Annotated in this window: 51 protein-coding genes and 23 tRNA genes (1 of these 74 cut by a window edge); 51 read left to right on the top strand and 23 right to left on the bottom strand. The window is 62.3% G+C overall.

Features of this window, described 5'->3' with window-relative positions; translation table 11 throughout:
• The 6 genes from AC1DYQ_RS15095 to AC1DYQ_RS15070 form a co-directional block, all read left to right on the top strand.
• Positions 1-194: the final stretch of a haloacid dehalogenase type II gene (locus AC1DYQ_RS15095; RefSeq protein ID WP_477687446.1), read on the top strand. 514 nt of this gene lie to the left of the window's left edge; only the last 194 of its 708 coding nucleotides appear in the window; the start codon falls outside the window, past its left edge; it ends in the stop codon at positions 192-194.
• Between the two features lie 76 nt (positions 195-270).
• Positions 271-2499, top strand: coding sequence for a malate synthase G (locus AC1DYQ_RS15090; protein ID WP_477687445.1), 2229 nt, complete (start codon positions 271-273; stop codon positions 2497-2499).
• A 486-nt stretch (positions 2500-2985) separates the two neighbouring features.
• Positions 2986-5529 (top strand): DUF1631 family protein, encoded by a 2544-nt coding sequence (locus tag AC1DYQ_RS15085; protein WP_477687444.1) that lies wholly within the window; start codon positions 2986-2988, stop codon positions 5527-5529.
• 75 nt (positions 5530-5604) lie between these two features.
• Positions 5605-6423: a fused MFS/spermidine synthase gene (locus tag AC1DYQ_RS15080; RefSeq protein WP_477687443.1), complete on the top strand. Its 819-nt coding sequence runs from the start codon at positions 5605-5607 to the stop codon at positions 6421-6423.
• 172 nt (positions 6424-6595) lie between these two features.
• On the top strand, positions 6596-7033 hold the full coding sequence (locus AC1DYQ_RS15075) for an OsmC family protein (protein WP_477687442.1): 438 nt from the start codon (positions 6596-6598) through the stop codon (positions 7031-7033).
• Positions 7034-7060: 27 nt separating this feature from the next.
• Positions 7061-7339, top strand: coding sequence for a hypothetical protein (locus AC1DYQ_RS15070; RefSeq protein ID WP_477687441.1), 279 nt, complete (start codon positions 7061-7063; stop codon positions 7337-7339).
• A 21-nt stretch (positions 7340-7360) separates the two neighbouring features.
• On the opposite strand, the gene AC1DYQ_RS15065 is transcribed toward AC1DYQ_RS15070, so the two are convergent.
• Together AC1DYQ_RS15065 and AC1DYQ_RS15060 are read right to left on the bottom strand one after the other, a co-directional pair.
• A complete protein-coding gene (locus tag AC1DYQ_RS15065) occupies positions 7361-7696 on the bottom strand; it encodes a hypothetical protein (protein ID WP_457282321.1) in 336 nt (111 codons plus the stop codon).
• Between the two features lie 126 nt (positions 7697-7822).
• Entirely contained in the window at positions 7823-9208 is a 1386-nt protein-coding gene (locus tag AC1DYQ_RS15060; RefSeq protein WP_477687440.1) for a zinc-binding metallopeptidase family protein, read from the bottom strand.
• 277 nt (positions 9209-9485) lie between these two features.
• On the opposite strand from AC1DYQ_RS15060, the gene AC1DYQ_RS15055 reads away from it, so the two are divergent.
• From AC1DYQ_RS15055 to AC1DYQ_RS15045, 3 genes are read left to right on the top strand one after another with little or no spacing between them, the layout of a single operon-like run.
• Positions 9486-9677 (top strand): 4-oxalocrotonate tautomerase, encoded by a 192-nt coding sequence (locus AC1DYQ_RS15055; RefSeq protein WP_411881369.1) that lies wholly within the window; start codon positions 9486-9488, stop codon positions 9675-9677.
• A gap of 17 nt (positions 9678-9694) precedes the next feature.
• A complete protein-coding gene (locus tag AC1DYQ_RS15050) occupies positions 9695-11182 on the top strand; it encodes an MFS transporter (protein ID WP_457282319.1) in 1488 nt (495 codons plus the stop codon).
• 1 nt (position 11183) lies between these two features.
• A complete protein-coding gene (locus AC1DYQ_RS15045) occupies positions 11184-11978 on the top strand; it encodes a class II glutamine amidotransferase (protein WP_457282318.1) in 795 nt (264 codons plus the stop codon).
• A gap of 30 nt (positions 11979-12008) precedes the next feature.
• Here AC1DYQ_RS15045 and gshB read toward each other — a convergent pair whose 3' ends face one another.
• The 9 genes from gshB to AC1DYQ_RS15000 all read right to left on the bottom strand — a co-directional run bounded on the left by gshB (position 12009) and on the right by AC1DYQ_RS15000 (position 18966).
• A complete protein-coding gene (gshB, locus tag AC1DYQ_RS15040) occupies positions 12009-12974 on the bottom strand; it encodes a glutathione synthase (RefSeq protein ID WP_477687439.1) in 966 nt (321 codons plus the stop codon).
• Positions 12971-14218, bottom strand: coding sequence for a benzoate/H(+) symporter BenE family transporter (locus tag AC1DYQ_RS15035; protein WP_477687438.1), 1248 nt, complete (start codon positions 14216-14218; stop codon positions 12971-12973). The genes gshB and AC1DYQ_RS15035 overlap by 4 nt, the downstream gene beginning before the upstream one ends.
• Positions 14219-14354: 136 nt before the next feature.
• Entirely contained in the window at positions 14355-14972 is a 618-nt protein-coding gene (locus AC1DYQ_RS15030; RefSeq protein ID WP_477687437.1) for a DUF2238 domain-containing protein, read from the bottom strand.
• Complete coding sequence (locus tag AC1DYQ_RS15025; RefSeq protein ID WP_477687436.1) at positions 14969-15442, bottom strand: OsmC family protein; 474 nt, start codon at positions 15440-15442, stop codon at positions 14969-14971. The genes AC1DYQ_RS15030 and AC1DYQ_RS15025 overlap by 4 nt, the downstream gene beginning before the upstream one ends.
• 14 nt (positions 15443-15456) lie before the next feature.
• Complete coding sequence (locus AC1DYQ_RS15020; RefSeq protein WP_477687435.1) at positions 15457-16389, bottom strand: alpha/beta fold hydrolase; 933 nt, start codon at positions 16387-16389, stop codon at positions 15457-15459.
• 34 nt (positions 16390-16423) lie between these two features.
• Entirely contained in the window at positions 16424-16912 is a 489-nt protein-coding gene (locus AC1DYQ_RS15015) for a nuclear transport factor 2 family protein (protein WP_477687434.1), read from the bottom strand.
• 85 nt (positions 16913-16997) lie between these two features.
• Positions 16998-17426: a CinA family protein gene (locus tag AC1DYQ_RS15010; RefSeq protein WP_477687589.1), complete on the bottom strand. Its 429-nt coding sequence runs from the start codon at positions 17424-17426 to the stop codon at positions 16998-17000.
• 83 nt (positions 17427-17509) lie between these two features.
• Positions 17510-18055: a phosphatidylglycerophosphatase A family protein gene (locus tag AC1DYQ_RS15005; protein WP_477687433.1), complete on the bottom strand. Its 546-nt coding sequence runs from the start codon at positions 18053-18055 to the stop codon at positions 17510-17512.
• Positions 18052-18966, bottom strand: coding sequence for a LysR family transcriptional regulator (locus tag AC1DYQ_RS15000; RefSeq protein ID WP_477687432.1), 915 nt, complete (start codon positions 18964-18966; stop codon positions 18052-18054). Before AC1DYQ_RS15000 ends, AC1DYQ_RS15005 begins: the two co-directional genes overlap by 4 nt.
• A 147-nt stretch (positions 18967-19113) precedes the next feature.
• Here AC1DYQ_RS15000 and AC1DYQ_RS14995 point away from each other — a divergent pair, with 147 nt between their 5' ends.
• Positions 19114-19305 (top strand): hypothetical protein, encoded by a 192-nt coding sequence (locus AC1DYQ_RS14995; RefSeq protein WP_477687431.1) that lies wholly within the window; start codon positions 19114-19116, stop codon positions 19303-19305.
• Positions 19306-19383: 78 nt separating this feature from the next.
• Positions 19384-20781: an esterase-like activity of phytase family protein gene (locus AC1DYQ_RS14990; RefSeq protein WP_477687430.1), complete on the top strand. Its 1398-nt coding sequence runs from the start codon at positions 19384-19386 to the stop codon at positions 20779-20781.
• 28 nt (positions 20782-20809) lie between these two features.
• Here AC1DYQ_RS14990 and thiL read toward each other — a convergent pair whose 3' ends face one another.
• The 5 genes from thiL to apaG form a co-directional block, all read right to left on the bottom strand.
• On the bottom strand, positions 20810-21808 hold the full coding sequence (gene thiL, locus AC1DYQ_RS14985) for a thiamine-phosphate kinase (protein ID WP_477687429.1): 999 nt from the start codon (positions 21806-21808) through the stop codon (positions 20810-20812).
• Positions 21809-21869: 61 nt separating this feature from the next.
• On the bottom strand, positions 21870-23009 hold the full coding sequence (locus tag AC1DYQ_RS14980) for a YbdK family carboxylate-amine ligase (protein ID WP_477687428.1): 1140 nt from the start codon (positions 23007-23009) through the stop codon (positions 21870-21872).
• Positions 22999-24258: a cation:proton antiporter gene (locus tag AC1DYQ_RS14975; RefSeq protein ID WP_477687427.1), complete on the bottom strand. Its 1260-nt coding sequence runs from the start codon at positions 24256-24258 to the stop codon at positions 22999-23001. Before AC1DYQ_RS14975 ends, AC1DYQ_RS14980 begins: the two co-directional genes overlap by 11 nt.
• Positions 24259-24672: 414 nt before the next feature.
• A complete protein-coding gene (locus tag AC1DYQ_RS14970) occupies positions 24673-26634 on the bottom strand; it encodes a site-specific recombinase (protein WP_477687426.1) in 1962 nt (653 codons plus the stop codon).
• A 21-nt stretch (positions 26635-26655) separates the two neighbouring features.
• The gene (gene apaG / locus AC1DYQ_RS14965; RefSeq protein ID WP_457282449.1) at positions 26656-27051 is read right to left on the bottom strand and encodes a Co2+/Mg2+ efflux protein ApaG; all 396 of its coding nucleotides are present in this window, start codon (positions 27049-27051) and stop codon (positions 26656-26658) included.
• 97 nt (positions 27052-27148) lie between these two features.
• Between apaG and rpe the strand changes: the two genes are divergently transcribed.
• The 4 genes from rpe to AC1DYQ_RS14945 all read left to right on the top strand — a co-directional run bounded on the left by rpe (position 27149) and on the right by AC1DYQ_RS14945 (position 32972).
• On the top strand, positions 27149-27844 hold the full coding sequence (gene rpe / locus AC1DYQ_RS14960; protein WP_457282302.1) for a ribulose-phosphate 3-epimerase: 696 nt from the start codon (positions 27149-27151) through the stop codon (positions 27842-27844).
• Between the two features lie 97 nt (positions 27845-27941).
• A complete protein-coding gene (locus tag AC1DYQ_RS14955) occupies positions 27942-29522 on the top strand; it encodes an adenylate/guanylate cyclase domain-containing protein (protein ID WP_477687425.1) in 1581 nt (526 codons plus the stop codon).
• 126 nt (positions 29523-29648) lie between these two features.
• Positions 29649-30401: a response regulator transcription factor gene (locus AC1DYQ_RS14950; protein ID WP_477687424.1), complete on the top strand. Its 753-nt coding sequence runs from the start codon at positions 29649-29651 to the stop codon at positions 30399-30401.
• A 42-nt stretch (positions 30402-30443) separates the two neighbouring features.
• The gene (locus AC1DYQ_RS14945; protein WP_477687423.1) at positions 30444-32972 is read left to right on the top strand and encodes a PAS domain S-box protein; all 2529 of its coding nucleotides are present in this window, start codon (positions 30444-30446) and stop codon (positions 32970-32972) included.
• A gap of 157 nt (positions 32973-33129) precedes the next feature.
• Here the strand turns inward: AC1DYQ_RS14945 and AC1DYQ_RS14940 are convergent, their stop codons facing one another.
• On the bottom strand, positions 33130-33561 hold the full coding sequence (locus AC1DYQ_RS14940; RefSeq protein ID WP_477687422.1) for a hypothetical protein: 432 nt from the start codon (positions 33559-33561) through the stop codon (positions 33130-33132).
• Between the two features lie 5 nt (positions 33562-33566).
• Between AC1DYQ_RS14940 and AC1DYQ_RS14935 the strand changes: the two genes are divergently transcribed.
• The 24 genes from AC1DYQ_RS14935 to gph all read left to right on the top strand — a co-directional run bounded on the left by AC1DYQ_RS14935 (position 33567) and on the right by gph (position 38141).
• Positions 33567-33863, top strand: a complete 297-nt coding sequence (locus tag AC1DYQ_RS14935; protein ID WP_477687421.1) for a hypothetical protein — start codon at positions 33567-33569, stop codon at positions 33861-33863.
• Between the two features lie 173 nt (positions 33864-34036).
• A tRNA-Gly gene (locus AC1DYQ_RS14930) sits at positions 34037-34112 on the top strand.
• A 173-nt stretch (positions 34113-34285) separates the two neighbouring features.
• Positions 34286-34362, top strand: a tRNA-Thr gene (locus AC1DYQ_RS14925).
• An 8-nt stretch (positions 34363-34370) separates the two neighbouring features.
• Positions 34371-34448 (top strand) — tRNA-Glu (locus AC1DYQ_RS14920).
• 130 nt (positions 34449-34578) lie between these two features.
• Positions 34579-34669, top strand: a tRNA-Ser gene (locus AC1DYQ_RS14915).
• A gap of 49 nt (positions 34670-34718) precedes the next feature.
• Positions 34719-34797 (top strand) — tRNA-Gln (locus tag AC1DYQ_RS14910).
• Positions 34798-34806: 9 nt separating this feature from the next.
• Positions 34807-34881: transfer RNA gene (locus AC1DYQ_RS14905), tRNA-Ile, on the top strand.
• Positions 34882-34899: 18 nt separating this feature from the next.
• Positions 34900-34978: transfer RNA gene (locus AC1DYQ_RS14900), tRNA-Arg, on the top strand.
• 23 nt (positions 34979-35001) lie between these two features.
• A tRNA-Arg gene (locus AC1DYQ_RS14895) sits at positions 35002-35081 on the top strand.
• Positions 35082-35108: 27 nt separating this feature from the next.
• Positions 35109-35184: transfer RNA gene (locus AC1DYQ_RS14890), tRNA-Pro, on the top strand.
• A gap of 26 nt (positions 35185-35210) precedes the next feature.
• A tRNA-Asp gene (locus AC1DYQ_RS14885) sits at positions 35211-35286 on the top strand.
• A gap of 97 nt (positions 35287-35383) precedes the next feature.
• Positions 35384-35470, top strand: a tRNA-Leu gene (locus tag AC1DYQ_RS14880).
• An 11-nt stretch (positions 35471-35481) separates the two neighbouring features.
• Positions 35482-35566, top strand: a tRNA-Leu gene (locus AC1DYQ_RS14875).
• Positions 35567-35581: 15 nt separating this feature from the next.
• A tRNA-Trp gene (locus AC1DYQ_RS14870) sits at positions 35582-35658 on the top strand.
• 9 nt (positions 35659-35667) lie between these two features.
• Positions 35668-35753: transfer RNA gene (locus AC1DYQ_RS14865), tRNA-Cys, on the top strand.
• Between the two features lie 14 nt (positions 35754-35767).
• Positions 35768-35846 (top strand) — tRNA-Arg (locus AC1DYQ_RS14860).
• A gap of 35 nt (positions 35847-35881) precedes the next feature.
• A complete protein-coding gene (locus tag AC1DYQ_RS14855) occupies positions 35882-36079 on the top strand; it encodes a hypothetical protein (protein WP_477687420.1) in 198 nt (65 codons plus the stop codon).
• Between the two features lie 28 nt (positions 36080-36107).
• Positions 36108-36183 (top strand) — tRNA-Asn (locus tag AC1DYQ_RS14850).
• Between the two features lie 13 nt (positions 36184-36196).
• Positions 36197-36271, top strand: a tRNA-Ile gene (locus AC1DYQ_RS14845).
• Positions 36272-36288: 17 nt separating this feature from the next.
• Positions 36289-36364 (top strand) — tRNA-His (locus tag AC1DYQ_RS14840).
• A 4-nt stretch (positions 36365-36368) separates the two neighbouring features.
• Positions 36369-36443: transfer RNA gene (locus AC1DYQ_RS14835), tRNA-Lys, on the top strand.
• A 26-nt stretch (positions 36444-36469) separates the two neighbouring features.
• A tRNA-Val gene (locus AC1DYQ_RS14830) sits at positions 36470-36545 on the top strand.
• Positions 36546-36567: 22 nt separating this feature from the next.
• Positions 36568-37128: an HNH endonuclease gene (locus tag AC1DYQ_RS14825; protein ID WP_477687419.1), complete on the top strand. Its 561-nt coding sequence runs from the start codon at positions 36568-36570 to the stop codon at positions 37126-37128.
• Between the two features lie 302 nt (positions 37129-37430).
• On the top strand, positions 37431-38141 hold the full coding sequence (gene gph / locus AC1DYQ_RS14820) for a phosphoglycolate phosphatase (RefSeq protein ID WP_477687418.1): 711 nt from the start codon (positions 37431-37433) through the stop codon (positions 38139-38141).
• Positions 38142-38185: 44 nt separating this feature from the next.
• Here gph and AC1DYQ_RS14815 read toward each other — a convergent pair whose 3' ends face one another.
• Positions 38186-38773, bottom strand: a complete 588-nt coding sequence (locus tag AC1DYQ_RS14815; protein WP_477687417.1) for a chalcone isomerase family protein — start codon at positions 38771-38773, stop codon at positions 38186-38188.
• 463 nt (positions 38774-39236) lie between these two features.
• Between AC1DYQ_RS14815 and trpE the strand changes: the two genes are divergently transcribed.
• Genes trpE through trpD form a run of 6 tightly spaced genes read left to right on the top strand, consistent with a single transcriptional unit; the run spans position 39237 to position 44494 of the window.
• Positions 39237-40736 carry an anthranilate synthase component I gene (gene trpE / locus AC1DYQ_RS14810; protein WP_477647118.1) on the top strand — a complete coding sequence of 500 codons (1500 nt, stop codon included), beginning with the start codon at positions 39237-39239 and terminating at the stop codon, positions 40734-40736.
• A complete protein-coding gene (locus AC1DYQ_RS14805; RefSeq protein ID WP_477687416.1) occupies positions 40733-41053 on the top strand; it encodes a chorismate mutase in 321 nt (106 codons plus the stop codon). The genes trpE and AC1DYQ_RS14805 overlap by 4 nt, the downstream gene beginning before the upstream one ends.
• Before the next feature lie 3 nt (positions 41054-41056).
• On the top strand, positions 41057-41638 hold the full coding sequence (locus tag AC1DYQ_RS14800) for an aminodeoxychorismate/anthranilate synthase component II (protein WP_477687415.1): 582 nt from the start codon (positions 41057-41059) through the stop codon (positions 41636-41638).
• Positions 41639-41698: 60 nt separating this feature from the next.
• The gene (gene ltaE, locus AC1DYQ_RS14795; protein WP_477687414.1) at positions 41699-42748 is read left to right on the top strand and encodes a low-specificity L-threonine aldolase; all 1050 of its coding nucleotides are present in this window, start codon (positions 41699-41701) and stop codon (positions 42746-42748) included.
• A 12-nt stretch (positions 42749-42760) separates the two neighbouring features.
• Entirely contained in the window at positions 42761-43411 is a 651-nt protein-coding gene (locus AC1DYQ_RS14790; RefSeq protein WP_477687413.1) for a LysE family translocator, read from the top strand.
• A gap of 42 nt (positions 43412-43453) precedes the next feature.
• Positions 43454-44494, top strand: coding sequence for an anthranilate phosphoribosyltransferase (trpD, locus tag AC1DYQ_RS14785; RefSeq protein WP_477687412.1), 1041 nt, complete (start codon positions 43454-43456; stop codon positions 44492-44494).
• 33 nt (positions 44495-44527) lie between these two features.
• Here trpD and AC1DYQ_RS14780 read toward each other — a convergent pair whose 3' ends face one another.
• The 4 genes from AC1DYQ_RS14780 to AC1DYQ_RS14765 form a co-directional block, all read right to left on the bottom strand.
• A complete protein-coding gene (locus tag AC1DYQ_RS14780) occupies positions 44528-45589 on the bottom strand; it encodes an ABC transporter ATP-binding protein (RefSeq protein ID WP_477687411.1) in 1062 nt (353 codons plus the stop codon).
• A gap of 57 nt (positions 45590-45646) precedes the next feature.
• The gene (locus AC1DYQ_RS14775) at positions 45647-47566 is read right to left on the bottom strand and encodes an ABC transporter permease (RefSeq protein WP_477687410.1); all 1920 of its coding nucleotides are present in this window, start codon (positions 47564-47566) and stop codon (positions 45647-45649) included.
• A 52-nt stretch (positions 47567-47618) separates the two neighbouring features.
• Complete coding sequence (locus AC1DYQ_RS14770; RefSeq protein WP_477687409.1) at positions 47619-48659, bottom strand: ABC transporter substrate-binding protein; 1041 nt, start codon at positions 48657-48659, stop codon at positions 47619-47621.
• 66 nt (positions 48660-48725) lie between these two features.
• Positions 48726-49505, bottom strand: coding sequence for an inositol monophosphatase family protein (locus tag AC1DYQ_RS14765; RefSeq protein ID WP_477687408.1), 780 nt, complete (start codon positions 49503-49505; stop codon positions 48726-48728).
• Between the two features lie 183 nt (positions 49506-49688).
• Between AC1DYQ_RS14765 and trpC the strand changes: the two genes are divergently transcribed.
• Positions 49689-50495, top strand: a complete 807-nt coding sequence (trpC, locus tag AC1DYQ_RS14760) for an indole-3-glycerol phosphate synthase TrpC (RefSeq protein WP_477687407.1) — start codon at positions 49689-49691, stop codon at positions 50493-50495.
• A gap of 11 nt (positions 50496-50506) precedes the next feature.
• Positions 50507-51238 (top strand): uracil-DNA glycosylase, encoded by a 732-nt coding sequence (locus tag AC1DYQ_RS14755; RefSeq protein WP_477687406.1) that lies wholly within the window; start codon positions 50507-50509, stop codon positions 51236-51238.
• A gap of 78 nt (positions 51239-51316) precedes the next feature.
• Here AC1DYQ_RS14755 and AC1DYQ_RS14750 read toward each other — a convergent pair whose 3' ends face one another.
• Positions 51317-52432, bottom strand: a complete 1116-nt coding sequence (locus tag AC1DYQ_RS14750) for a patatin-like phospholipase family protein (protein ID WP_477687405.1) — start codon at positions 52430-52432, stop codon at positions 51317-51319.
• 342 nt (positions 52433-52774) lie between these two features.
• On the opposite strand from AC1DYQ_RS14750, the gene AC1DYQ_RS14745 reads away from it, so the two are divergent.
• From AC1DYQ_RS14745 to tuf, 4 genes are all read left to right on the top strand, one after another.
• Positions 52775-52860 (top strand) — tRNA-Tyr (locus AC1DYQ_RS14745).
• Between the two features lie 117 nt (positions 52861-52977).
• Positions 52978-53051, top strand: a tRNA-Gly gene (locus tag AC1DYQ_RS14740).
• Positions 53052-53115: 64 nt separating this feature from the next.
• Positions 53116-53190, top strand: a tRNA-Thr gene (locus tag AC1DYQ_RS14735).
• A 91-nt stretch (positions 53191-53281) separates the two neighbouring features.
• A complete protein-coding gene (gene tuf / locus AC1DYQ_RS14730; protein ID WP_436155802.1) occupies positions 53282-54472 on the top strand; it encodes an elongation factor Tu in 1191 nt (396 codons plus the stop codon).
• The last annotated feature ends 3 nt before the right edge of the window (positions 54473-54475 follow it).

The following is a 54475-nucleotide window of genomic DNA, read 5'->3' as shown; positions in this document are numbered from 1 at the left end:
TGAAAGCCACCGGGCTGGAGGCCAAACAGATCGCCTTCGTGAGCTGCAACAGCTGGGACGCGCTGGCGGCCACCTGGTATGGCTACCAGACGCTGTGGGTTAATCGTTACCAGCTGCCGTTTGAAGAGCTGGGCACGCAGCCCCTGTACACCGGCAGCAGCCTGCGTGAAGTGCTCTCGCTGCCGCTGCACTGATTTCGCAGGCACGTTCTATTTTTTTGTTTTTAGTTTTTTTGATTCTTCTGATGCTTTTGAGAAAAGGGACCGCACCATGAACACAACAACCAACGCACGCACCTCCAGCCACCGTCTGCAGGTCGCCACCGGGCTTTACCGTTTCATCGAAGACGAGGTGCTGCCTGGCACGGGTGTGCCCAGCGGCGCTTTCTGGAAGGGCTTTGACGCCATCGTGGCCGATCTGGCGCCCAGGAACCTCTCCCTGCTGGCAGAGCGCGACCGCCTGCAGTCCGAGATGGATGCCTGGCATAAGGCCCACCCCGGCCCCATCGCGGACATGAAGGCTTACCGCGCCTTCCTCGAAAAAACCGGCTACCTCGTGCCTTCGCCGAAGAAGGTCACCATCACCACCGCCAACGTGGACGCCGAACTCGCCAAACAGGCCGGCCCGCAACTTGTGGTGCCCATCCTGAACGCGCGCTATGCGCTCAATGCCGCCAATGCGCGCTGGGGCAGCCTGTATGACGCGCTCTATGGCACCGACGCCCTTTCCGAGGAAGACGGCGCCACCAAAGGCAAAGGCTACAACCCCGTGCGCGGCGCCAGGGTGATCGAATATGCACGCCATGTGCTGGACCGCACCGCGCCGCTGAAAAAGGGCTCGCACATCGACTCGACCGCTTATGCGATCAAGGGCGGCAAGCTTGTCGTCACGCTGAAAGGCGGCAAGACCACAGCACTGGAAGATGCGAGCCAGTTCATCGGCTACCAGGGCAAGGCCTCTGCGCCGTCGTCGGTGCTGCTGCAGCACAACGGCCTGCACATCGACATCCGCATTGACCGCGGCACGCCCATCGGCAAGACGGATCCGGCCGGCGTGAGCGACCTGGTGATAGAGGCTGCGCTGTCGACCATCATGGACCTGGAAGACTCGGTGGCCGTGGTGGACGCCGACGACAAGGTGCTGGCCTATCGCAACTGGCTGGGCATCCTGCAGGGCACGCTGACCGAAAGCGTCACCAAGGACGGCAAGACCTTCACCCGCGGCCTGAACCCGGACCGTGAATACACCTCGCCGAAAGGACCCAAGGGCAAAGCAGTGGTACTGCACGGCCGCTCGCTGATGTTCGTGCGCAATGTGGGCCACCTGATGACCAACCCGGCCGTGCTGTACACCGCCGCGGATGGCAGCACGAAGGAAATTCCGGAAGGCATCCTGGACGCCGTGGTCACGACCACGATCGCCATCCACGACCTCAAGCGCAAGGGCAAGGCCGGCATCAGGAACTCGCGCAAGGGCTCGGTCTACATCGTCAAACCCAAGATGCACGGTCCCGCTGAAGTGGCGTTCGCCGCCGAACTCTTCAGCCGCGTCGAAAAGATGCTCGGCCTGCCGGGCAGCACGGTCAAGCTCGGCATCATGGACGAAGAGCGCCGCACCAGCGTCAACCTCAAGGCCTGCATCGCCGCAGCTTCCAGCCGCGTGGCCTTCATCAACACCGGTTTCCTGGACCGCACCGGCGACGAAATGCACACGGCCATGCAGGCCGGCCCGATGATCCGCAAGGGCAACATGAAAATCAGCCCATGGCTCAGCGCCTACGAACGCAGCAACGTGCTGGTCGGCCTGGCTTGCGGCCTGCGCGGCCGCGCCCAGATCGGCAAGGGCATGTGGGCCATGCCCGACCTGATGGCCGACATGCTCAAGGCCAAAATCTCGCACCCGCAGGCCGGCGCCAACACCGCCTGGGTCCCCTCGCCCACGGCTGCCACGCTGCATGCGCTGCACTATCACCAGGTCAACGTGGCGGCGGTGCAGAAAGACATCGAGAAGAAGGTCGACCTGAAGTCCGAAATCGCCCGCCTGCTGCCCGAGCTGCTGCTGGTGCCGGTCTCGCCCGACGCCCAATGGACGCCCGCCGAGAAGCAGCAGGAGCTGGACAACAACGCCCAGGGCATCCTCGGCTACGTGGTGCGCTGGATCGACCAGGGTGTGGGTTGCTCCAAGGTGCCCGACATCCACAACGTCGGCCTGATGGAAGACCGCGCCACGCTGCGTATTTCCAGTCAGCACATCGCCAACTGGCTGTTGCATGGCGTGGTCACGAAAGCGCAGGTCAAGGAAACCTTCGAGCGCATGGCCGCCGTGGTCGACGGCCAGAACGCCGGCGACCCCCTCTACAAAAAGATGGCGGGCAACTTCGAGACGTCGGCGGCCTACAAGGCGGCGTGCGACCTGGTCTTCAAGGGTCTGGAGCAACCCAGCGGCTACACCGAGCCGCTGTTGCACGCCTGGCGGCTGAAGGTAAAAGCCGGCTTGTAAGCCATTAAGTCCGCGGCAGGCGTGCGGCTTGCGCCTGCTGTAGCCTGCGCCTGGCAGGGTCGGGTTGCTACTGAATTGATAGCTGCTTGCGCCCGCTGTTATTGGCCTGCAGGCCAAATATCCCTGAAATCTGGGTCCGGCCCGCTGGCGCCGGTGTGCCTCGTGGCGGATGGCTGGTGGTCGGGCGTTGATCACGCCGTGAGCTTGCCGATGTGTTGCGCCAAACTGACCTTTACAAAGGGCCGCCGATCTTGCAAAACAGGCCGCTCATCGCCATTCGCGGGATTTAAAGGCCGGTTACGGACCGTTCCGTGACAAAAACCCTGTAATTCATATGTATGCGTTGGAAACCAAGTGAAACACTTTGCAAGTACTTCAATGAAATCGCGGTTGGCCCTTACGCTAGCGTCTCCCCTCTCTCCGGCCACAGATTGGTTGCAAGCTGGCCGGCAAATGTGATTAATACCAATTTTCCCGAACTCCTCGATGGCTTCGCAACCTGACGTCCTTCAATCCTGTCTTCAGGCGGCTGCCAAAGCAGCCCGGCCTGCGCTGGAACGGTGCATTGATGACGCCGTGGCGGGACTGCAGATTGCCGAGACCCAGAGCATGAAGGTGGCCGAGCGCGACGAACTCGCGGCGGCCTGGCGGGGACTTCAACAAAACAAGCCCGTCTGGGTCGTGCAATACCCCGCAGACCTGCTGGTGCATTTCAAGGCGAATGTGGCTGTTGCGGTGCAGGCGGTGCGCACGCCGGCAGCATCGCCAGACCAGCTCGCTGCGTCAGCTGCCGCCGCATCCAGCACCTTTGCCGCCCTGTCTTATGCCAGCTTCGCCCTCGTTGATGACGAGGACGTGTCCCAGGCCATTGAATCGTCACGGCTGCTCCAGCTGGTGCTGCCGGCGGTCGACCACGTCCTCGCCGAACTCAACAAGCTGATCAGCACCGTGCAGGGGCTGCCCAATGTGCGCCCGGAGCTCAATCCGCTGCGCCCTGAAGTGTTTGCACAGACCCTGCGCGAAATGATCACCGCAAGCAATGCGGGCCCGGCCGTCGTTTCGCTGTGGCTCAGGTATCTTGCCGAGCCTCTGGGGCGCGAACTCGGGCAGGTCTACGAACGCCTGGTTAACCAGCTGGAACTTGCCAACGTGCAGGGCGCCAGCTACCGCGTATTGCAGACCCCTGCAAGCGCAGCCCCCGGCCGTGGCAGGGGCGCGGGCGGTGCAGGCTCCGGGTCGGGCACCGGTACCGGCGGCGCAGGCGGCGGTGAGGGCGGAAACGGTGGGAGCTCCGTGGAATCCGGCCACCACCAGCCGCCCCCGCAATATGCCGACCTCTCCAACTATGAGATCCGCGACGAGCTGTTCCAGGATTTCCTGTTCCATGGCGGCAGCAACGCCCATCACGGGCTGGCGCCGTCGTATTACGAAACGGTCGAGGAAGAGCTGGTCGCCCTGCAGGAAGCGCCCGACTCTTCCGGCGCGCCGCTGGGTGAGTCGCAAGCCACGCCCTCACATGAATACCAAAACCTGCCGGCGGTAGACCGTCCGCAGCGGATGGTCGATGAGCGCAGCCAGCTCAGCCCGCAGGTTTGGGGCTCGTACGCCCGACCCCGCGAGCGCGCCATCGTCCGGACCCAGCTGAAGAAAGAGGCCAAGCAGGTCGGCCAGGTGCTGGGCCTGGAAGTGGTGCGCAAGCTGGTCAAACAGGTCGCGCAAGACCCGCGCCTGCTGGTGCCGGTGCGGGAGGCCATCGTGGCGCTGGAGCCTGCGCTGCTGCGTCTGGCCATGGTGGACCCGCGCTTTTTCAGCGACGAAGGCCACGCCGGGCGCCGCGTCATGGAGCGCGTGGCGCAGCGCAGCTTCAAGTACAACGACGAATTCAGCCCCGAGTTCCTGGCGTTTTTTGAGCCGGTTACGCGCGCTTTCAACGGGCTGAACAGCCTGACGATTGAAGATGCCCAGCCTTTCGCGATGGCACTGGCCGAGCTCGAATACGGCTGGGACGAGCAGGACCAGTTCGAAGCGGAAAACCGCAACAACGTGTTGCAGGCCCTGCGTTTCGCCGAAGAGCGCCAGACGCAGGCGGACCAGATCGCCTTTGAGCTGAGCACGCGCTCGGACCTGGACAAGGTGCCGGGCCTGGTGCTGGACTTCCTGTTCGGCCCCTGGGCGCTGGCCATGGCGCACGCCAGACTCTCCGATACACGCCACCAGGTTGATCCGATGGGCTTCGGTTCGGTGGTGCCTGACCTGCTCTGGAGCGTCAAGCGGGAAGTCACCCTGAAACGCCCGGCCAAACTGATCGAGATGATTCCCAGCCTTTTGGGCAAGCTGCATGAGGGGCTGGAGCTGCTGGGGCAGGACCCGCGCGAAAGCGAGCCCTTCTTCGAAGGCCTGATGATGCTGCACCGGCCCGTGCTCAAGCTGCGCCGCCTGAAGAGCCGGCGTGACGCCGAAGAATCGGGCGCCGTACCGCTGGAGCCCGAAGAAGATTCGGCCACGCCTGAACAGCGCCTTGCCAAGGCCGCCGCACACCCCTGGCTTGCGCGCGACGACCTGGACGCCGCAGGGTTTGAAGACACCCTGCCGACCGTGCCCGGAGAACTTGCTCCGATCGAGGAAGACGAGCCGCCGCCGATAGAACCCATGCAAGCGGCAAATGAGCCCGACTCCAGCCATCCGGAATACCTTGCCGCGGCGGCAGCCTCAGCAAATGCGGTACCCGCGATGGCCCAAAGCGAAGCTGAGCGCCTGTTGCTCAGCCTGCGTTCCGGCCACTGGGTGGATATGTACTCCAGGCGCCGCTGGCTGCGAGCCCAGCTGATCTGGGCCAGCACCAAGGGCACGCTGTTCATGTTCGTGAGCCACGGCGGCCAGCCCCACTCGATGACCAAGCGCAGCTGCGAACGGCTGATCCGCGAACGCCTGCTCCGGCCGGTCGACAGCCAGGGTGTGGTGGCGCAGGCCCTGGACGCGGTCGCTTCGGAAGTCGCCACCACGACGCAGCCGGAATCCCAGCCGGTCTGAGGCGGGTCCCGAACGGGGCGGCAAACCTGCCGCCGCCGGCCTGATGGTGGAGCCATCCCGCACAGCTTAAATCCCATGACCTCCTGGCCCGACCTCACGAAACTTCCTGCCGATCCTGTGCCCGCGGGCCCGGCTGAACTGCCGCCCCCAGCGCATGCCCAGCCGTTTGTGCATGACGACGGAAACACCCGGTCGCTTCATTTCACGATGGGTGAACTGCAAAGCCGCATGCTGATGCACAGCCCCTGGCGCCTGGAAGTGGACTACACGCTGACGATGATGGGTTTCCTGCTCTTTCGGCCCGCGCCCCTGCACATCGGAATGATCGGCCTCGGAGGCGGCTCCCTGGCCAAGTTCTGCCACCGGCAGCTGCCGTCCAGCCAGATGACCGTGCTGGAGATCAACCCGCAGGTGGTGGCGCTGCGGCGCGAATTCCGCGTGCCCGACGATGATGCGCGGTTCCGCGTCATCGCCGCAGACGGGGCCGATTTTCTGCAGGCCGGTACCTCCCGGTTCGACGTGCTGCTGATCGACGGGTTTGACCACCAGGGGCAACCGCCGGCTCTCTGTTCGCAGCGCTTTTATGACGACTGTTTTGCCGCACTGTCGCCGGGCGGCGTACTGGCGGTGAACCTGCACTACGATGACCCGGACTATCCGCTGTTGGCGGGCCGCATTGCGCGCAGTTTCGATGGCAATTCCGCAGAAATTCTTGCCCAGGAAAAAACCAACAGCATCGTGTTTGCCTACCGCGGGAAGCCCGTTTCTGCGCGCAGGCTCTCGGTTGCGCAAGCTCTTTCCGCACTGGCGGACGACGAGGGCCGGGCCCAGCTCAGGGCCGAGTTTGGGCGGATCACCTGGCACATGAAAGACCCGGGCGCAGACGACGCCTGACCGGTGCATCCCGTCTCACACCGGATCCGGCCACGGCGGGAAGGCCTTACCCCGACGTGCGGTGCTGTCCGACGGCCAGCCCCCAAAAAAACAGGCACGCTGGAACGTTCAACATTTCATTTCACTGTCCTGCACGGATATACCCTGCACGCGCACAAACCTGGAGAACCCCATGACCGAAAAAACCGCATCCGTTCACTGGGAAGGCCGAGGCAAAAAGGGCCAGGGCCAGATCAGCACCGACACCGCCGCGCTCAAGGCGTATCCCTACGGCTTTGGCAGCCGCTTTGAGGACGACCGCAGCGGCACCAATCCTGAAGAGTTGCTGGGCGCCGCGCATGCAGCCTGTTTCACCATGGCGTTTTCTTTTGCCTGCGACAAGGCCGGGTTCGGCACCAGCTCGGTGGACACCCGCGCCAGGGTCCGTCTGGTGCCGCAGGGGGATGGCTTTCTGATCGACCGAATCGCATTGACCCTGGAAGCAGTGATTCCGGGCATCGATGAAGCGAAATTTCAGGAACTTGCCGAAGCCGCGAAGAAAGGCTGCCCGCTGTCCAAGGCTTTGGCCAGCGTTCCCGAAATCACGCTCTCGGCAACATTGCGTCAGTAGTTTTCACGGCGCACAGAAAGCACCAACATGACCTCAAAGACAAATTTCTCTTTTGAAGTTCAGTATGCCGCGCAGTCCGGCGCCGCGCAGGACGAACGCGACGGCCTGATGGGGTCGCTGGGCCCTTCGCTGCAGAAGCTGTTTGCCGCAGACGACCCTTCGGCCACCGTGACGGTGAGCGACAGCCACAAGGGCGACGGCAACAAGATCATTGAATTGACGACCACCCTGCAGGATCCCCAGGTCGCCGCAACACTCCAGGCGTTTTCGAAGCAGCACGGCGTGGCCGTGAGTGCACTTGAATAATCGGCCCTGGTGCGGCCCCGCTCAGGCTTGCCACACACCGTAACCCGCTTCGCGCAGGGCAATACCCAGTTCGACTTCCATGTCGCGCGCGGCGTCGTAGGGCATGGGGTTGTACATCTCATACAGCTTGGGTAAAAGCCGCACGCCGAAATCACGGGCGAAACGGTTGGACTGAATGCCGGCCTTGTGTTTGTCAAAACGCACATCCGGGTCCAGCCCGGTCATGCCCACATACACAAAAGGCTTGCCCAGCTGGTAGTCCGGATTGGCGCGGCGAAAGCGTGCCACGTTCCACACTTCGGGCCCAAGCTCGATCACATAGACGCTGTAGTGGTGGCCTCTGGGTCGGGTGGGCATGAATGGGCGGGCGTGAAGGGTGGGCGTTGTGCCGACTTTAACGCATCGCAGTTCATTTGGGTGCTATCAAAAAAATAGCTGCTTGCGCCCGTTCTTATTGGGTTGCAGCTTCTTTTCACCTGAAAATTACTCACTACCTTGCTGCTGTTGCTGCGATTCCTTCATTTCTTCCTTTTCTTCCTCGTCCTCTGATGGACCCTGAATCTGCGTCTGCGTCCCACCCGGGGCCTGCTCCTGCAGCCAGCTGCGTGACGACACCACCAGATGAATGAAGTGCAGCTTGGCGACCGCCTCAGTCGGCAGGATGAAGGGATAGAAATCGGGCTGACCCATGCTGCGCGACATCTCGTTGAGCATGGTGGTCAGGCGCGTCCAGTGGTTCAGGAAGGTGAGGAACTGCTCGGCATCAGGGTGTTGCGGCTGGTACAAGGCATCGATCGTGAACGGCGTGAACTCCAGGTCGAAGTGATCGACGCTCAGGCCGAAACTTAAAGCGGTGTCGATCGCATCGCGCATGTGCAGGTAATGCGCCCAACACTCGGCCCAGTCCTCCCAGGGGTGAGTACTGGCGTAGGCGCTCACGTAATGCAGCGGCCAGTCCGCGGGCGGGCCTTCGTCGTAGTTGCGCTGCAGGCTGGTCTTGTAGTCCAGGGTTTCGTCACCGAAGAGTGCGTGAAAGCCGTCCATCCAGGCAGTGCCGGCGAGCAGGCGGTCCCAGTAGTAGTGGCCCACCTCATGGCGGAAATGCCCAAGCAGCGTGCGATAGGGTTCGCGCATGGCCTTGCGGACCGCCTCGCGCTTGGCGTCGTCGGCCTCGTCCACGTTGAGCGTGATGAGGCCGGTGTTGTGGCCCGTCATGATGTGCGGGCCGTTCACCGGTGAACGCAGGAAGTCGAACATCAGGCCGCGCTCGGTGTCTTCGCTCATGCGGGACGCCACCGGCAGCCCGAGCAGGATCAGTGCGGACACCAGCCGGCGCTTGGCCAGCTCGACCAGCCCCCACAGGTAACCGTTGTCGGGCAGGGCTGGGTCCGTCAGGTCCGGAATGGTGCGGTTGAGGCGGCAGGCCCGGCACATGTCGGCGGTGTCTGCCACCGGCACCAGCCAGTTGCACGACGCGGGGGTCGAGAGATTGAGGCATCGCCTGTAAAGCGGTTCGCCGCTTTCGGCAGGCTGGGCGGGCGGTGCCTGCGTCGCCTCGGCTTCCTCAACGGGTGCGGCAGGCGCAGATTCCTGGCCAGGAATTTCCTCGAGCAAAGGCGGCTGGATGTCGTCGGGCGGCGCGCCGGCCGGTGCGCCGGCGGCCTGCCATTCCTGCCAGGTGCCCTCTTGCGGCCCAGGCATCAACGGCAGCAGCAGGCCGCGCTCACAGTCATAACCCAGCGGCGTGCCGCAGGCCAGGCATTTGCTGTTGCGAAAAAAGACGGGCTGCCCGCAATGGCAACGGTAGTTGCGCCCGGCCAGCAAAGGCAGGGGTTGGTCGGTGGATCTGGATGGCGTGGTGAAAAACAAGTGGCTTGCCCGAATGAATGGTGGGCCCGCAAGGCCGAAAGCGCAAAGCACCTGGCAGGAGAACACCCGGCAGGAGAACCCGAGGGTACAGGATAGCCCCGGCGAAGCCTCCGGGGCCCGGCGCCAACACCTGTCATGCTGTCAGTGGAGGCCGACAAAACAAGGCCGGGCTCTTGCTTTTATCATCGGGTATCAGACATGTTTGCGGGCCAGGTAACCGGACACCCGTAAAACCCTGTGTTCAACCCGCATCAACCACCACACCCCAGAGGACACTATGCCCACTTACCACGTCGAAATGATGGAAGGCCGGACCATCGAGCAGAAGAAAAAGCTCGTCGAGGCCATTACCCGCGTCAGCGTCGAAATTCTCGGCGGCCAGCCTGACTCGGTGGACATCCTGATCACCGACATCAAGCGCGAAAACTGGGCGACCGGCGGCAAACTCTGGTCCGAGCCGAGAGACTGACGACGGACACCCGGGCCATGCCCGCATCCCTTGCCGGCCTGCAGGCGCGCCACGGTCCGCGTTACCGGTGGTTGCTGCTGCTGTCGGTCATGATCGGCACGATGGCCTCCATTATGTCGTCGACCATCGTGAACGTGGCGATTCCCGACATGAGCCACTACTTCACGCTGGGGCAGGAGCGCGCGCAGTGGGTGAGTTCGGGCTTTATGGTGGCCATGACGGTCTCCATGCTGACCACGCCCTGGCTGCTTTCGCGCTACGGTTATCGCCGCACCTATGTGGGCACCATGGTGCTGCTGATGGCCGGCGGCATTGTGGGCGGTCTGGCCAACAGCTTTGGGCTGGTGCTGGGTTCGCGCGTGGCCGAGGGCCTGGCGGCGGGTGTGGTGCAACCGATTCCCGCGATCATCATCATGCGGGCCTTCGGGCCACACGAGCAGGGGCGCGCCAGCGGCCTCTTCGGCATGGGCGTGGTGCTGGCGCCGGCGCTGGGCCCCAGCGTGGGCGGGGTCCTGGTCGACCTGTTTGGCTGGCGCTCGATTTTTTTCATGGTGGTGCCGCTTTGCCTGGTATCTCTGTGGATGGCTTACCGCTACGTGCCCGACACAGCGCCCGGCGGCGTGGAGCCCAACCGCAATGGCGCGATGATCGACTGGCGCGGCCTGTTGCTGGGCGCGGTGGGCACGCTGTGCCTGCTCAACGGCATGGTTGAGCTGCACGGCGCCGGGCGCGCGCATGCCTTTGTATTGCTGGGCGCCGCGCTGGTGGCGCTGGCAGCATTCATCTGGTGGCAACGTCGCCTGGCGGCTTCGGGCGGTGCACCGCTGATGAACCTGGCGCTCTTTGGCTACCGGCCTTTTGCCATGGGCAGCATCGTGGCTTTCATCTACGGCACCGCGCTGTTTGGCTCCACCTACCTGCTGCCGGTGTACCTGCAGCTGGGCTTGAATCTCTCGGCCTCGCACGTCGGCACCATCCTGCTGCCCGCGGGCCTGGTGTTGGCGGCCACGATTGCGGGCGTGGGCCGGCTGGCGGACAAACACCCGACCTGGCTGCTGGTCAGCACGGGGCTGGCTTTGCTGGCAGCCTCGTTTGCATTGATGCTCACGGTGAACCTGGCTTCGGGGCTCTGGATGCTGGTGGCGTGGGCCACGCTGGGGCGTATCGGGCTGGGTTTTATCCTGCCTTCGCTCAACCTCGGGTCACTCCGGCCACTGCATGAGCATCTGTTATCGCAGGGCGCAAGCGCCATCAACTTCCTGCGCATGCTGGGCGGCGCGATCGGCGTGAGCCTGTGCGGCATCGTGCTGGAGTGGCGGCTTGCGGCCCATGGCGATTCGCTGGCCAACGCCACCAGCAGCCCGGCGCGGCTGGCTGCTTTCAATGAAGCCTTCCTGATGCTGGCCGCCCTGTGCGTACTGGCCGTGGTGGCCGCATGGCAGCTTCGCGTGCCGCCCCCCGCCCAACCTGATAACTTACCGAATAACAAGCAGGAAGCGGACTGACATGTGCCAACTTCTCGGCATGAACTGTAATGCCCCAACGGATGTGACCTTCAGTTTCAGGGGCTTCGCGCAGCGGGGCGGCCACACCGACCACCATGCCGACGGTTGGGGCATCGCTTTTTTTGAAGGTGACGACAGCGTGGCCGGTGGCAGCGACCGCGGCCTGCGCCACTTTGTCGACCACCAGCCGGCCTGCAGTTCACCGGTGGCCGAGCTGATCAGCCGCTATCCGATCAAAAGCCGCAACGTCATCTCACATATCCGCAAGGCCACGCAGGGCCGTGTCGCGCTGGAGAACTGCCACCCCTTTGTGCGCGAGCTGTGGGGCCGCTACTGGGTGTTCGCCCACAACGGCGACCTGAAAGATTTTTCACCCCGCCTGCACGGCAGCTTCCGGCCCGTCGGCACCACCGATAGCGAACGCGCTTTTTGCTGGATCATGCAGGAGATGGCCAAGTCGCACGCGGGCGTTCCCAGCGTGCAGGAACTGAGCATCACGCTGCGGGAACTTGCCGCGCACATCGCCACCCACGGCACTTTCAACTTTTTGCTCAGCAACGGCCAGGCCTTGTGGGCGCACGCGTCCACCAATCTCTATTACGTGGAGCGCAAGCACCCCTTTGCGCATGCCACGCTGAGCGACGAGGACGTGAGCGTGAACTTTGCCGAGCACACCAGGCCGACCGACCGCGTCGCTGTGGTGGTCACGGCGCCGCTCACCACCAACGAAACCTGGACCTCATTTGCGCCCGGGGAACTCAAGGTGTTTGAAGGCGGCGCACTCATCGCCGCCTGACAGGCGTAGCCCGCCTGTGTGATCGGGCTGTCAGGCGCCGGCTGTCGTGACAGCCTGTTCCAGTGCATCAATGAACATGGCCGTCACGTCAAAGCCTGCCTGGTCGTGGATTTCCTGGAAACAGGTCGGGCTGGTGACGTTGATCTCGGTCACATAGTCGCCGATCACGTCGACACCGGCCAGCAGCAGGCCGCGCGCGGCCAGCACCGGCCCCAGTGCTTCGGCAATTTCAAAATCCCGCTTTGAGAGCGGCTGCGCCACACCCACGCCGCCGGCCGCCAGATTGCCGCGCACTTCGCTGCCTTGGGGAATGCGCGCCAGGCTGAAAGGAACCGGTTTGCCTCCGATGACCAGCACGCGCTTGTCGCCCTTGACGATCTCGGGCAAAAATTTCTGCACCATCACGCTTTCGGCGCCGTTCCTGTTCAGTGTTTCGGTGATGCTGCCCAGATTCAGGCCGTCTTCCTTCACGCGGAAGATGCCCATGCCGCCCATGCCGTCCAGCGGTTTGAGGATGATGTCCTTGTGCTCGGCATGAAAGCGCTTGATGTCGGCTGCACTGCGCGTGACCAGCGTCGGGCCGCTGAATTGCGCGAATTCGAGAATGGCGAGCTTTTCAGGATGGTCGCGCAAGGCTGCAGGCTTGTTGAAGACCCTGGCGCCTTCGCGCTCGGCCTGCTCCAGCAGGTGCGTGCTGTAAAAGTATTCACTGTCAAAAGGCGGGTCCTTGCGCATGACCGCCGCATCAAAACCCGCAATGGCTTCGCGGCCGTCGGGCCGGGCGGCATCGGCCGTGAACCACACATCTGCGTCGCCTGTCAGCGTGATGTGGCGCACCTGGGCTGTGACTTTTGTACCGGTCTCCCAGCTCATGTCGGCCGGCTCGCAGGCGCTGATGCGGTGTCCGCGCCGCTGCGCCTCCCGCATCATGGCAAAGGTGGTGTCCTTGTAAATCTTGAATGACTCGAGCGGATCAGCAACAAAAAGAAGATTCATGGTGTGGAACGGGTCCCAGGGTTTGGCGCCGCCCCGGAGCGGGCTTCACGGCGCTGTTGGCCGTATTGTTGTACAAAGAGCGCAATCGCGCCCGCGACGACACCCCAAAAGGCCGAGCCCACACCGGCTATTACGACGCCCGACAAGGTGACGAGAAAAGTGATAAGCGCCGCTTCCCGGTGCGATTCCTCCTTCACCGCCGCGGCCAGGCCGTTGCCGATGGTACCCAGCAGCGCCAGCCCGGCAATGGCCACGACCAGCTCCTTCGGAAAAGCTGTCAGCAGGCCGGTGATCGCTGCGCCGAATATGCCGATCACGATGTAAATGGCGCCGCAGCAAACGGTCGCGGTGTAGCGCCTGGCGGGGTCCTCATGCGCTTCCCGGCCCATGCAGATGGCCGCCGTGATGGCGCTCAGGTTGAGGGCAAACGCGCCAAAAGGCGCCAGCACCAGCGTGGCCAGGCCGCTCAGCGTGATGATTTTTGACACCGGAATGCCGCCATCCGGGCTGTCCGGCCCATAACCGGCGGCATGAATGGCCGCCACGCCCGGCAGGTTCTGCGAAGCCATGGTCACCACAAACAGCGGAATGGCCAGGCTGACAATGGCGGCCAGCGTGAACTTCGGCATCACGAACACCGGCATCGCCAACGAAAAAGCGACTTCGGACCACGCCAGTTGCCCGCGCGCGGCGGCAAACACAATGGCGCCTACCAGCGTCAGCACCACCGCATAGCGCGGCATCAACCGCTTGCCCAATAAGTAGATCGCCAGCATCAGCAGCACCAAAGGCAAAGCCGTTTGCGCTGCCGCAAAGGCCTGGATGCCGAAGCGCGCAAGCACACCCGCCAGCAACGCGGAGGCGATGGCCACAGGAATACGGTTCATGACTTTCTCAAACCAGCCGGTGATGCCGAACAAGGTGATGAGCGCCGCGCTGACCATAAATGCCGCAACCGCCTCTCCCATCGAGAAACCGCCAGCCAGCCCTGCAGTAGCCAGCACGGCGGCACCCGGTGTGGACCAGGCCACCATCACCGGCTTCTTCAACCACAACGACGGCACAAGAGAGCACAAACCCATGCCGATGCCGAGCGCCCACATCCACGAGGCAATCTCGGCAGGCGTGGCGTTGAAGGCAAGGGCTGCCTGAAAGACGATGGCAACCGAGCTGGTGAAGCCGACCAGGACTGCCACGAAGCCCGCGGTGAAGGCGGCGAGGTTGAGGTCTTTGAAAAATTGCATGGGGGGATTCTGGCAGGATTGGCACGCAGGGCCTGAGGTCGCAAGAGGAAGAACCGCCTTCCGGATGGACGCCATCTGATTGCTATGAATTCAATAGCTGCTTGCGCCCAGCCCAATTGCCCTGCGGCCCAAATATCTACAAACCCGAAAGCTTGCGCATTTGCCGGTCATGCCACCGGCCCAGCAGCGTGATCGCCACCGCAGCTCCGATCAAGGCCATGAACATGTCCGACTGCGTGTCCCAGGGATCCCCCTGGGTTCCCAGAAATTCATCCGCGCCCTGACCCAGCGCCAGGGCCGCCCACCACTCCACCAGTTCATACACCGCGCTGATGGCCATGGCCACGCACACCGACAGAAACCCCGCCATGCGGCGGCTGCCCAGGTAGCCGCGCTGCAGCAATACCTCGCGTGCCACCATCGCAGGCACCAGCCCCTGCATGAAGTGGCCGACCTTGTCGTAAGGGTTACGGCCCAGGTGAAACATGTCCTGAAGCCAGAAACCCAGAGGCACCCTGGCATAGGTGTAGGCACCACCCATGATCAGCACCAGCATGTGCAGCGCAATCAGCACGTACAGCAAGGTCGTCAGCGGGTAGCGCCGGCCGGTGGCCAGCAGCACCGGCGCGGCGATGACGGCGGGCGCCACCTCGAGCATCCAGGTGCCCCGGTCATACGGCGCCATGCCCGACCACACCAGCGCGGCCAGTACCAGCAGGCCGAGAGCGATAAGCAGCGGCCTGCGGTCAGTCATGCGTCGCCATACACAGGCTCGCAGCGCACATCGGTTTTCACCGAGTTCGCGATGAAGCAGGCGTCGTGGGCCTCGTGGTGAAGCTTGTCGATCTCGGCGCGTGTCGGCATTCGTTCACCGGCAAACGCCACCTCGGGCCGCAAGGTGACGGTGGTCATGGCGACTTTTCCTTCCGCGTTCTTTTCCATCACGCCACTGGCCGCATCAAAGTAGCGTGTCACGGAAAACTTGCGTTTGGCTGCGATCGACAAAAACCACAGCATGTGGCAGCTCGACAGCGAGGCGACGAATGCTTCTTCCGGGTCCATGGCTGACGCGTCCGACATCGGCAGGGGCACCACATGCGGTGAAGAAGAGCCCGGCACTTCGAGGCCGCCGTCGAAGCGGATCAGGTGCCTTCGGCTGTAGCGGTTTCCCGGGAAATCACCGCCATTGATTTCCCATAAAACCTCTGCCGTGTAAGTCGACATGGCCGCCCCCGAAGTCAGCGAAAGAAGTTGTGCAGCGCGGTGGCCGTCGCCACGGGCTGCTCCTCGGGGATGAAGTGGCCCGCCGGCATGGCATGGCCCGAGACCTCGCCGCTGCATTGCGCCTCCCACAGCGCCAGCGGATCGAACATCCGGTGCACGACACCGCGTTCGCCCCACAGGAGCAGCAAATCGCAGACCACCTTCAAGTGTTGCGCGCGGCTTTCGCGGTCATGGTCCAGGTCAATCCCGGCGCTGGCCCGGTAGTCTTCGCAGGCCGCATGCAGCGCTTCGGCGTTGCAAAAGCAGCGTTCGTATTCGGCCAGGGCCTGAGGCTCGATGTAATTGAGACCCGCGCTGCCCCAGCCGCCGAGCTTGGCGTGCAGGTAAGCCCTGGCGGTTTCAGGATGGTTGGCGCCCATCATGATTTCGGGCAGCGGCGCCGGCTGCAACATATGGAACCAGTGGTAATAGGCGCGCGCAAACGCCATGTAGGGCTGCGTCATGCTGCGGCCTTCGTACATGTCCAGTGTGGGAGCGATGTCGATGATGCAGAGTTTTTGCACGCGTGCCGCATAGTCCAGCGCCAGCCGGTGTGCCACGCGTCCGCCACGGTCGTGGCCGCAGAGGTAAAAGCGGTCCACACCCAGGGCATCCATCACGCCGACCATGTCGTGCGCCATGTTGCGTTTGCTGTAGTTGCTGTGGTCGGGCAGGCCCGCGGTTTTGGAAGAGTCTCCGTAACCCCGCAAATCGGGCATGACCAGGAAATAGTGTTTTGCCAGGCGTTGCGCCACGCGGTGCCACATCACATGCGACTGCGGGAAACCATGCAACAGCATCAGGGCCGGGCGCAGCGGATCGCCCGGCACGACCCTGGAAAACCGCGCGTTGATGGACGCACCGTTGACCTCAAAGCTGCGTGATTCAAAACCGTCAAACCAGGACATGAAAACCCCCGTTCAAATCAACTCTTGCGCGGGCCTAGTGTCGCGTCACCAGGTATTTTTGCAGATTTGCTGCCGCCTGCACGCGCACCTTGTTGCGCAGGAAAGGCGTCCAGCCTAGCAGCAGGCCGGGCGCACCCAGCGCCTGCCGCGACCAGGTCCAGAAATCAAAGTGGTCGCGGTGCCGCGTGATCAGGCCCTGTTCATTGAATTCAAACGCGCCGTCAATGCTGTTGTGCACCATGCGACCGGTGGCGCTGAAGCGGTAGTAGGCATCCCAGTGCGACTTTCCCGTGCTCGCACCCGCTTCTAGGCCGCTGTAGGTGAGCTTCCAGACATCCAGGCCCTTGGCTTTTGTGGCGTCGCACAGCATGTGCCACATGCCGGTGACCTCGCGGTGCCCCCGCAGTGAAAACGCCTCGTCGTCGAAAGCGGCGTCCGGGGCGTAGCAGGTCGCCATGGTGTCGGAATCCAGCCGTGTAAAAGCGCTGTAAAACTTCTCGAGTGTGGCCTGGTTGGGGTGCATGCTGTCTCCTGGGTGGTTGTTTTCGGGTGGCCTGGCGGCTCCGCGACTCTATAGCGCTTCGGTTTGTGCCGGCGTCGCTCACGCGTCAGCCGGCTTCGCGCAGCAATTGCAGCAGCCGCTGCAGCGCATGCTGCACCGTGGCGCTGCGCACCGCGGCCCGGTCGCCGTCAAAGCGCCGGACTTCAGACACCAGCCGGCCGGGCAGCGCAAAACCAAACCATACCGTGCCGACAGGCTTGGCGGCACTGCCGCCTGTCGGACCGGCCACTCCGGTGACGGCCACGGACACCTGCGCGCGCGAGCGGGCCAAGGCGCCGGAGGCCATCGCACGGGCCACTTCTTCGCTGACGGCCCCGTGTCCGGCAATCAGCGCAGCATCTACACCCAACAGTTCGTTTTTCGCTTCGTTGGAATAGGTGACAAAGCCACGCTCAAACCAGGCGCTGGAGCCCGCCAGGTCGGTGCACGCCGCCGAAATCATGCCGCCTGTGCAGCTTTCGGCCGTGGCGAGCATCCAGCCTTTTTTAAGCAATAAATCGGCCGCCAAGCCAATAGGAACGGGCGCAAGCAGCTCCTCTTTTGATAGCAATTCATTGCTCACCAGAATCTCCAGAAGGCGATCACCAGCAGGGCGCAGAACGCCGCCACAAAATCGTCAAACAAAATGCCGAAGCCGCCGCGCCAGCCAAAGCCCTTGAAGACCTGGTCCGCCCACGCCACCGGGCCGGGCTTCACGGCGTCAAAAAAGCGGAACAGCAAAAATGCGGCGAGCTGCGCTTCGAAGCCCGCCGGCATGACCAGCCACAACACCAGCCAGAAGGCCACCACTTCGTCCCAGACGATGTTGCCGGGATCGAGCACGTTCATGGCCTTCGCGGTGACGGTGCAGGCCCACCAGCCAATCAGGGTAGAGGCGGCAATCAGCCAACCCATGTCGGCCGGCGACAGCCACTGCTGCAGCACCAGAAAAGCCAGCCAGGCCCAGAGTGTGCCGGCCGTGCCGGGCGCCACCGGGCTCAGGCCCGAGCCGAAACCGAGGGCGATGAAATGCGCAGGATGCGACAGCAGGAACCGGACATTGGGCCGGAACCGCGGTGGGCTGAGGGTTTCTGATGGGGGAGTGAGTTCGGACATGCTGGTCATGAGGCTGGGGCCGCGCTGGTTTTCTCCAGCCATTCGGCCCAATGGTCGATACAGGCCTTGATTTTGGGCAGGCGGTGGCGGTTGGTAAGTGTCACGGCGTAAATCGGGCTGGGCTGGTCGTCGACAAAGTCCGCAAGCACGGGAACAAGCAAACCCTGGCGCACCAGCGGTTCGGCGACCAGCGTGGCGCAGCGTGAAATGCCCAGGCCCTGCAGCGTCAGCGTGGCGGTCATGCCGGTATTGTCGGAGCGCCAGGATGCCTTGGGCACGATCACGCTGGGTTTCCCGTCAATCACGAAAGGCCAGTGATTGAGCATGGGCACGCCGCTGTTGGTGATCAGCCGGTGGCTGTGCAGTTCGTCGGGGTGCCGGGGTGTTCCGTAGGCCTGAAGGTAGCCCGGCGCAGCATACAGCCGCCGGCCCAGCGCACCGATTTGCCGCGCAACGACTGTGTCGGTTACCGGGGTGCCTGTGCGAATCGCGATGTCGATGCCGTCCCGCGCCATGTCCACCAGGCGGTCTTCCACCTGGAGGTCCACGCACAGCTGCGGATGGCGCCGGTGCAGGCTGTCAAAACTGGGCGCCAGCAGGTACTGGGCGACCACCGTGCTGGCCGCCACACGCACCCAGCCGGTGGCTTGCCGCGACTGGCTGGCAAATTCGCCTTCCAGTTCGTCGAGCGTTCCCACGATGCGGCGGCAGTACTGCAGAAAGGTTTCGCCCTCGGCGGTGGGCGCCAAGCCGTGCGTGGAGCGATGGATAAGGCGTGTACCGCAGGTCTTTTCGATGCGGCTCAGGCTGCGCGAAACCTGGCTGACCGGCACGTCGCGTTCGCGGGCAACAGCCGAGAGGGTGCCCAGCTCGGCCACGCGGGCAAAGAGGAGCATGTCGTCGAAGCCAAGGTTGCGCATGGGCCAATGGTAACCAGTACAGGGCCTGCGAGCGGCTTTGCAGCCAGCGCAAGACCCATTTGCGGACCATGCCGTTTCCGGCGGGCCGTGCTTTTCCTACAGTGCTTTCATCCCCCGCGAACCCCGGGGGCAGAAAAGGAAAACATCATGAACCGCACCCTTTCGCTTGACGAGCACAATCGCCTGATCGGTCTGGCCGGGCAGCGTGCCAGGCAATTGCGCCGCGAGGCCGTGGAGAATTTCGGCAACGGGGCCGGCCCGGCCGCCCTGCGGGCCGCAACCCGGTTTGTACAGAGTCTGGCGCGCCATGCCCGGCTGCGCAAACAGACGGAGACCTGAACACGCGGGTGCACCCGCCTGTCACAGCCGCTTCACAGAAAGGCGTCAAAGTCCACCGCTTCAATACGGAGGATGAGCATGTCGGTTTTGACAAAGATGAATGGATTGACCCTGGCGGCGGCTTGCGCGTTGTGCCTGGCTTCAGGTGCCGGGCGCGCGCAGACACAGGCGGCCCCGGCGGTGGAGGCGGTTCTTGCCGGCCATGCAGCCCTGAGTGCCACCACGGCCGTGGCAGCGCCTCGCGATGCAGGTCCTTTTTTCGCCACGGCGGGGAAATTTGCCAATGCAAAACGTCAGCGCAATGAGCGGCTGGGCAGCGAAAGCGCCAACACTTTTGTGGGCGACCCCAAATACCCGCGTGCTTCCGGCGGCACCCTGCCCATGAAGGGGCAGTCGGTGCAGGGGTTTTCGGGTATTGTGTCCCTGGGCAAAGGTGACTTCCTGGCGCTGACCGACAACGGTTTTGGCAACAAGGTCAATTCGCAGGACGCGCTGCTGATGGTGCACCGGTTGTCGGTGGACTGGGCCAAAGGCCAGGTCCGGCGGCGCAGCACCGTCTTCCTGAGCGATCCCGACAAGCGTGTGCCTTTTCACATCCAGAACGAAAACAGCCAGCGCCGTTATCTCACCGGCATCGATTTCGATCCCGAGTCCATCCAGGTGGTGGGCAACGAATGGTGGATCGGCGACGAGTATGGTCCCTACCTCTTGCGCACGGACTTTCAGGGCCGCGTGCTGGGCGTGACCGAGACGGTCATCAACGGCAAGCTGCTGGCATCGCCCGATCACTACATGCAGGGCCGTTTGCCCAACCTGCCGGGCGAGGCCCTGTTTGAGGTGCGCCGTTCCAACGGGTTTGAAGCCATGGCCCGATCGCCCGACGGCAGCAAGCTGTACCCGATGTTTGAAGGCCCGCTGTTCGATACCGCCGCCAAAAGCGTGGAAAAGGCAGGCGACAAAACCTATGTACGCATCAATGAGGTGGATGCAGCCTCGCGCAGTTTCACCGGCAAGCAGTGGAAGTACCTGCTGGAAGAAGTGGGCAACGTCGCCGCCGACTTCCAGTTGCTGGACGCCACGACCGGTCTGGTGATTGAACGCGACGACAGCACCGAAGGCCAGTCGCCGGCGTGCCCAGGCGAAGCGCGCACCGACTGCTTCACCCGGCCCGCGCGTTTCAAGCGTGTCTACAAGATCGACCTGGCGGCAAGCGATGCGGACGGCTTTGTGCGCAAGGTGGCCTATGTCGACCTGACCCGCATCGCCAATCCGCAGCGGCTGGCCAGGCTGGAGCCCAATGAAGCGGTGTTTTCATTGCCGCACCTGGGCCCTGAAGGGCTGGCGATTGTTGACGCCACGCACATCGTGCTGGTCAACGACAACAATTTCCCGTATTCGTCAGGCCGTGAAATCGGCAAGCCGGATGCCAATGAGCTGACCTTGCTGGACATTCGCACCCTGGTGGACGCGAAGTAAAGGCGCAGACGCTTTCTTCCGACGCTTCTTACTTCCGGGCAAAGTGATCAAACGAGGAAAACTGCTGCGAAACAGCTTTTCCCTGTGCGTCGATCAGGCGAAGGCCCGGCTGGGAGTCGATTTTCCCGATGCGGGTGACGGGCGTTGCGGCAAGCCGTGAAGCTGCCCGTACGGCCTCACGCGCGGAGGGCGGCGCGGTGAAGGCGAGCTCATAGTCATCCCCGCCGGCCAGTACGCATTCCAGCTGCTTTTCATGGGGAATTGTGCCTTCGGTCCAATCAGGACGGGCGCGGGCAGCTATCAAATTAATAGTAAGCGAGGTGTCGATGGTAGCGCCGGCGCCGGCGCCGGATGCCTTGAGGATGTGTTGCAGGTCACCCAGCAGGCCGTCGCTCACGTCGATGGCGGCAGAAGCAATACTCCGCAGGGCCAGGCCGAGGGCGACGCGCGGCGTGGGTTGTTCGAGCCTCTGCCGGGTCTGTGCAAGGACGCCTGGAGGCAGGGCCAGGGCGCCGCGCAGCGCCTCCAGTGCGAGCCGGGCGTCACCCAGCGTGCCGCTGACATAGATGTCGTCGCCGGGCTTTGCGCCGGAGCGCAGCAACGCCTGGCTCTTGCCGCCGACCACAGGCACTTCGCCAAACACCGTGATGCAGATGTTGAGCGGACCCTGGGTGGTGTCGCCGCCCACCAGTTCACAGCCGTGCGCGTCGGCCAGCGCCAGCAAGCCCTGCGAAAACGCGGCCAGCCAGGCCTCGTCGATACGGGGCAAGGCCAGGGCCAGTGTGAATGCCAGGGGCTGGGCGCCGCTGGCGGCCAGGTCGCTGAGATTGACGGCCAAGGCCTTGTGGCCCAGCGTAAAAGGATCCACCTCCGCAAAGAAATGCCGCCCCTCGACCAGCATGTCGCTGGAGATGGCCAGCTGTGTGCCGGGCGCGGGCTGCAGCAATGCGCAGTCGTCACCGACACCCAGGACGGCCCGGCTGGCGGGGCGCGTGAAATAGCGTGCGATCAGGTCAAATTCACCCATACAGCGAGCATACAGGCCCGTGAACAGGTTCCAGGAGCCGAGGGCATCCGGAAAAGCCGGATCAGGGATGCTGCTGGTGCGTGACGCCACCGCGGAAACGGTCGGCCGCCTGGCGTATGACTTCGGCCAGTAGGTGCTCCTCGCCCTGCTTCTCACGCAGCCAGCGGGCGTCGTTGTCGGCACGTTCCACGCTGTTGCGCAGCAGGTGCAGCGATGCACCGGCGCCCATGCCGGTGGCATGGCGTTCAATCTGCGCCATGGTCAGCAGGATGTGCTCGCGCAGCGGCATGTGGCCGCCGGTGGCCGGGTCGACATAGACCGCGTCCAGCCCGAAGCGGCAGGCCTGGAAGCGGTTATAGGTGTAGACCAGGTAGTCGTCTTCGGTCGGCATGAAGGGTTGTTCGTGCATGAACCAGGAGGCCAGCGACTGCACAAAACCGGCCAGGGCGGTGGCACGCTCCACCGTGAGTGGCGTGTCGAACACGCGGATCTCGATGGTGCCGAACTCCGGCTTGGGGCGGATGTCCCAGTAAAAGTCCTTCATGCTCTTGACCACGCCTGTGCGCGTCATCTTGTCGAAGTAGACGGTGAAGTCGTCCCATGTCAGGGCAAACGGCGCACGGCCGGACAGCGGAAAGGCAAACACGGAGTTGAGCCGTGCCGAATCAAACGCCGTGTCTTGTCCCTGCACATAGGGTGAAGACGCCGACAGGGCGATGAAGTGCGGGATGTAACGCGACATGCGGTGCAGCGTCAGCAAGGCACTGTCGGCGTCGGGGCAGCCCACGTGCACGTGCTGGCCGAAGATCGTGAACTGCTTGGAAAGGTAGCCGTACAGCTCCGACAGTTCGCGAAAGCGCGGTTTGTCGTAAATGCGGCGCTCGTGCCATTGCTGGAACGGATGCGTGCCGCCGCCGACCACCGCAATGTTGAGCTTGTCGGCGCTCTTGACGAGCGCGTCGCGAATCTGCGAAAGCTGGCCCAGTACCTCCGAGGCGTTATGGCACACGCCGGTCGAGATTTCGATCATGCTGGACGTCATCTCCGGCACCACGGCGCCGGGCAGCGGAATTTTGGCCATCAGGCGCAGCATGTCTTCGGCATACGGCGCGAGGTCGTAGTCGTGGGTATTGACGAGCTGCAGTTCAAGCTCGACACCCAGCGAGAGGGCCGCGGATTTCTGGAAAGGCTCAAGACTCATGAACAGGTCCTGTTGAAGGGCTGCGTGTGAGCGGTGCCCAGGGTTTGGAGCTTTCGCCCGAGCGGTAGATGGCCACGGTGGCGAGCACGGCACCCAGCACTTCCATCAGCAAGATTGCAGGCAGGGCCACGCTGGCAATCTGGCGCCCTGTGGCGCCCGAGGCTGCCGCAAACTGTGAGACCAGCAGTAGCGCTACCGATGACATCGGCGACATCGCGCAGCCGACCCAGAGGGCCTGCTTCCAGCTGGCGCCGCTGCCCACGTTGCCGATGGCGACACCGGCAATCTTGGCAATCATGCGGGCCACGACCATACCGATGACGAGCCCGGCAACAGGCCCGCTCCAGTCTGCTTGCGCGGCGACCACGGAGACCAGCACAAACATCAACATGGTCAGCATCGACGAGGCCGTTCCCATCTGCCGCGGCCATGACCAGGGGCGCGGGTTCAGTTGCTTGAGCAGCATGCCGCCCAGCAGGGCCGCCAGCGGCGCCGAGCCGCCGAAGTGGGCTGCAAGCGCCGCGCCAGTGGCGATCAGTGCCAGCAGCAGGATGGCGGTGTTTTCGCTGGTGGGGCTCATCACCCGCAACGCGATGCGCAATGTGAGGGCGAGCACAGCGCCGACCACGACAGACAGGCCCAGCACCACCAGCACCGCATAGAGCGGGCTTGACAGTGCGGCTTCGCCCCGCGGCATCAGGCCGGCGCGGGCGCTGCACAGCGTGAGGGCATACAGGGTGCCCAGCGTTGACAGCACCAGGGCGCGTTCCGTCACCGGTCCGGCGGCACCTGTGTCGATCGCCACACGCGAGAGAACGGCCGGTGATGCGGCCATGGCCAGCAGCGCGAGCGACTCCGCAACGATCTCGCGTACGCCCAGCTTGCTCAGGGCCCAGTGGACAAAAACATAGGTGAGGGCAGATTCAGCCAGGCTTTGCACCAGCACCATGGGGTTGTGGCGAAACCAGCGCAGCGGAATGCGCCCGCCCGCTTCAAACAGCACCACGGCAACGCCGAGCTCCAGCAGGAAAAGCCCGGTGCCCTGCAATGGCCACACGGCGCCGGTAAAACCGGCCAGGCCGGCCAGGCCGCCGACGAGTGAATAGCCGATGACCTTGGGCAGGCCGGTGTAGCGGTTGGCGAGGTGGCCGGCGGCGGCGGCTACCGCCAGCAGGATGGACCATTGCACGGTCGGCAAACCTGCCGACGGCTTGATCCATTCAGCCCATATGGCCAGGATTTCGTTCATACGGGGTGGTCTCCACTGTCGTCAGGACTTCTTCTACAAGCATGCCCTGTGTCTGCAGCATGTTGCGCGTTGAGTGGCCAGCCTTGGCGGCATGAAGCCCGGTGGTGTTCCTGAAAAGAAACGTTGCATTAATTTACAGGCGCCTCGCGGCGGGGGCTGTAGGACAAGACCTGAATGTGGCCCCCACGGTCGCGCACTGCGTGTCGCTCCCTGCCCCCCGAGGGGGCCGCTGCGCCTGCGGCCCGGCAAAGCCGGTTCCGCGGCCCCTGCTTGGTTGAAGAGCCCCGGCTTCAGCAGTGCGCCCAGTTCCAAGTCAGTAGGGGCCGCAGGTCCGGCTTTGCCGGCCTGCAGGCGCCGTCCCCTTGAGGGGAGAACAGGCTACACGCAGTGAGCCTGGACAGGGGGAGCCAGCTTTTAGGGCATAAAGAAGCTGCGCGGATGGCTGCGCAGGCGTGCCCAGATGGCGATGCGTATGCGGGCCCGGTCCAGGTTGCTCACGTTGTGCGCCTGCAGGGCCAGGCGAAACGCCAGGTAAAAACTCACGCCGAGGTTGAGCGCGCCTATCAGGGGAATGGCAAGAATGCAGGACCAGATTTGCCAGTGCCGGAATGCTTCGAGCCCGAGAGAGGCGCCGGCCGCCGCCAGTTGTCCGGTTGACAGGGTGACGTGGCGGGCCTGGAGTTCAAGCCCGAAAAAACCGGTGAAGGCCGGTATGAGGCCGAGCATGAAACCCAGTGCGATGTTGGACGCGAAACCCGAAATGTTGTCGCGCATGAAGCCGGACCATCGCGCAGCGCGCTCGCCGCCCAGCACGGAAGTGATGCGCGGGTTGTGGCGCATCGCCGAGTCAAGATGATGCAGTACAAACCAGTTCTCGGTCCAGCCCCCGATCATGCTGGCTGCGAACAGGATGCCGCCGGTGAACCCGGCCCATAGCAGAGCGGGGCCCATCACGGTGAGGGTTTCCAGCACGTGGTGCGCGTCGGCGATGCTGATCATGGGCCGGCCCAGAACGACCTGGATCAGCGTGTTGACAAGCAGCACGGCCGGCACGACCATGAATACATTGCCGCACACCGCCGCAACTTGCGAACGCACCAGGTGCGTCACCTCGTCGACAAACGCTTCAATGGGGCCGGTCGTATCGACCGAACCGATGTCCTTGAGCTTGGCCGCCATCGCCGGTGCGGTCATGGCTGGCTGCTTGGTGGCCAATGTGAAATGCAGCAGCTGGATGACAACAAAGCTGCCGGCATAGACGACGCTGGACCAGAAGCCCCCCCAGAAGGCAGAAAGACCAACGGCGACGACCATGAATTTCAGGAGCGTGGTGAAAGCGGTGATCGCTCCACCGCCCATGGCCTTGCCCAGCATTTCGCGGTATTCCTCGCGGGTACGGGTGATGTAGGTTTCCCCGGTCTCCGCGCTGCGCTCAGCCATCTTGGCCGACAGCAGCGTGGAGTTGGCGCTGATCAGCGCGCCTATGCTTTTGCTCTCCTGCGCCGTGATGACGCGGCGCGTCAGCAGTTTCAGCGCAGCCATGCCGGGTTTGGGCGAAAGCAGGGCGTCCAGCAGTTCGCGCACGCGCAGGATGCGTTCGCGCAACTGGCGCAGGCGAAACACCATGCCGACGGAGATACCGTGGTCTTCAAGGTGCACATAAATGCTGTTGACGGCCTGGCGGCAGGCGTCCAGTCGCTCACGGTACTGTGCGATGGCGGATTGCAGCTGGGCTTCGTTCCGGTCAGGCTTGAAGAACGCGTTGCGCAGCTCGTCAATATCAGCGGGCAAGGCATGGAAGGCCCGGGCATGTGGCGTGGCGCGGTTCATGCGCAGACGCAGCTCCGGCGCAAAACCGGTGGCGCGAATCTGCGCGGTGCAATACGTCAAGGCGTCCATCAGGCTGTATTGCCAGTGCAGTGCATCCAGCTTTGGGCTGGCCGACAACAGCTGCGTGAGGCGGCTGATCTGGGCGTCTTCCAGTGCGCCCATCCACTGGGCATCGAAACGTGTGGGGGCGACCAGTGGGAAAAGCTCCGAAGCATCGGTGGTTTCGGGCGTTCCGGGCAGCAGCTTGCGACGCAGGCGTTCGGCCAGCTCGCTGACAAACGCCGTGCGCGGAGCAAAGCCGAAGTCGGCCAGCAAGGTGGTGATGTCAACGGTCTGCATCAGCGTTTGCCACCAGGCCTGCAGCCGTGTGCGCACTTCGGGCTGCATCTCCACGGCGTCCATCAACGCCTGTACCCGTGACACGGCCGCAGGCACGGAAGTCTGGTCGCCGCGAATCCACTCGAAAAGCTTGATCAGCCAGACATGGCGCTGGGCCAGGTCGGCGTCGGGGTCGAGCGCCTTCAGGAGGGAGGCAAGATCCTTCATCAGCCGGTCAAACCCATCCGTTCAGTGCAGCACCCGGCCGTGCGGGGCGCTGCCGTTGTGTGCTTCCAGAACGAACATGGCAATGGGTACGTCAAAACGTTCGCCATCTTCGGCCACACAAAAATAGCTACCGTGCATGGTGCCGGTGGGCGTGCGCAGGCGCGATCCGCTGGTGTACTGGAAGGACTCGCCCGGCTTGAGCAGCGGCTGGTGACCCACAACGCCAAGCCCTTTGACCTCCTCGTTGTGGCCGTTGGCGTCGCTGATGATCCAGTGGCGGGAAATCAGCTGGGCGGTCACGTCGCCGGTGTTGGTTACCGTGACGGTGTAGGAAAACCCGTAGATGTGGTCTTCCGGGGCCGACTGGTCAGGCTGGTATTGCGGAACAACTTCGCAGGAGAACTGGTATTTGGGCATGGCAGGTAAACGGTTGGCGTCCATGTTAACCGCCCGCCCGGGAGGCTGCCATGCGTGCGGGCATGACGCGGCGGCGGCTTGCTGCGACAATCCGGCCATGCCTAAAAACACGCCGCCCACTTACCGGATCGCCCCCTCCATTTTGTCCGCCGACTTTGCCCGGCTGGGTGACGAGATCAAAGCCGTGATTGCTGCAGGAGCCGACTGGATCCACTTCGACGTCATGGACAATCACTATGTGCCCAACCTGACCTTTGGGCCGATGATTTGCCAGGCGCTCAAGCCTCATGCAAAAAAAGCCGATGGCACTGCCGTGCCGGTGGATGTCCACCTGATGGTGCAGCCCGTCGATGCACTGGCTGCAGCCTTTGCCGATGCAGGTGCCGACTTCATCAGTTTTCACCCCGAAGCGTCGGGCCATGTGCACCGCAGCGTGCAGGCCATCAAGGCAAAAGGCTGCAAAGCGGGGCTGGTGTTCAACCCGGCTTCTCCGCTGGATGTGCTGGACTGGGTGATTGAGGATATTGATCTCATCCTGATCATGAGCGTCAATCCGGGCTTTGGCGGACAAAGCTTTATTGACTCCGCGCTGCGCAAAATAGAAGATGCGAGAAAACGCATTGACGCTTCGGGAAAAGACATTCGCCTGGAAGTCGATGGGGGCATCAAGACCGACAATATCGCGCGCGTGGCATCGGCCGGTGCCGATACCTTTGTCGCGGGCAGTGCGATTTTCGGGAAACCCGACTACAGGGCGGTGATTGACGCCATGCGGGTGGAGCTGGTGAAATAAGGCAGACTGCAACGATGCAGACCCCTGTCTCCCATATCTCTCTGCCCGAAAACCGGTAGGGCCGCAACTGGCCCGGCATTCATGGAAGATCCGCATCATGACTGAACCTGTGAAGCCGCCGGTTAACGAGACGCCCTCCGCGCGGAGGGCGCGCATCCTGGTGGTGGACGATACCGAGGACATACGCTATTTCCTCGCGACGCTGCTGCAGGACAAGTACGAAGTGATTGCCGCAGCGTCAGGTGAGGCCGGGCTGCAGGCGGCAACTTCAGGTGTGCGCCCCGAGATCATCCTGCTGGATGTGATGATGCCCGGCATGGACGGCTACGAGGTGATGCGGCAACTGGCAGGCGATCCGCGCACGGCTGATATCCCGGTGATCTTCCTGACGGCGCTTGCCAGTGTGGAGGAGGAGCAATATGGGCTGGACCTGGGGGCCACCGACTACATCACCAAGCCCGTCAGCCCGCCCATCCTGTTGGCGCGCGTCAGGATGCATCTTGAACGCAGCGCCAATGCCAAGCGCCTGAAGACCCTGTCAGAACAACTGTCGCGTTACCTGGCACCGCAGGTCTACCAGTCCCTCTTTGACGGGTCGCGCCAGGCTGAAATCGAGACGCAGCGCAAATGGCTCACGGTGTTTTTTTCGGACATCAAGAACTTCACCGAATCGACCGGTAAATGGCAGCCCGAAGAAGTCACGTTCCTGCTGAACAGCTATTTCGAAGAGATGTCGCAAATCGCGGCCGACTATGGCGCCACGCTGGACAAATTCATCGGCGATGCCATCGTGATTTTTTTCGGGGACCCGCACACCCTTGGCCGGCAGCAGGATGCCGTGCAGTGCGTCCGGATGGCGGTGGCCATGCTGGTGCGGCTTGACGAGCTTCAGGTGCGGTGGAAGGCGATGGGCATCGACAAGGCGTTTGAAATACGCATCGGCATTCATTCCGGGTTTTGCGATGTCGGAAATTTCGGCAGCAAGCTGCGCATGGACTACACCATTATTGGCCGGGAGGTGAACCTTGCCGCGCGGCTTGAGCAGGCCGCAGAGCCCGGCCAGATGCTGATCTCCCGCGAAACCCATGCACTGGTCCAGGCGGAAATCCAGGCCGAAGCGCGGCCTGCTGTCACGGCCAAGGGATTTGCGGAGCCCATTCCGGTTTATGCGGTGCTGAAACCGGCGCGCTTGCCGCAGGCTGTTGCGACAGCGACCCCGCCAACGTTGCAGCCGCCGCCGCGGGATACCGTCAAAACGCCGGGCACGGGAATTCCCATGGCCGATGCCGCAGACGCCACGTTGCCTGAGAGCATTGCCGGCCTGGATCTCAGCGTCGGCCTGACCCGCGCGATGGGCATGAAGGGGTTTTACCTGTCGATGCTGCGCCGCTACCTCGACGGCCGCCGGGATACTCCCCGGCATATTCGCGAAGCGCTGGATGCGGGCGACCTGAAGAATGCCGAACTGCTCAGTCATTCCCTGCGGGGCGTTTCGGCCCAGATCGGCGCCATTCGCGTGCCGGCGGATGCGGCCGCGCTTGAGCAGGCCATCAATGAGGGCCTGCCGCGCCAGAGCCTGGACGATTTACTCGGGAAACTGGAGTCATCTCTGGGCGAGCTGATTGCTGCGCTGCAGTCAGGGTTACCACCGACGGATCCGGCCGCCGCAGGCTCTTAGCGAGGCGATCCATGAGGGACCGGACCTGCAGGTGTATCGTTTCCTTACATCGCAAGCCACTAGAATCAGAATGCATTCAGGCTCATGCCACGACTGTTATCCGTTACCCGCGAAAGGACAACCACAGTGCATCCAAACAACATTTATGCGGTTACACCCAAAGGTCAACAGGAACTGCGCAGTGCCGCCACTTCGATTTCGCAGCCTGAGATTGAATTACTGGTGCGCCTTGATGGCATCCTGACGGTTGCGCAGATTCGGCAGAGCATGGGTGAAGCAGGCAGTACCACAGTAGACGGCACGCTCGATCTGCTCTATGCCAAGGGGCTCGTGGAAATGGTTCAGCCCGATCCGTTCGCGGCCTCGCTTCAACTCCACCTCAGCCCGTTGGCACTGACAGCGGCGGACGCAGAAGCCGACTCCTGTGCTGCCACGCTCAAGAAGTCCAATTACTACGTGCGTATTGCGCGCAAACGCGGAGCACCCCGTTCCCATGCAGCTGGCGAGCGCCTGTCAGTCGTTATCGTGGACGACGAGGAGCACCTCGCCAAATTCCTTAAAAGCTACCTGACGTTCGAAGGCTTTGATGTCCGGACTGCCGGTTCCCGTGCCGAGATCGTGGCGGAGTTTCGCAAGCAGCCGATTCCCGATCTGGTGCTTCTGGACGTGATGCTTCCTGATGCGGACGGCTTCGACATCCTGCTGCGGATTCGCTCCCATCCCGTGCTCAAGGATGTTCCGGTCATCATGCTGACCGCCAAGGCAACGCGGGAGTCTGTGCTGAAGGGCCTGGCGGGCGGAGCCGACGGGTATGTCACCAAGCCTGTAGAGACGGAATCACTGATTCAGGCCGTCCGTACGGTGCTGGGCACCCAATAGTGCGCCTTTGCGGCGAACAGGCCTGAAGAAGCTCCAAGCGCCATGAAAATGCCCTTTCGCTCAAGCACCAACGTGGCCCTGTGTGCCGGAATGGTCCTGATCGCCCTGAGTATTGCGGCATCCTATGTCACCATCAATTCGCTGATCAGCGATGCGCAGAGCGAAAGTGAAACGCGGGAAAAGGCGCTCGTTCTCCAGCGCGTGGTTTCTGGATTCAAGGCGACGGAATCCCTGCAGCGGCGTTATTTGCTGACCAATGCCTCCAGCGACCTGGCTGACTACCGGCAGTCCCTTGCACAGATCCAGCAGGCGCTCCAAAGCATGCGGCCTAGCCAGGATGTTGTCACCTCCGCTGCAGATTGGCTCGCACTGAAAGATGCGATCACGCGAACGGTCGGCTTGATGGAACAGACCGTCACGGCACGCCAGCAATCCGGTCTGGAAGCCGCTATAGCCATCGTGGGTGGCCCCCTGAACCGCCAGCTCCACGATGAAATCGAAATCCTGGTTGGCAGCATCAAGGGGGGTGAAGAGTCAGCCCTTGAACACACCAAGGCCGAAACCCGCCAGACTGCTCAAACCGTCAAGCAGCTGATTCTGATGGGCGGGCTGCTGTCGCTCAGCATATTTGGCTGGGCGATCCAGAGGATTCTCCGGACGCAGGAAAAGCGCCGCCGTGCTGAGGCGCAGCTTTTGGACAGCGAAGCCATGAGCCGGGCCGTGACCGAGAGCATGGCCGAAGGGCTGGTCACGGCAACGGGGGAAGGCCTGATCGTCCACGCGAACAGCGCAGCACGTCATCTTTTTGGTTACCGGCTCGAAGACCTGGTTGGCCAGGAGGTCACCATACTGCTGCCAACGCGGTACCGCATGGGGTTCAGTGCCTTTTTCTCCGGGCTGGGCGGCCGCCAGCGCGGCTTCCGGGAGTGGGACGTCAAGATCCTGGGCCAGCGCCATGACGGGACCGAATTCCCCGTCAACGTGTCCTTTGGCGATGTCAATGTGAGCGGAAAGCGGCTTTTCACGGCCATCATTCACGACATCTCCGAGAGTGTGCGCATCACCGAGGCCCTTCGCAACAGCGAAGAGCAATTACGCCAGCTGACCGATACTGTCCCGGCCCTGATTGCCTATATCGACGGGGAGCAACGCTTTCAGTTCCACAACCGCGCCTACGAAGAAGCGTTTGGCTTGAAAGCCGAACAAATCGAGAACCGGCCGATGCAGGAAGTGCTGGGCGCTGAGCTGTATGACCAGGTCAGGGTACATGTACGCGAAGCACTTTCCGGCTACTCGGTGCGTCATGAGTTCGAATATGTGACAGCCGGCGGCGACCGCCGCGAGTACGTAATGAACTACTTCCCCAGATATGGTGAAGGCGACGAGCAGGACATGGTCATCGGGTTTTCATCGCTGGGGACGGACGTCACCGAGCTCAAGCGTATCGACCGCATGAAAACCGAATTTGTTTCAACTGTCAGCCATGAGCTGCGCACGCCGCTGACGTCCATACGCGGGTCATTGGGACTGGTATGGGGTGGTGTGGCCGGGGAAATTCCGGAAAAAGCCAAAAACCTCGTAGGCATTGCCCAAAGCAATTGCGAGCGACTGATCCGGCTGATCAACGACATTCTCGACAGCGAGAAAATCGAATCAGGGAAGATGCGTTTCGAGCTGCAGGCGCAGGAGCTTGAGCCATTGCTGGAGCGGGCCCTGGCAGACAACGAGGGCTTTGCCGCCCAGCACGGCGTCAAGCTGGTCCTGCATAAAGCCGAAAATTCCCTGCAGGTCTGCGTTGACAGCGACCGGTTGATCCAGGTGGTGACCAACCTGTTGTCCAATGCCATCAAGTTTTCTCCTCCGGAGGGGACGGTCGACGTAACTGTGCGCAAGCGTGGCCGTCGGGCCCGGGTTGAAATTTCCGACAAGGGCCCCGGGATTCCGGACGAATTCCGGCCGCGCATCTTCCAGAAGTTCTCGCAGGCCGACTCCTCCGACACCCGCCAGAAAGGCGGGACCGGGCTTGGCCTGAGCATTTCCAAAGTCATTCTTGAGCGCATGGAGGGCAACATCGGTTTCACGACCGAGAGCAATGTGGGAACGACGTTTTACTTTGATTTGCCCGAATGGCGCGAAGCCCCCCCTGTCACCGCACCGGTGGGGCTGTATGCACGTCCCCGCGTGCTGGTGTGCGAGGACGACCCGGATGTCGCCAAGCTTATCGGCATGATCATGGATAAGGGCGGGTACGACGCGGACATGGCGCATACCGCAGACCAGGCACGTGACTATCTCAAGATGGAGACGTATGCCGCCATGACGGTGGATATCAAGCTGCCTTACGAAAACGGCCTCACCGTTGTTCGTGAGCTGCGCGCCAACAAGCGCACCGCCACGCTACCGGTGCTTGTCTTGTCGGTCATCGCTGCAGAGGCCCGGCAGCATGCCGAAAACCAGTCGCTCGGCGTCTCGGAGTGGCTTGAAAAGCCGCTGGATGAGCAGCGCTTGCTGAAGTGCATCAAGCGCGCCATCAAAAGCCGTTCCAACGGGAAACGCGGGGGCGTTCTTTGATGGCTCCGGCGCTGTTCCGTTTTGACCGCGATCTGGAATGAAGAAATAAGTATCTGCAAATCGAGGCTTTGAGCGGGTAATGCAGATTTTGCGGAGATGAGGTTCCGCCGGCGTTGTTACAGTCCTACCCCTCAGTATCTGGTCCAGCAGAAATTTGTCATTTATCACCGGGCTTGGCCATGTGGGATAGATCATCTCCAGTTTGTCCACCAAAGCCCCGCTTCGCAAGCTGCATCAGCAGGCGCCGGCCCTTGGCATCCGTCGTCCGCCAGGCAATGCGGGCGAGTTCGATAAAAGCGTTTTCTGCAGGATTGATTGCGTCTCCGCCGTGATCCATATCCATCCAGCCTTTTGGCTTTCCGGACTTGCTCTCGATCTGCGCGGCTGCTGCATCGCCGATGTTCCGCGCGGTGCCCTTGGCATCGCCCTTGAACTGGCTCAGCCCACCGGCGCTGAGGCCAAGTTGTCTGGCGATGCGGCCCAACATGCCGACAGGTGATTCGCCGGCGGCCAACTCCTTCTCGCTGAACTCCCGGATGATGATCAGCAGGTTGTTGCGCCGGTTTCTATTGACGTTCTCTGAGTCCATGTGACGTGATTGCAACAATCGAATTTATTTTGCATCGACCCGTTGACGATGGTGTAAAAAGATTTTACATTACCTTTCATCGCTACTTTGACATCAACTTTTTTCACGCACTCATCATGAAACCGATAGCCGCCACCGCAAGAAACAACACCCCCGTCTGGGGCGGTGTTGCCGTGCGTCGCATTGACGTTCATCTACGCGAGTGCCGTGGGCAGAGTTCTTTTGCGCTGTCCATTTTGCGGACAGCCATGCCCAAGCAGAACCACGAGGATTCCATACAACCGGGAGGAGGAGACGCCTAGGCGTACCTTCTAAATCTCTGACACCCAGAGGCCCGGTATCCGCAAGGAACCGGGCCTTTTTGTTTTTCCCTGACGGTGATCGTGCCGTCGATGCGCTTCAAGCGCGGGAGTCTTTAAAAATTTGCAGCGGGACAGCAGCCAAACACTGGATGGCAGCGAGTCTCGCAAAAATTGCGGACATAGCTCAGTGGGTAGAGCGTGAGCCTTCCAAGCTCAATGTCGTCGGTTCGAAGCCGTCTGTCCGCTCCATTTCGGGTGTGCCTGTTTCACGTCACCTGCGCGAGACCGAGGAGACGGTCTGGTGGCGTGTGTGCTGGCAGCCGGGGTTCATGGCCCCGGAAGTGCAGTGCAGTGGGAGATCCCGGTTCGGCTTTATGCCGGCCGCCCACATGCAGGTACAGCCGAAATGGATTCAGTTTTTAGCCCGCGTAGCTCAGTCGGTAGAGCAGCCGCCTTGTAAGCGGCAGGTCGTCCGTTCAAATCGCGACCGTGGGCGCCAGGGTATTTGTCACGTTCGTCTAGCTGGCTCAGGACACAAGGCTTTCATTCTTGTAGACAGGGGTTCGAATCCCCTACGTGACGCCAATTCCAGCGCTGGCAGCCAGGTAGTTGGCTGGCAGTTGTTCAGTAAAGAAGCGCAGTGCTCGCAAGAGCGTAGTGCGGAAACCGGCCTCAAAGATAGGGTGGCACCGGAACTCGTAACCGGAGATTTTTTGGAAGATTGGCCGAGAGGTTCAAGGCACTCGCTTGCTAAGCGAGAGCTCGTGAAAATGGGCGCATGGCATCGAACCCCTTATCTTCCGCCATCTCTTTTAGTCATCTCTTTCCGTCATTTGTTCTCGCCATCTGTTTGATGGGCCGTTCGCCAAGCTGGTCCAAGGCATCGGGTTTTGATCCCGACATTTCGGTGGTTCGAATCCATCACGGCCTGCCATTTTTTTCGGGTTGCATAGCTCAGTGGTAGAGCAGCGGGCTCATAACCCGCCGGTCGTTGGCTCGGTCCCAACTGCAACCACCATCCGCATCACCAGGCTTTGCGCGTATAGCTCAGCTGGATTCAGGGCGCGACCCTCCGAAGGTCGAGGCCGGCAGTTCGAGTCTGCCTGCGTGCACCAGAAATAACCCAGGTAGATTTTTTCTCGCGTTAGCTCAGTCCGGAATCAGAGCATCTGCCTACGAAGCAGAGGGTCGGAAGTTCAAATCTTTCACGCGAGGCCATTCAGTTTTCATTCAGTTCGATTCAATCCGTGTGTGGCGCAGTTGGAAGCGCGCGTGCTTTGGGAGCATGAGGTCGCAGGTTCGAGACCTGCTACACGGACCATCTTCATTCTTGTCTTTTTCATTTTTGGTCTGTTAGCTCAGCTGGTAGAGCACTTCCCTGTCGAGGATGTGGTCACGGGTTCGATTCCCGTACAGGCCGCCACAGTTATGTCGTGAATGTCGTGGCACTTCGGTCGATGGAGCGATGAGTCGACAACCCATGCGCCGGCACGAACCCGGACCGGGACGCCAAAAGAAATGCTCAAGTGGCGGAATTGGAAGACGCACCTGCTTCAAAACCAGGTCTTTTCGGAGTTTTGGGAGTTCGAATCTCCCCTTGAGCACCAGAACAGTTTTAGCCCCGGTGGTGGAATGGGAAGACACACTGGCCTCAGAAGCCAGCGCTTTCGGGCATGCCGGTTCGACGCCGGCCTGGGGCACCATTTTTAGATTTTCATGGGCGTATAGCTCAACCAGGCAGAGCAGCGGCCTCCAAAGCCGAAGGCTGGAAGTTCGATTCTTCTCGCGCCCGCCAGCGATTTCCGGCGGTGTACCCCAGTGGTCGAAGGGAGCGGATTGCAAATCCGCCTGCGTCAGCACGCGTCAGTTCGAATCTGACCACCGCCTCCATCTCATTGCTTTCAGCGCCTGTAGCTCAGCCAGGACAGAGCGCTGGGCTTCTACCCCAGTTTGTCGGCCGTTCGAATCGGCCCAGGCGCGCCACATTCCTCATTCAACCAACCTCAAGGAGATTTGCCATGACAGCCAGAAACACAGCGGCCTCCAGGAGGATGGCCAAACGGACAGCCACACCACGCAACCGCATTGTTCGTGCCTTGCTGCGCAGCATCGTCGCCGCCGGCAGCGCGCGGCATCGTCACGCCTTGCCGAAGCGCGGGGATGCACAGGATGAGCGCGACCTGGATCAGCGCGTCCGCGAATGCGGCGAGTGTTGAGCACGCCTGGTTTCCCCCTCCCCGTTAGTCCACGATAGCTCAGCTGGTAGAGCGCGCGACTGTTAATCGCGTCGTCCCTGGTTCGACCCCAGGTCGTGGAGCCAATTTTTTCTTCATAGCCGCATAGCTCAGTGGTAGAGCAGTGCCTTGATAAGGCACAGGTCGCTGGTTCGATGCCAGCTGCGGCTACCAACTTTTTCATTTTTCTGGTGCAAGTGGCGCAGTTGGCAGCGCAGCGGGATGTGACCCCGCGGGTCACCGGTTCGAGTCCGGTCTTGCACCCCACCCTGCGGGCATAGCTCAGAGGAAGAGCAACCGGCTTTTAACCGGTAGGTCGAGATTTCGAAATTCTCTGCCCGCACCACTCGTCATTCAGCTCTTCGGTTTTTCAGCTCTTTAGCTCAGCAGGTAGAGCAGCGCCCTTACAAGGCGATGGTCGGGAGTTCGAGCCTCTCAAGAGCTACCAACTTCTTTTTTTGGAGGCCACGATGCATCACGTTCTGCAGCTCGACATCCAGGGGACGCCCCAGGCCTGGATCACGGCTGAAGATGCGGCGTTGCACTATGCCACTGGCACTGTGGCGTGGGAGGAGGGCGAGAGCCCTCTCGTCACGCTCCGCGGCGGGTGGAACGTGGCGCATGGCCGGCAATCGCTGATGGTCATTCAGCCCATCATCGCCCTGAGCGGCTCGCCGCGGCGCAACCTGTTTGAGGTTACGCCGGCCGTATCGAAACCCAAGCTGTTGCGCCGGGACCGCTGCACCTGCGCCTACTGCGCTCAGATTTTCCTCGAGAAAGATCTCGAGGCCGAGCACATCATTCCCGACAGCAAGGGTGGAGCCTACAGCTGGACCAACCTGGTCAGCGCATGCCGTTCGTGCAATGCCCGAAAAGGCGCCCGGACCCCCGAGCAGGCTGGAATGCCGCTGGTCTACCTGCCTTACGTTCCGTCGCTGTGGGAAGACTTCCTGCTGCGCGGCCGCAATGTACGGGCCGATGTCCATGAGTGGCTGGCCGTCCGGCTGCCCAAGGGATCCAGGCTGAATTGAGTTCAGCAGCCGAAGCGGCGCGTCGCGAAAGTGGTGCGCCGCTTTTTTATTGCCGATAGTCCCCTGGATCATCGGCATGCCGTTCAGCATGCCTGTGCGCGGCCCACTGCCGCCGCCATATGGCAGGACCGGCCGGAGTCACGGCTGAAGAAGGCAACAGGCTATCTGCCTTTAAGATCAACCCGATGAGGTACTGGCGGTGACTGGTCTTGGGGAGAATTCCTGTGCCAGGAATGACCCACCCGTATCATCAGTTCGGGCCGCTATCTGTTTTGAGCGCTACTGCCTTGTATTGAACCCTAATGATTTTTGACAACGACCGTTTTGACGCTGCCATCCTCGACCTGGACGGCACCATGGTCGATACCCTGGGCGACTTTGTGGCTGCCCTCAACCTGATGCTGGCCGAAATGCTGCCGGGCCACCTGCCGGCGTTTGCGCTTGATGCTGCAGCAGTGGAACGCATGGTTGGAAAAGGCTCGGAGCATCTCGTCAAGACCACGCTGAAATATGTCCAGGCAAAGATGGGTATTGCGCTGCCGGCTATCGATTTAATAGCGCTTTACGATGCGGCCTACGCCGCTTACCAACGGCATTACACCCGCATCAATGGCCGGCACTCTGCGGTTTATCCGGGTGTCCTGGAAGGCTTGCATGTGTTGCAGCAGGACGGACTGCGGCTTGCCTGCCTGACCAACAAACCCCTGGCGTTTGCCCGCGAACTGCTCAAGCTCAAAGGCCTCGACGGCTTTTTTACCCAGGTTTTTGGCGGGGATTCATTCGAGCGCAAAAAGCCAGATCCGCTGCCCTTGCTGAGAACCTGCGAATGCCTCGGCACTTCGCCTGCCCGCACGCTGATGATCGGCGACTCCAGCAACGATGCCCGGGCCGCCCGGGCCGCGGGCTGTCCGGTGTTGCTGGTGACGTATGGGTATAACCATGGCGAGCCGGTTCGCGCTGTGGACGCCGATGGCTTCATTGACTCGCTGGCGGAGCTGCGGTTTCAGAAATGACAACGGGGCTTGCGCCCCGTTGAGAGAGTGTGGCTTGCGCCGCTTCAGGCGGGTTTGCCGAGCATCGCGTCCCTGAGTTTCCAGTCAGCCGGTTGTGGACCCAGCCAGATGCGCACGAGGGCGTTGAAGAATTCAAGCTCCTTGAAGGGCTCGCCTTGTGGTTTGCCTTTGACGGAGATCACGGTGCCGGTGCCGGGGATCCAGTCGATGGTGAAGCCTTCGCCGGCTACCAGCTTTTTCTGGTCGGCAAAGAGCTGGCCCATCCTGATGAGGCCGGGGATCAGCTTGGACATTTCGCCTTTTGGGGTGTTCTCTGTGAAGGCTGTGGTAAAGCCCTTGCCCAATTCGTTGGAGTCAATGTCGCGCAGCAGGGTGATGCTGATGCGCTTGGGGCCGGCCATGGTGTAGACCTCTTCGGGGGTGGCGGCCTTTTTTGGCAGGTACATCGCGGCCACATAGACCTTGAACACCGCCTTGTAGCGAATGCCGGCGCCATTGAGCTGCAGCTTGGTGCCGTGGACCTCTACCGGGTCGTCGAGTTTGACGCCGGAAACCTCCATCGGGGCGGCGAGGACGCCCAGTGACAGCATTAAACCGGCCAGGCCCGCCATGCATCGCGTTGTCAAAGTCATGAATTGTCTCCAAGGGTGGTGAAATAGAACGAACGTTCTTTTTTATGTCTCATTTTGAAGGCCGCAGAGGGCCTGCCGCAAGAGGGTTTGCGAGATAAGCATTAGTACTAGTGACTTTTTTTAGCGGGACCAGGTGGCTGGGCAGGTCAGGCCGGGGCGGTCTTTGCTACACTTTGGCCCACATGTTCATTCATCGCATCATTCAGACAGGTTGTGGCGACCGGGGAGCCTGGCCCTGGCGTACCTGTCATTTCTCGCACGCCTGAGGCGCATGCGGGCCGGCACCTGACCATTCAGCCAGTTTGCCTTCTGCCCGTCCCGATGCCGCCGGTTCTGCGACACCCCCCTTTTCTTCCTGATGCGCCCTTGCAAGCAGCAAGCGCATCCCGGCCCCGGTCTTCGGGGCGTTTTGAATGACAGGTGGCCGTGCCTTTAAGTGCGTGGCCCCTTGCGAAGGACCATCGTGATCACAGAACTCGAATTTAAAAGCCTGGCCGGCCAGGGCTACAACCGCATTCCCTTGATGGTCGAGGCGTTTGCCGACCTCGAAACACCTCTTTCCCTTTATCTCAAGCTTGCGCATTCCAGAGACGGCGGCAAGTTCAGCTTCCTGCTGGAATCGGTAGTGGGGGGCGAGCGGTTCGGCCGCTACAGTTTTATCGGCCTTCCCGCGCGCACGCTGGTGCGGGCATCCGGTTTTGGGCCAGATACCCTGACCGAAGTGGTGACGGACGGCAAGGTTGTGGAAACCTCCAAAGCCAATCCGCTGGACTTCATCAGCGACTACCAAAAGCGTTTCAAGGTCGCCCTGCGGCCCGGCCTGCCGCGCTTTTGCGGCGGCCTGGCGGGGTACTTCGGTTACGACACCGTGCGTTACGTCGAAAAGAAACTCGAAGCCTCCTGCCCGCCGGACACACTGGGCTGCCCCGACATCCTGTTGCTGCAGTGTGAAGAGCTCGCCGTGATCGACAACCTGTCGGGCAAGCTTTACCTGATTGTTTATGCCGACCCGGCGCGGCCGGAGGCGTATGCCAATGCCAAAAAGCGCCTGCGCGAGCTCAAGGACCAGCTGAAGTATTCCGTCAGCGCACCGGTGGTGAAGCCGTCTCAGAGTTATCCGGCTGAGCGCGACTTTGCCAAAGCAGACTACATAGCCGCCGTGGAACGCGCCAAGCGGTTGATAGAGGCGGGCGACTTCATGCAGGTGCAGGTTGGCCAGCGCATCAAGAAGCGTTACACCGAGTCGCCGCTGAGCCTGTATCGCGCGCTGCGTTCATTGAACCCCTCGCCTTACATGTATTACTACCACTTCGGCGACTTTCACGTCGTGGGGGCGTCTCCTGAAATTCTGGTGCGCCAGGAAAAAATCGACGACGGGCAAAAAATCACCATCCGGCCGTTGGCGGGCACGCGGCCCCGCGCCTCTTCGCCCGAGGCCGACAAGGCCGTGGAGCACGAACTGGTGAACGACCCGAAAGAGCGCGCTGAACATGTGATGCTGATTGACCTGGCGCGCAACGATATTGGCCGCATCGCCAAAACCGGTACGGTGAAAGTCACCGAAGCCTTCGCGGTCGAGCGCTACAGCCACGTGATGCACATCGTCAGCAATGTCGAGGGCACGCTGCTGGATGGCATGTCGAGCATGGACGTGCTCAAGGCCACCTTCCCGGCGGGCACGCTCACCGGCGCGCCCAAGGTCCATGCCATGGAGCTGATCGACCAGCTGGAGCCGACCAAGCGGGGCCTCTACGGCGGCGCCTGCGGTTACCTCAGCTATGCCGGCGACATGGACGTGGCCATTGCCATCCGCACCGGCATCATCAAGGACCAGACGCTGTATGTGCAGGCGGCGGCCGGCGTGGTGGCCGATTCCGTGGCCGAACTCGAATGGATGGAAACCGAAGCCAAGGCACGCGCGCTGCTGCGGGCGTCCGAGCTGGTGGAGGAGGGCCTGGAATGAGCACGCTGTCCCGTCCCGCCATTGAGCACTGCGACACCATGGCCGAGGTGCGCCGCCACATCGATGCGCTGGACGACCGCATCGCGCCGTTGATCGCCGAGCGCAGCGCCTATGTGGCGCAGGCCGCGCGCATCAAGCAAAGCGCCGGCCAGATTGTCGACAACGCACGTATCGAGTTCATCGTTGATCGTGTGCGTGCACAGGCCCGTGCGGCCGGCGCCCCCGAGGCCATCATGGAAGCGACCTACCGCGCCATGATTGCCGCATCCATTGATTTTGAGCGCGGCGAGTTCACACGCCTGCGCGAGGGAGACTGAACCATGAAGCGCACCAAACTCCTGATGATCGACAACTACGACAGCTTCACCTATAACATCGTCCAGTATTTTGGCGAGCTCGGTGCCGAAGTCGAAGTGTTTCGCAATGACGAGATCACGGTGGCCGAAATCGCCGCGCGCGCTCCTGACGTGCTGGTGGTGTCGCCCGGTCCGTGCTCACCGGCCGAGGCCGGTATTTCGGTGGCGGCGATCCAGCATTTCGCCGGCAAGCTGCCGATTCTGGGCGTCTGCCTGGGCCACCAGGCCATAGGCGCCGCTTTTGGCGGCAAGATCGTGCGTGCCCAGCAGCTCATGCACGGCAAGACCAGCGTCATCACCACCACACAGCAGGGTGTGTTCGCCGGGCTGCCCGAGCAGTTTGTGGTGAACCGCTACCACTCGCTGGCCATTGAAAAGTCTTCATGTCCCGATGTGCTGGCTGTCACGGCGCGAACCGACGACGGCGAGATCATGGGCGTGCGCCACAAGGAGCTGCCGATCCAGGGTGTGCAATTCCATCCGGAATCCATCCTCACCGAGCACGGCCACGCCATGCTGAAGAACTTCCTGGAGCAGACAGCATGACCTATTTTGCTATTATTTTAATAGCTGCTCGCGCCCGTTCCTATTGCCCTGGAGGCCAAAATGACTGATAAAAAAGTCGTTGACCTGCGCAGCGATACCGTGACCCGGCCCACGGCCGCCATGCGTGAGGCCATGCTGGCTGCACCGCTGGGTGACGACGTTTTCGGCGACGACCCGGCCGTCAATGCGCTGCAGGAAAAGATTGCCGGATTGCTGGGCTTTGAGGCCGCGCTCTTCGTGCCCACCGGGACGCAGAGCAATCTTTGCGCGATCCTCTCCCACTGCCAGCGCGGTGACGAATACATCGTCGGCCAGATGGCGCACTGCTACCGCTGGGAAGGCGGCGGCGCGGCGGTGTTCGGCAGTGTGCAGCCGCAGCCGCTGAACCACCACACTGATGGCACGTTGGCGCTTGCCGAGATCGAAGCCGCCATCAAACCTGACGACGCGCACTTCGCGCGCACCCGGATGCTGGCGCTCGAGAACACCCTGGGCGGCAAGCTGCTGCCGTTTGAGTATGTGCAGCAGGCGACTACGCTGGCGAAGAAGCACGGCCTGGCGCGCCACCTGGACGGAGCGCGGCTCCTTAACGCCGCTGTGGCGCAGGCTGCGCAAACGGGCAGCAACCCGCTGGCGGAGGCGCGCCGCATTGCGGATTGTTTTGACAGCGTCTCGGTGTGTTTCAGCAAAGGCCTGGGCGCGCCGGTGGGTTCGGCCCTGTGCGGCTCGCGCGAATTCATCGCGCGGGCGCACCGCATCCGCAAGATGGCCGGCGGCGGCATGCGGCAGGCGGGCATGCTGGCTGCAGCAGCGTCGCATGCACTGGACCACCATGTCGGACGTCTCGCGCAAGACCACGCCCTGGCCAAATACCTGGCCGACGGCCTGGCGGGCATTGACGGCCTGCAGGTAGAGGCACCACAGACCAACATTGTGTTTGTCGACCTGACCGGCGCGGCGCGGGACCGGTCCGCTGCCTTGCTCAAGCACCTGGCCGGCCAGGGCATAGAGGCCACGGGGCTGTATCGCCTGCGTTTTGTCACCCATCTGGACGTGGACACCGCCGGTGTGGACCGTGCCATCGCTGCCATCCGGCAGTTTTTTAACTGAAAGGACTTAGCCATGCCCGACTTTCAACACCTGTTGCTTTTCATCGCGGCTGGCTGGCTGCTGAACCTGACGCCGGGCCCTGATGTGCTTTACATCGTGACCAATTCACTGCGCTCGGGCGCGCGCGCCGGCATTGTTGCCGGCCTCGGCATCACGGCTGGCTGCTTCGTCCACATCTTCGCGGCGGCCGTGGGCGTCGGTGCCTTGCTTGCGACTTCGGCTACGGCATTTACCGTACTCAAATGGATAGGCGCGGCGTACCTGCTGTGGATAGGCGCGAAAATTTTGTTTTCCAGGGCGCCGCAGGCCACCACCGACCTCGCCGCGGCGGCTGCCGCCCAGCCGGAGCGGCGCCTGAAAGCCGTCTTCATGGGCGGCTTCTGGACCAACGTGCTGAACCCCAAGGTGGCGATTTTTTTCCTGGCCTTTGTGCCGCAGTTCATCGCACCCGGCACCGACAACAAGGCCCTGGCCTTTGTGTTGTTGGGCGTGCTGTTCAATTTGAACGCCATTCCAGTCAATTCGGGCTGGGCGCTGGCGGCTGCCTGGATGGCCCGGCGCGATGCCGTGCAGCGCGGCATGCACTGGCTGGACCGCGCGGCTGGCGCCATGTTCATCGCGTTCGGCCTCAAGCTGGCCTTCACCGATCATCCGGCCAACTGAGCCGGTTCCCTATAGCTCCAGAACGAAGAAGCGAGACGCGTCATGCCCCATACCCACAAGATCACACCGCAGGAAGCCCTGCAGCGCACCATCGAGCACCGCGAAATCTTCCACGATGAGATGCTGCACATCATGCGGCTGATCATGAGCGGCGAGATGTCGCCCGTGATGATGGCTGCGCTCATCACCGGCCTGCGCGTGAAGAAAGAAACCATCGGCGAGATCACCGCCGCCGCGCAGGTGATGCGCGAGTTTTCGACCAAAGTCAATGTGGCCGACAAGACGCATCTGGTGGACATCGTCGGCACGGGTGGCGACGGCTCGCACACCTTCAACATCTCGACCTGCTCCATGTTTGTGGCGGCGGCGGCCGGCGCCAAGGTCAGCAAGCACGGCGGGCGCAGCGTCAGCAGCAAGTCGGGCAGTGCCGACGTGATCGAGTCGCTGGGCATCCATATCGGCCTGTCGCCCGAAGCCATTGCAAAATGCATCGACGAGGTCGGTGTGGGCTTCATGTTTGCGCCCAACCACCATCCGGCCATGAAAAATGTCGCACCGATTCGCAAGGAGCTCGGCGTGCGCACCATCTTCAACATCCTGGGCCCCCTGACCAACCCGGCCAGTGCACCCAATATCCTGATGGGCGTGTTTCATTCGGACCTGGTCGGTATCCAGGTTCGCGCTTTGCAGCGCCTGGGCGCCGAGCACGCGCTGGTGGTCTACGGCAAGGACGGCATGGACGAGGTCAGCCTGGGCGCGGCCACCGTGGTTGGCGAGCTCAAGAACGGTGAAATCACCGAGTACGAAATCCACCCCGAAGACTTCGACATGCCTATGGCCAGCAACCGCGCATTGCGCGTAGACACCCCCGAGCAGTCCAAGGCCATGCTGCTGGGCGTGCTGGACAACCAGCCGGGCGCGGCGCGCGATATCGTGGTCCTGAACGCCGGGGCGGCGCTGTATGCCGCCAATGTGGCCGACTCCATGAAGGCTGGCATCGTGCTGGCGCGTGCGGTGCTGGAGTCGGGCGCGGCCAGAGCCAAGCTCGATCAGCTGGTCAGCCACAGCCAGAAGCTCGCCTGACGGCTTGCTGGCGGCGCCTGGCTGCGCAGCTATCTATTCCCGTGCGGTCACGCGCGCGTCGGTTGCGGCGAAATGCAGGCCGACCGTGCTGCCTGGCTCGGCCACGCTCAGCAGGGCGTCACTGAACACCAGCAGTTCACCCAGCGGCGTGAGCACCACGCTTTCGATCCGGCTGCCCAGGTAAGCCTGCCGCAGGACTTTTCCTGTCAGCGTGCTTGCTTCCAGTTCGCCGATACGGATGCGATGTGGGCGTATAGCCAGCGCTACGGCGCCATCGGACATGCCAGGCGGCGGGACAACCCGCACATCAACCTGGTCGGCGCGGAAGAAGTGCTGGCCTTGCAGTGTGACCAGTTCGCCGTTGATCAGGTTGGCGTCGCCGATGAAGTCCGCCACAAAACTTGAAACGGGCGCCTCGTACAAATCGCGCGGCGCGCCCATCGTCGCAATGCGTCCCTTTTGCATGACCACAATGCGGTCCGACACTGCCAGCGCCTCTTCCTGGTCGTGCGTGACGTAGACCACGGTGAGCTGCAGGTTTTGCTGAAGGTCGCGGATGTCCTGGCGCACCTTGCGGCGCAGCTTGGCGTCCAGGTTCGACAAGGGCTCGTCAAACATCAGCACGGCTGGTTCCAGCACCAGTGACCGTGCCACTGCCACACGTTGCTGCTGCCCGCCGGACAGCTCCGACGAGAGCCGGTCGGCGTAGTCGGCAATGCCGAGCAGATCCATCTTGGCTTTTGCCAACGCCACGGCCTGCGGTTTCTTCATGCCGGAGGCGAGCAGGCCGTAACACACGTTCTCCAGCGCACTCATGTGCGGGAATAACGCGTAGGACTGGAAAACCAGGCTCACGTCGCGTTGATTGGCTGACTTGCCGGTCACGTCCCGTCCATCGATGCGGATCACGCCCTCGGAAGGTAGCTCCAGGCCGGCGATCAGCCGCAGCAGTGTTGTCTTGCCGCAGCCGGAAGGCCCCAGCAAGGTCACCAGCTCTGCCTTGTCGATGGTGAGATCAAGCGGATGCAGCGCAACCACCTTGCCGAAACGCTTGACGACGCCTTGAAACTCCACAGCGGCGGGGGACGGGGTCATGGCAGGGCCTGTTAAAAAATAAGTGAAACGAAAAAGATGTGACGATGGCGCAGAGGCTCAAGCGGTCGACACCGCGCGCCGCCCCAGCTCCGCATTGCCAATGAAGCGCTGGATCAGCAGGACACAGGCCAGCATGATCACGATGAGCACGGACGAATAGGCAATGGCCAATGCGTATTCGCCGACTTCGACACGGCCCGCGATGTAAACCGTCGCAAGGTTGTGCTGGGCGGTCGCCAGGAAAATCACCGCGCTGACGGCTGTGATGGCATGCGTAAAACTGAATACCAGGCTGGCAATGATGGCCGGGCGCAAGAGCGGCAGAATGACCCGCGCGAACGTGCGTGATGTGCTGGCGCGCAATGTGGCGGATGCTTCGTCCAGCGACCGGTCAAGCTGCGACAGGGCTGATACCGTGGCCCTCACGCCCACCGGCATGTTGCGAAACACCAGGCACAGCACGATGATGGCGAAGGTGCCGGTGAATTCAAGGGGCGGCACGTTGAAGGCGACGATATAGGCCACGCCGATGACGGTGCCCGGCACGGCGAAGTTCACCATGGTCAGGAATTCGAAGGCGCGCCGTCCCTTGAACGCGTGGCGGCTCACGACATACCCTCCCAGCAGGCCCAGCGCGGTGGTCAGGGGTGCGGCAACAGCCGCCACGCCGAGCGTGGTGAAGAGGCTGTTCCACGCCGAGCCCGAAAACACCAGGCCCCCGGCGCCCCAACTCAGCCCAAACCCGGTCTGAAAGTGCTGCAGCGAGGGCGTCAGGTCAAACCTCCCGATGTCCTTGACCACGCCGCCGATCAGGATGATGCCGTATGACAGCACGGTCAGCGCGACCCAGGGCAGAACCAGCGCCAGCGCCCCCCACTTGACACCGGTGGGCAGTGCGGCGGGCAGGCCGCTGTCGCCTTTTCCGCTCACGGAGGTATAGGAGGCCTTGCCGATCCAGCGCTGCTGCAGTGCAAAGATGCCGACCGTCAGCAGCAGCAGGGTGACGGCGAGGATGGCGGCGCGCGAAGCGTCGTGCTGCGCCCCGGCGATGGCGAAGAAAATTTTCGTCGACAGCACCTCGAAATTTCCGGAGAGCACCAACGGGTTGGCAAAGTCCGCCAGGCTTTCCACAAAGCCCAGCAGGAAGGCATTGGCAATGGCGGGGCGCACCAGGGGCCAGGTCACGGTGCGAAATACATGCCATGGCGAACCCCTCAGTACCTGGCCGGCTTCCTCCAGCGTCGGGCTGACCAGTCGCAAGGCGCCGCTGATCAGCAGGAAGGCCAAAGGCGTAAAGCAAATCACCTGCGCCAGCAGTACGCCCGGCAGGCCGTAGATCCAGCGCGACCTTGCAATGCCGAACCAGTCGCTCATCAGCTGCGTCACCATGCCGGTGCGGCCGAAGAGAATGATGATGGCCAGGCCGATGACGAAAGGCGGCGTGACCACCGGCAGGATGGACAGCACGCGCAGGCTGCCGCGAAAACGCTGACCGCCGCGCTCGGCCAGCAGGGCCAGCGCAAAACCGAAAAGCGTGCTGCCGATGCCGGCGAGGGTGGCCAGCACAATGGAGTTGATGGCCACGCCGCACCGGACGTTGCCGGCAATGCAGCCCGCGCCCCAGATGTCCTCGCTGAAAAACCGGGCTGCAGCCGTCTGAATCAGCCAGTTGCCCCGCTCGTCCACAAAAGCCGCCAGCAGCATGCGCCCGATCGGGTAGATGACAAAAATAGCCAGCAGCAGTGACAGGATGCAAACGACGCCGGAAATGGCGGCATCGCTCTTGAATGCACCGGCGCGTGATGCCAGCACGCTGGCGGCTGCTGCCAGCAGGCATCCGCCGGCAACGTACGCCGAGCTCTGGGTCCACGGCATCAGCAGCACGCCTGCTGCGATGCCCAGCCCCGCGAGCAGCCAGCTCAGCGGATCAGCCCGAACGCGTGGGGCGGCGGCTGTCACTGCAATGGGTGTGGTCAAGGTGTGACGTGATTCATCAGTGTGCAATGGGGTAGAGGGAGATGTTCAGCGCTTACTTGGGCAGTGCGCCGATGTCCTTGTCCCATTTGCCCAGCAGGCGCGAGCGTTCGGCGGAAGCGCCGTACTTGGCGAAGTTGTAGTCGATCAGTTTGACGTCGGCCAGCTTGGGCGCCTGCGGCGGCAAGGATGCTTTTTTATTGGAGGGGTTCTGGTACGAATGCGCGACCGTGGCAATGTCCTGCGCTTCAGGTGTCAGGGCCCAGTCGTACCATTTTTTGGCGTTGGCCAGATTTTTGGCACCCTTGATGATGCTCATGCTGCCGATCTCGTAGCCCGTGCCCTCGCACGGTGCGACCACCTTCAGTGGAGCGCCTGCCACGGCGTGCGTGACGGCGTCGTGCAGGAAGGTGATGCCGATCATGCTTTCGCCGGTGGCTGCCGCACGGGCCGGCGCAGCGCCCGACTTGGTGTATTGGTTGATGTTGCGATGCAGGGCCTTCAGATAGTCGAACGCCTTGTCTTCCCCCATGATCTGCACAAGGGTGGCGAGCAGCGTATAGGAAGTTCCCGACGAGTTGGGGTTGGCGACCTGGACTTCGCCCTTGAACTCCGGCTTGATGAGATCTGCCCAGCATTTGGGCTCGGGCAATTTGCGTTTGGCCAGCTCGACGGTATTGAAGCTGAACCCCAGGGCGCCTGCATAAACGCCGACCGTGCGGTACTTGGAGGCCTCGGCTTGCTTCACTGCCCAGGGGTGCAGGTCGGCGAGTCTCGGTGATTTGTAGGACTCGGTCAAACCTTCTTCAGCCGCCTGAAGATGAGGGTCGCCCGTGCCGCCCCACCACACGTCACCGCGGGGGTTGGCTGATTCGGCCTTGATCTGGGCGTAAGTTTCGCCCGAACTCTTGCGTGTCATCGACACTTTGATACCGGTGGCTTTTTCGAAGGCGGTCACCATGGGCCGGCACCATTCTTCCTGGACGTTGCAGTAAACCACCAACTCTTCCGCCGCGTGGACCGGGGCCGATATCGCGCACGCCGCAGCTGCCAGGATCAATCCCGGAACGAGTGATTTGAATGTGAACCGTGTCATCTGTGTCTCCTTCTTTATGTCGTCAATGGCGCCTGCGGTGCAGCGTTGAGGCCACCTTAGCAGCCGTCAGCGCAGCGGTATACCCGTTAAAACGCTTAGTTCGGAGGCCAGCCTGGCGTTGGTGGCCAGCACCGGGCTTCCCTGGGCCAGTCCGTTGTCGGCCCAGAAGTCGTTGACGCGGCCGCCGGCCTCCCGGACCAGTAGCAGGCCGGCCGCGACGTCCCATGAATTGATATGCGCTTCGGCGTAGGCTTCGCAGCGCCCGGCGGCCACATAGGCCAGCCCCAGTGCGCCGGAACCCGCGCGGCGCACCGAACAACCCGCATGCATGCACCGACTGACCAGCACGAGGTAGGGGTCTGGCGACAGGCGCGAAGACCAGCCAATTTCAACTGTGGAGGCGGGCAGTTCGGCCAGCTCGCTGACCTGGAGCCGAATGCCGTTGCACCACGCGCCGTGGCCGCGTTGCGCGATGAAGAGTTCGTCGTGCATGGGCTCGTAGATGGCGCCGGCTTCGAGTTCGCCGTTGACCATGAGGCCCAGGGAGATGCAGAAGTGCGGGATGGCCCGGGCGAAATTCGCCGTTCCATCCACCGGGTCGACAATCCAGAGGCGAGCTGCGCCGCCGGTTTCTCCCCCTGCTTCTTCCCCCAGCACGGCGTCTCCCGGAAAGCGCCGTTCGATCTCCGCACGCACATACTGTTCTACCGCACCGTCGGTGACGGTCAGGTAGTCCTGCCGGCCCTTGAGCGAGTAGGCAGGCTTGTCCGGCGCGTTGAAGGCATCGCGCATCATGGCGCCGGCCGAACGGACAATTTCTTCAATGGCGTCAGTGAGTGCGGTCATGGGAAGGGTGTAGGGGATATCCGATGGAGGTCGCCTTGTGTGCGAGCCGGGTCAGGCGTGGCACCCAAAGCGGGTAAAACGAAATGGTAGTGCCGGGGCGTATCCGGCTGTAGCGGGTTTGCGCTAAGACGCCGCGAAACCTGGCCCTGCGAGTCGCCCGGCCGCATCTGCCAAAATCGGGGCATGTCCGATATCCTGAACCAAATCATTGCCGTCAAGCGTCAAGAAATTGCCGATGCCATCCGCCGCAAACCGCTGGACGTGATGCGCGAAGATGCCGAATCGCGTGTCCTGACGCGTGACTTTGTGGGTGCGCTGCGCGCCAAGATCGCAGCGGGTCAGCCCGCGGTGATTGCCGAAATCAAGAAGGCCAGCCCGTCCAAAGGCGTGCTGCGCGCCGACTTCATTCCAGCCGACATCGCACAGAGCTATGCCGAAGGTGACGGCGAGATCAGCGCGGCCTGCCTTTCGGTGCTGACCGACAAGCAGTTCTTCCAGGGCAGCATTGATTTCCTGAAGCAGGCGCGGGCCTCCTGCAGTCTGCCGGTGCTGCGCAAAGACTTCATGGTGGACCCTTACCAGGTGTATGAAGCGCGCGTCATGGGCGCTGACTGCATTTTGCTGATTGCGGCCTGCCTGGACGACGCGCAGATGCAATCGCTCGAAGCGCTGGCGATGTCGCTGGACATGGCGGTGCTGGTCGAGGTACACGACGAAGCCGAACTGGAGCGTGCGCTCAAGCTCAAGACGCCGCTGATCGGCATCAACAACCGCAACCTCAAAACTTTCGAGGTCTCGCTGGACACCACGCTGGGCATGCTGGCCAGGGTGCCGGCGGACCGCCTGCTGATTACCGAGTCGGGCATTGCCACGCCGGCGGACGTGCAGCGCATGCGTCAGGCAGGTGTGAATGCATTCCTGGTCGGCGAGGCCTTCATGCGCGCGGAAGAACCCGGCCTTGCGCTGGCTCAATTGTTCGGTAAAAGATAGGCTGTAAAGCCATGAACCAGCTGCTTGACGCCATGAAGGCGCCTTTGCCCGACCGGCTTACCACTGCTGACCCCGCCGCCTGGCCGGTGGCGCCCGGCTGGCGGCCGACCACCGATGCATTTTTTGGCAGTCCGACCGGCCAGAAGTTGTTGGGTTTTCTGCGAAGCCGCCTGGCGGAAGGCGCGACGATCTTTCCGCCGCAGCCGCTGCGTGCGCTGGAGCTCACGCCGCCCGACGAGGTGCGTGTTGTCATCCTCGGCCAGGATCCCTACCACGGGTTGGGCCAGGCCGAGGGGCTGGCGTTTTCCGTCGCGCCCGGTGTGGCCCTGCCGCCGTCACTGCGCAATATCTTCAAGGAGCTGCAGCGCGACCTCGGTACGCCGCCGCCCCAGTTTCCGGTGCCCGGCGGCAGCCTGGTGAAGTGGGCGACACATGGGGTGCTGTTGCTCAACACCTGCCTGACGGTCGAGGAAGGGCTGCCGGCCAGTCACGCCGGCAAGGGCTGGGAAGTATTGACCGATACCCTGATCCGCCAGGTGGCGGAAGGTGACCACCCGGTGGTGTTCATGCTGTGGGGTGCACATGCCCAGAGCAAGCGGTCGTTGATTGATGCGAAGCGCCACAAGGTGCTGGTGGCCAACCACCCGTCGCCGCTGTCGGCCATGCGGCCGCCCTTGCCCTTTATTGGCTGCGGCCATTTCTCGCAGGCGCGCGAATGGCGTGACGCACACCCGAAGGCCTGATTTGCTATTGTTTTAGTAGCTGCTCGCGCTCGTCCTGCCTTGCTAAAAGGCCAAAAAGCCTTGAATTTTGAGGGCTGGCTAAAACTCCGCCGGAAGGCTGCCCACGTAGTCGCGCCGGATATTGACCGTGCTTTGCAGGCCCAGCGCCTCGAAATGGCGGCGCAGCCAGCGTTTGGCCGCGCCCTGGCCCATCTCAAACAGTTTTTCGATCATGGCCGTGTCGGCCGACATCTTGCTGGACGAGGGCAGGCTTTCCAGCGCCTCGCCGCCGTCGATGCGGTGCAGCAGCAGGCTCTTGTATTTCTCGCCCTCCTGCAGGCGGCCGTCGGCGAGCAGGCGGTTGATGAAGTCGATGGTGCGCATCTGGGACAGCAGGCTGGCGTTAAAGGTCAGCTCGTTCACCCGGTCCGCGATGTCATGAGGCGTGTGGGGAATCTCGGGACGCCGCAAGGGGTTGATCTGCACAACGATGATGTCGCGGCTGCTGCAGTCACTGATGAGTGGCAACAGCGAGGGATTGCTCGAAAACCCGCCATCCCAATAGTGCTGGTCGTCAATTTCGACCGCCTGAAACAGCGTGGGCAGGCAGGTGGAAGCCATCACCGCCTGCAAAGTCAGGCGTTTGCCGGCAAAAATCTCTGCCCGACCGGTGGTGACGTGGGTCGCCGATACAAAAGCCTTCGGTGCATGCAGGCTGGCAATGGCGTGAAAGTCGATTTCTGCCTCCAGCAGTTTGCGCAAAGGGTTGATGTCCAGCGGATTGGACTGGTAGGGCGACATCCACTGCGTCATTGCACTACTCATTAAGTTTGCGCTCACTTTGTTAGCGGCCCAGCCCCCAACGAGCATCTTGCTGATGCTGTCAGCCATGGAGCCGAGGCTGCCCATGGCGGCAATGCCCAGCCAGACCCGGCTGAGCGACGCACGTGCCGCCTCCCGCGGGTTGGTTTTTTCGGGGGAATTGTCTTTTTGGGCGGTAGCGAATCCGTGTGCCAGCGCCACGGCGTTGACCGCCCCGGCGCTGGCGCCGCTGATGCCGTCAAACTCGATGCGCTCGTCCGCCAGCAGGGCATCCAGCACGCCCCAGGTGAATGCGCCGTGTGATCCGCCACCTTGCAAAGCCAGGTTGACCCGGCGCATGGGAGACGGTTCAGCGGGGGAGGAAGGAAGTGCGGGTACGGTGACAGTGCTCATGCGTAGACGGTCTCACGTTATCCAGGTTGGCCGGTGGCGCGGGAGGGCGTCCCGGGACGGCAATATCCATGCGATTCACTCTGGCATTGATGAAAGGCTGCCACATCATGCCCGAAGCCTGGCCGCAGCCGCCACGGGAGTGCGGCAGGGTCTGGGGATGAGGGCCGGACCGGGTTATGCCGGGTTTTCGGGGGCTTTCCGCGGTACCCACGGGCATCCCGGGGTGAAGGTGTGGTCGGGAGATGCGCTGGCGAGGCATGCGGCAGCATTTTTAATGCTTTTTGCCATGCCTTGGCATTTCGTCCGACATAAAACCGTGGCATAATCCGAGGTTCGCTTGAAGGATGGGTGCCCGAGTGGCTAAAGGGGGCAGACTGTAAATCTGTTGGCTAACGCCTACGCTGGTTCGAATCCAGCCTCATCCACCAGATTTTGTTTTGATTTTGGCAAGCGGGCGGCGCAAAGTAATCACGTAAAAGTGTTTCGCGTAAGGCGTGTTTTGGGTCGTGAGTGATTTTGGTGTGAGTTGAATTTGGCAGAGCTGCGCGGGAGTAGTTCAATGGTAGAACCCTAGCCTTCCAAGCTAATGACGCGGGTTCGATTCCCGTCTCCCGCTCCATAAAGCTGCTTTATGGTTCTGCTTTTGAATCTTGCGCCAGGTTGCAATTGTGGTTTTGAGTTCAGCCCTTTTGGCTCAGTGGTAGAGCACTCCCTTGGTAAGGGAGAGGTCGCGGGTCCGATTCCCGCAAAGGGCACCAAATTTTGAGCCGGTGCGGCGTACGAGGCGCTGTTGCTGGTTGTAGTGGTAACTGGTTTTGTAACTCTTTATAAATTTCTGGAGTTGAAAAAATGGCAAAAGGCAAATTTGAGCGGACCAAGCCGCACGTCAACGTAGGCACGATTGGCCACGTGGACCATGGCAAGACAACGCTGACGGCGGCGATCACGACCGTTCTGGCATCCAAGTTCGGCGGCGAAGCCAAAGGTTACGACCAAATTGACGCGGCGCCCGAAGAAAAAGCGCGCGGCATCACGATCAACACCGCCCACGTCGARTACGAAACGGCCAATCGCCACTACGCCCACGTCGACTGCCCAGGCCACGCCGACTATGTGAAAAACATGATCACCGGCGCTGCCCAGATGGACGGCGCCATTTTGGTGTGCTCCGCCGCTGACGGCCCCATGCCCCAGACCCGCGAGCACATCCTGCTGGCCCGCCAGGTCGGTGTGCCTTACATCATCGTGTTCCTGAACAAGTGCGACATGGTTGACGACGCCGAACTGCTCGAGCTCGTCGAAATGGAAGTGCGCGAGTTGCTCGACAAATACGACTTCCCCGGCGACAAGACCCCCATCATCCACGGCAGCGCCAAGCTCGCCATGGAAGGCGACAAGGGCCCCCTGGGCGAAGAAGCCATCATGAAGCTGGCCGAAGCGCTGGACACCTACATTCCCCTGCCAGAGCGCGCTGTTGACGGCGCCTTCCTGATGCCCGTGGAAGACGTGTTCTCCATCTCCGGCCGCGGCACCGTCGTGACCGGCCGTGTCGAGCGCGGTGTGATCAAGGTCGGTGAAGAAATCGAAATCGTCGGTATTGCCGACACGCAAAAGACCACCTGCACCGGCGTGGAAATGTTCCGCAAGCTGCTCGACCAGGGCCAGGCTGGCGACAACGTCGGTATCCTCTTGCGCGGCACCAAGCGTGAAGACGTCCAGCGTGGTCAGGTCCTGTGCAAGCCGGGTTCGATCAAGCCACACACGCACTTCACCGGCGAGATCTACGTTCTCTCCAAGGACGAAGGCGGCCGCCACACGCCCTTCTTCAACAACTACCGCCCCCAGTTCTACTTCCGTACGACGGACGTGACCGGAGCGATCGAGTTGCCAGAAGGCAAGGAAATGGTCATGCCAGGCGATAACGTGTCGATCACCGTCAAGCTGATCAACCCGATCGCCATGGAAGAAGGCCTGCGCTTTGCCATCCGCGAAGGCGGCAAGACCGTCGGCGCCGGCGTCGTTGCCAAAATCATTGCGTAATTT

The organism is Polaromonas sp. P1_F4, from assembly GCF_056405675.1.
Note: the sequence above shows the minus strand (reverse complement) of the source record. Positions and strands in the feature narration are given on the sequence as shown.

Excerpts from the sequence above, each read along its gene's own strand:
- AC1DYQ_RS15090 (WP_477687445.1), top strand. The coding sequence starts at position 271 with ATGAACACAACAACCAACGCACGCACCTCCAGCCACCGTCTGCAGGTC.
- AC1DYQ_RS15085 (WP_477687444.1), top strand. The coding sequence starts at position 2,986 with ATGGCTTCGCAACCTGACGTCCTTCAATCCTGTCTTCAGGCGGCTGCC.
- AC1DYQ_RS15080 (WP_477687443.1), top strand. The coding sequence starts at position 5,605 with ATGACCTCCTGGCCCGACCTCACGAAACTTCCTGCCGATCCTGTGCCC.
- AC1DYQ_RS15075 (WP_477687442.1), top strand. The coding sequence starts at position 6,596 with ATGACCGAAAAAACCGCATCCGTTCACTGGGAAGGCCGAGGCAAAAAG.
- AC1DYQ_RS15070 (WP_477687441.1), top strand. The coding sequence starts at position 7,061 with ATGACCTCAAAGACAAATTTCTCTTTTGAAGTTCAGTATGCCGCGCAG.
- AC1DYQ_RS15065 (WP_457282321.1), bottom strand. The coding sequence starts at position 7,696 with ATGCCCACCCGACCCAGAGGCCACCACTACAGCGTCTATGTGATCGAG.
- AC1DYQ_RS15055 (WP_411881369.1), top strand. The coding sequence starts at position 9,486 with ATGCCCACTTACCACGTCGAAATGATGGAAGGCCGGACCATCGAGCAG.
- AC1DYQ_RS15050 (WP_457282319.1), top strand. The coding sequence starts at position 9,695 with ATGCCCGCATCCCTTGCCGGCCTGCAGGCGCGCCACGGTCCGCGTTAC.
- AC1DYQ_RS15045 (WP_457282318.1), top strand. The coding sequence starts at position 11,184 with ATGTGCCAACTTCTCGGCATGAACTGTAATGCCCCAACGGATGTGACC.
- gshB (WP_477687439.1), bottom strand. The coding sequence starts at position 12,974 with ATGAATCTTCTTTTTGTTGCTGATCCGCTCGAGTCATTCAAGATTTAC.
- AC1DYQ_RS15035 (WP_477687438.1), bottom strand. The coding sequence starts at position 14,218 with ATGCAATTTTTCAAAGACCTCAACCTCGCCGCCTTCACCGCGGGCTTC.
- AC1DYQ_RS15030 (WP_477687437.1), bottom strand. The coding sequence starts at position 14,972 with ATGACTGACCGCAGGCCGCTGCTTATCGCTCTCGGCCTGCTGGTACTG.
- AC1DYQ_RS15025 (WP_477687436.1), bottom strand. The coding sequence starts at position 15,442 with ATGTCGACTTACACGGCAGAGGTTTTATGGGAAATCAATGGCGGTGAT.
- AC1DYQ_RS15020 (WP_477687435.1), bottom strand. The coding sequence starts at position 16,389 with ATGTCCTGGTTTGACGGTTTTGAATCACGCAGCTTTGAGGTCAACGGT.
- AC1DYQ_RS15015 (WP_477687434.1), bottom strand. The coding sequence starts at position 16,912 with ATGCACCCCAACCAGGCCACACTCGAGAAGTTTTACAGCGCTTTTACA.
- AC1DYQ_RS15010 (WP_477687589.1), bottom strand. The coding sequence starts at position 17,426 with ATGCTCGCCACGGCCGAAAGCTGCACAGGCGGCATGATTTCGGCGGCG.
- AC1DYQ_RS15005 (WP_477687433.1), bottom strand. The coding sequence starts at position 18,055 with ATGACCAGCATGTCCGAACTCACTCCCCCATCAGAAACCCTCAGCCCA.
- AC1DYQ_RS15000 (WP_477687432.1), bottom strand. The coding sequence starts at position 18,966 with ATGCGCAACCTTGGCTTCGACGACATGCTCCTCTTTGCCCGCGTGGCC.
- AC1DYQ_RS14995 (WP_477687431.1), top strand. The coding sequence starts at position 19,114 with ATGAACCGCACCCTTTCGCTTGACGAGCACAATCGCCTGATCGGTCTG.
- AC1DYQ_RS14990 (WP_477687430.1), top strand. The coding sequence starts at position 19,384 with ATGTCGGTTTTGACAAAGATGAATGGATTGACCCTGGCGGCGGCTTGC.
- thiL (WP_477687429.1), bottom strand. The coding sequence starts at position 21,808 with ATGGGTGAATTTGACCTGATCGCACGCTATTTCACGCGCCCCGCCAGC.
- AC1DYQ_RS14980 (WP_477687428.1), bottom strand. The coding sequence starts at position 23,009 with ATGAGTCTTGAGCCTTTCCAGAAATCCGCGGCCCTCTCGCTGGGTGTC.
- AC1DYQ_RS14975 (WP_477687427.1), bottom strand. The coding sequence starts at position 24,258 with ATGAACGAAATCCTGGCCATATGGGCTGAATGGATCAAGCCGTCGGCA.
- AC1DYQ_RS14970 (WP_477687426.1), bottom strand. The coding sequence starts at position 26,634 with ATGAAGGATCTTGCCTCCCTCCTGAAGGCGCTCGACCCCGACGCCGAC.
- apaG (WP_457282449.1), bottom strand. The coding sequence starts at position 27,051 with ATGCCCAAATACCAGTTCTCCTGCGAAGTTGTTCCGCAATACCAGCCT.
- rpe (WP_457282302.1), top strand. The coding sequence starts at position 27,149 with ATGCCTAAAAACACGCCGCCCACTTACCGGATCGCCCCCTCCATTTTG.
- AC1DYQ_RS14955 (WP_477687425.1), top strand. The coding sequence starts at position 27,942 with ATGACTGAACCTGTGAAGCCGCCGGTTAACGAGACGCCCTCCGCGCGG.
- AC1DYQ_RS14945 (WP_477687423.1), top strand. The coding sequence starts at position 30,444 with ATGAAAATGCCCTTTCGCTCAAGCACCAACGTGGCCCTGTGTGCCGGA.
- AC1DYQ_RS14940 (WP_477687422.1), bottom strand. The coding sequence starts at position 33,561 with ATGGACTCAGAGAACGTCAATAGAAACCGGCGCAACAACCTGCTGATC.
- AC1DYQ_RS14855 (WP_477687420.1), top strand. The coding sequence starts at position 35,882 with ATGACAGCCAGAAACACAGCGGCCTCCAGGAGGATGGCCAAACGGACA.
- AC1DYQ_RS14825 (WP_477687419.1), top strand. The coding sequence starts at position 36,568 with ATGCATCACGTTCTGCAGCTCGACATCCAGGGGACGCCCCAGGCCTGG.
- gph (WP_477687418.1), top strand. The coding sequence starts at position 37,431 with ATGATTTTTGACAACGACCGTTTTGACGCTGCCATCCTCGACCTGGAC.
- AC1DYQ_RS14815 (WP_477687417.1), bottom strand. The coding sequence starts at position 38,773 with ATGACTTTGACAACGCGATGCATGGCGGGCCTGGCCGGTTTAATGCTG.
- AC1DYQ_RS14805 (WP_477687416.1), top strand. The coding sequence starts at position 40,733 with ATGAGCACGCTGTCCCGTCCCGCCATTGAGCACTGCGACACCATGGCC.
- AC1DYQ_RS14800 (WP_477687415.1), top strand. The coding sequence starts at position 41,057 with ATGAAGCGCACCAAACTCCTGATGATCGACAACTACGACAGCTTCACC.
- ltaE (WP_477687414.1), top strand. The coding sequence starts at position 41,699 with ATGACTGATAAAAAAGTCGTTGACCTGCGCAGCGATACCGTGACCCGG.
- AC1DYQ_RS14790 (WP_477687413.1), top strand. The coding sequence starts at position 42,761 with ATGCCCGACTTTCAACACCTGTTGCTTTTCATCGCGGCTGGCTGGCTG.
- trpD (WP_477687412.1), top strand. The coding sequence starts at position 43,454 with ATGCCCCATACCCACAAGATCACACCGCAGGAAGCCCTGCAGCGCACC.
- AC1DYQ_RS14780 (WP_477687411.1), bottom strand. The coding sequence starts at position 45,589 with ATGACCCCGTCCCCCGCCGCTGTGGAGTTTCAAGGCGTCGTCAAGCGT.
- AC1DYQ_RS14770 (WP_477687409.1), bottom strand. The coding sequence starts at position 48,659 with ATGACACGGTTCACATTCAAATCACTCGTTCCGGGATTGATCCTGGCA.
- AC1DYQ_RS14765 (WP_477687408.1), bottom strand. The coding sequence starts at position 49,505 with ATGACCGCACTCACTGACGCCATTGAAGAAATTGTCCGTTCGGCCGGC.
- trpC (WP_477687407.1), top strand. The coding sequence starts at position 49,689 with ATGTCCGATATCCTGAACCAAATCATTGCCGTCAAGCGTCAAGAAATT.
- AC1DYQ_RS14755 (WP_477687406.1), top strand. The coding sequence starts at position 50,507 with ATGAACCAGCTGCTTGACGCCATGAAGGCGCCTTTGCCCGACCGGCTT.
- AC1DYQ_RS14750 (WP_477687405.1), bottom strand. The coding sequence starts at position 52,432 with ATGAGCACTGTCACCGTACCCGCACTTCCTTCCTCCCCCGCTGAACCG.